Origin of the sequence: Spiroplasma floricola 23-6 (assembly GCF_002813555.1) — a bacterium.
GTDB classification, from domain to species: Bacteria; Bacillota_I; Bacilli_A; order Mycoplasmatales; family Mycoplasmataceae; genus Spiroplasma_A; species Spiroplasma_A floricola.
On the sequence record NZ_CP025057.1, the window covers coordinates 173,015 to 230,685 of the forward strand.

The window sequence follows — 57,671 nt, forward strand, 5'->3', positions numbered from 1 at the left end:
ATAACAACATTTTTTCCACTCAGATCAATATTTTTTCACTCTAAAAGTTTTAAAATTCCTAAAGGAGTTGCAGGATATATTTTTGAATTATTTAACATAATATTTCCTAAAGTTAAAGCATTAAAACCATCAACATCTTTTAAAGGAGATATGAAATTTGTAATTTCTTTTTCATCAATATGCGAAGGTAAAGGTAATTGTACAATTAATCCATCTACTAATAAATCTTTATTAATTTTTTCAATTTCTTTTTTTAAATTCTTTTCACTTATATTTTCATCAAATTTTTTAAGTTCCCCAATTATACCAACTTTTTGACAAGCTTTTAATTTGTTTTTTATATATTTATTACTTGCTAAATTATTTCCAATTTGAATAATAATAAGTTTTGGTTTTCTTTTTGCTTTTAATTGCTCTATACTATTTTTGAGGTTAGTATTTAGAATTTGAGCGTATTCTTTGCCATCAATAATTTTGCTCATGATTTAAATCCTTTCTAAAAAAGATATTCTAAAGGTGATTATAATGGAAAAAATATTAAAAGCATTAAGTAAGTTCAAAATTAATCAAAATGATTATGAATTTTATGGCAAAAAAATAGTAAAAATTGATTATGAAAAGTATATGAAAGATAATAAAGGAAAATTAATATTGATGACTTCAATAAATCCAACTCCAGCAGGAGAAGGAAAAACAACAACAGCAATTGGATTAGCTGATGGTTTGCAATATATAGGGAAAAATGTAATTTTAGCACTTAGAGAACCAAGTTTAGGTCCTGTTTTTGGAAGAAAAGGAACAGCAACTGGAGGAGGAGAAAGTGAAGTTATACCAATGGATGAAATAAATTTACATTTCACTGGAGACTTTCACGCTATTACAACAGCAAATAATTTAATTTCAGCTCAAATTGATTCAGAAGTTTATTGAAATACAGATTTAAAAATTGATTCAAATAAGGTAGTTTGAAAAAGATGTATGGATGTAAATGACAGAGCATTAAGAAGAATAGAATTAAAAATAGGAAGTAAAATATCAAGAACTGAAGAATTTACAATAACAGCTGCAAGCAATATGATGACTATCTTGAGTCTGTCAAAAAATATTAAGGATTTAAGAGAAAGATTAGATAATTCACTAATAGCTTATAATTTGAATGGAAAAGAAGTTTATTTAAGAGAACTAAATATCACAGGGTCATTGATGGCTATTCTGAAGAAAGCTATTCAGCCAAATCTTGTTTTAACAAAATATGATACACCAACTTTAGTGCACTGTGGTCCTTTTGCAAATATAGCAACAGGAACAAATTCAATAATTTCAACAAAACTAGGGTTAAGTTTAGCCAATTATTGTATAGTAGAGTCTGGTTTTGGAAGTGATTTAGGATTTGAAAAATACATGAATGTTATAAATAATGATAATGACTTAATTCCTGATTGTACTGTAATGGTAGTTACTTTAAGAGCGTTAAATTTACACAATGATTTTGAAAATAACTTTGATCATTTAGAGAAACATTTAAAACATATAACTCAATACAATTTAAATTTGATAGTGGCAATTAACTTTATTCAAGGAGATAGTGAAGAGCAATTAGGAATTTTAAAAAGATGATTAGATGAAAATAAATATAACTGAGAAATGAATAAAGCTTATACTGATGGAGCTAAAGGTGCAGAAAATTTAGCACAAAAAGTTGTTGAACTTTGTGAAATAAAGCAAAATTTTAAAAAGCTGATAAATTCAAATGAAACAATAGAAGAAAAAATTGAAAAAGTAGTTAAAAATTTCTATTATTTAAAAACCTTTAAAATCACTAAAAATGCACAAGAAAAAATAAATGCCATTAAAAAAACTAAATATTCACAGCTGCCAATCTGCATGGTTAAATCTTCAAATTCAATTGATGGAAATGATTTAAAAGAGCCAAATTATGAAATGATAATAAAAGATGTTAATGTAAATACAGGAGCTAAATTTATTCTTGTTTATACTAATAATGTAATGAGCATGCCTGGTTTGAACAAAAATCCTAATTCAAAAGATATAGATTTAGAGAACGGAATAATTGTTGGACTTAAATAGAAATTTGAAATATAATATTTTTATTAAAAGGAATATAAAAAAAAGAAAACATAAGAGTTTTCTTTTTTTTAATTTTCAATTACCATATCTTTGGATATAATCTAAAATTAATTTGCTAGTTAACTATATTTTCTATTATAGAAATATTGTCTTTTTCAAAATCTATTTTCATAAGACAATTATAAGGAATTATAGTTCTTGGATAACTATGACCAAAATTCATATTTAAAACAATAGGTAAATTATACTTTTCAGAAATTTTATTTAGTATATTTTTATATTCAAAATAAAAGTTATTATCTTGAGGTTTACCTACAATAAGAGCTTTTATATATTTAAAAATCTTCTCCTTTTCTAAGCACATAATCATACGCTCAAAATCTTTTGGTGATGCAGATTCTTCACTAGTTTCTATAAAAAATATTGTCTCTTTTAAGCTCTCTGTTTTTGGAAATATATTATATTTTTTTCAAATATCTTTTTGGTCAGCATATCTTTTTCCTGTCAATCCATCATATAAACTTTCTAAACAACCTCCAAAAAGCTTACCAACTATTGTATTCTTATCATTTAAAAAGTCATATCCATTTTCTTCAATATGTTTTAATCTAGATGTATTAAGTGATTTAATTGAGAAATCCTTTCTCTCTTCAAATCACTCAGCACTAGATTTAATGTCTATATTATTTTCTGAACTAAAAAGAACTTCAAAAGCTTTTTTAGAATAAATTAACATTTCTTGATCAAGTTCTGCAAAATCACTTAGAAAACTATGTCCATAAAAAGTATTAAGCCCTAGTTTATTAAACATTAAATGGTTATTTGTAGAATCAGAAAAACCTATAAAAATTTTTGGATTTTTCTTAACTGATTCTATAAAATCCTTATCATCAAGTAAAAAAAGTATGGTCTTATAAGTATCTTCACCACCAATTGCACATAATATAGCTTTGATTTCAGAGTTCTTAAAAGCATCTTTTAAATCTTTTGCTCTTTGCTCAGGGTGTTCCTTTATATATTTAGAACCTTTTAATGTCGAGTTCATAAATACGGGTTCAAGTCCAAATTGTTTTAATCTCTTTGTACCAATTTCAAGTTGATGACTATAAAAATCTTCTCCTAATATACCAGAAGAAAGACTAACTATTGCAATTTTATCTCCTGGTTTTAATTTATTTGGTTTCATTATTATTACTCCTTACTTTAATAAATTAAATATATCATTTTTTTAATATCTGTTAAAAAATATATATTTTTCTGCCTATGATTATAGGTTATTTGATTTTCTCCAAAAAAAATATTTTAGAAAGAATAAAATGAATTTGTAAAATTATTTCTATAAAAATAAATTAATTTAGAAATAATTCTATAAGAAAGGATATAAAAATGGGAGTATTAAAAGTAAAAGCAGAGTCTGAAAATTATCAAGATTACAAAATTTTAAGAGACTCTGTTGGAGGCTCAAAAAATATTGATTCTATTAATAGATGTTCTACAAGAATTAGAATAGTTTTATTAGATATTTCAAAATTAAATGTAGAGGCTTTAGATAATACTGTATTATTTAAAAAGTATGTAATAAAAGAAAATACTTTACAATTGTTAATTAGCAAAGATATAGAAAAGATAACAATAGAGTTTTTAAAAGTTTTAAAAATATCTTATGATTCAGTACCAAACGACTTTGACATTAGTATCACAAGAAAAGATAAAATTTTTAAAAGATTAACTGATGGAATTTCAATAATTATGAAACCTATAATTCCTCTTTTAATAACGTTGGCAATAGTTTCTACTTTGGCAAATATTTTTACAGGTATAAAGTTTGGAGCACAGACTTTAGCTGAATTAAATAAGCCACTTGAAGTTATAGGAAATATATTTCTAATGCTACAAGATGCTTTAAATTTAGCATTTTCTGTATTAATACCATGATCTATTTTTAGATTAATGAAGGGTAGTGAAGCAATTGGTATTTCATTGGGAGTTGTTTTATGTTTTTTCCAATTAGCAGGAATAACTCAAATTATTGACACAAATAGTACTACATTTCATTGACCATTAGCTTTTATTAAAAATGGAGAAGGGTGGGCACAAGAACAAGGTTATCCTTGAAGAATCTCTCTAGAAGCTCAAATTTTACCATTAGTAGGAATAAGTTTTATTGCAGTTTATTTAGAAAGATTATTTACTAAAAAAAGTATTCCAGTCTTTAAAGAAATGGTTGCCATTCCTGGGATTACAATAGTAACATTCTTTTTATCAATACTTGTTATTGCACCAATTGGTGTAATGATTACATTTGGAATTAATTATGGAGTTCTTTGAGCAACAACAAATTCAATTGCCAAATATATATTTAACCCATTATTTGGTTTAACCCTACCTTGAATGGTTGTTACAGGATTTATTCAAATATTTGTTGTTGTAAATATGCAACAATTCACAATGTACAAAGGTACAACTATTATGCCAATGTTTACACAATTAAACATTGCTGTTGCAGCAAGTGTATTGGCTGTATCAATTATTAATAGAAAAAATAAAGATGTTCAATCAGTTTCAATACCTGCTTACTCTTTAGCTTTCATAAGTGGATCTACTGAACCTGCCTTATTTGGAATAGGCTTAAGATTCCTATATCCAGTACTTGCAGCAAGTATTGGAGCTGCTACTGGAATTATTATTACAACTTTTGCAGGAATAGGGTGTACATTGGGAAATGCATCTCTATTAATATTCTTATCAATAACTCAAAACTCATCAGTTTTAGAAAACTTGAATATTAAAACAATTGCAGGAGGACCATACTTGTGAATGGCAATTGCAATTATAGCCACATTTATTGTTACTTTTGCAATGACTTTCATATTCTCAAGAATTAAATACTTTAAAAATATAAACGATAATGTTTTAGAAAGAGACTTTGGAGGAAAACTAAATGAAATTAAATAAAAATATATTATGAAATAAATATAATGAACATAAATCAGAAGATATTAATAGAGCAAATAAACTTGTTAAAGAAGATAAATACTACAGACCAAGTTATCACATTGCTCCACCAAATGGATTATTAAATGATCCAAATGGGTTACTATATAAAGATGGTTATCATTATATTCATTATCAATGAAGTCCTATTCAACCTTATCATGGTTATAAACATTGAATGCTTTTAAAAACAAAAGACTTTGTTAATTATCATGACTTAGGAGTTTCTATTGTTCCAGAAATTGAAGATGAAATTCACGGAGCTTTTTCTGGATCAGCATATGAAGATGAAAATGGAGATGTAACAATTTACTATACTGGAAATATTGAAGATGGAAAAGGAACTATGCTAAGAGAAGTTCAAATTGCAGCAGATTTTAAAGATGAAAAGGTTGTAAATAAAAAAACTGTAGTAGAACATGATGAAAAATTATTCACAGCACATGCAAGAGATCCAAAAATATTTAAATATAATGGTAAAAGTTATCTGATATTTGGAGTTCAGTGTAAATCAGATATGAAAGGTGGACTTGCTTTTTATAAGCAAACTGAAAAAGACAAATTTGAGTTTGACAGAATTCTAAAGCCAAGTCTAAAAGATGATTATGGTTATATGTGAGAATGTCCAAATCTAGATTATATTGATGGCAAATACTTATTCTTTATATCCTCAGAAGGTTGATTTAATGAATCTGATAGATATGAATTAAATGGTTCAAGAAATGTGGTTTATACATTAATTGACGATTTAGATTTTGCAAATAATAAATTAAATGAAAAAGAGCCTTTAAAAATGTTAGACTATGGTCACGATTACTATGCTCCTCAAACCTATTGGGCTAACAATAAGTTGTTGTCCATTGCTTGAATGGGAGCAGTTGATGTACAATATCCAACAGATGAATATTCATGACACTCAATGCTTTCAATTCCAAGAGAAATAAATATTGAAAAAGGTAAATTAATTCAAAAACCATACAGTGATTTTAAAAGTAATGTTTTAAAAAATTCAAAAGAAGTTAGTGTAGATAAATTAAAATTAAATAAATCTCTTCATTTAGAATTTGATTTAATAGGGCAATTAAGTTTAGAGATTGTAAATGATCAAGGACAAAAAGTAGAAGTTTTATTTAACAAAGATGAAATAATTATTGATAGAACAAAACAAACAGCTGCTCCAAAATGAGACTTTGAAAGTTCAAGACAAGAAAAAAGACTTTGTGATTCACAAAAAGTAGAAATATACATTGATGCATCTTCAATTGAGATATTTTGCAATAATTATGAAACTACTTTTACTTCAAGATATTTTGTAAAAGATGCAAATCAGATTAAGTTTAATAAAGAAATTAAAGTTCAAGTTTCTGATATTAAGGATATGAAGATCACTAAATAAAAAAATAAAAGAAAATATAAAAAGGAAAGTTATAATAAAAACTTTTCTTTTTATATTCTCTTTAAAATGAATTTATTTATTTTAAAATAATTAATAAAAAATCACCAATAAAGGTGATTTTTTCTTTTAGACTTAACAAAAGTATTTTCTTCTATCAAGTTTTTCTAATTTACTAATTATTTTTTAAAGTAGTTTAATCCTAATACTTCTAAACCAGCTAATGTAATAAAATTATATGGTTTGTTAAAGTGTGGTAAGAAGAAAATATCTACTAATGGTAATTCATCAATTGTTAATCCTTTTTGAATACCTAATGCAAACATATACATTATTTCAGTATGATTATTTACACTAGCAACTTGTGCTCCAATAATTTTTCTTGATTTTTTTTCTCAAATAATTTTTATGTATACATCTTTGTAAGTTGACATAAACTCTGGTCTATCTGAATCTTTAAACATAATTTCTTCAGCATCAATTCCAAAACGTTTACATGCTTCCATTGATATACCAACTGAAGCCATTTTTCAACCAAATACTTCAATACCATTTGCTCCAGTAAATCCAGGACTTTCTAAAGCATTGCCTTTAACTATGTTAGCTGCTGCTAAAATTCCTGTTCTTACAGCTGTTGTTGCCAAAGCAATTTGTGTGTCTTTTTTCAATGAACAATTATAAACTTGTGCACAATCTCCAACTGCATAAATATCTTTGTTTGAAGTTTGCATAAATTCATTTGTTTTAATTGCTCCTCTTTCATCAAGATCAATTACTCCTTCAAGTAATTTTGTTTGAGGGACAACTCCAACTGAAAACACAACATAATCAACTTCAATTGTTCCTTTATCAGTAACTACTTTTGTTACTTTTCCATCTTTTCCTTCAAATTTAACAACTTTCTGTCCTAGTGCTAAATTAACTCCTTTTTCTTTGATAGTTGTTTCAACCAATTGTGTAAATTCACTATCATAATACACTGGCATAATTCTGTCAGCAATATCAATAAGTGAAACTTCTTTTCCACTTTTAACAAATGCATCTACCAATTCAACTCCAATATATCCTGCCCCAACTACTGCTACTTTTTTAATAGCTTTATTTTCATTTGCTGCTTTAATTACTTTAGCATGGTGATAATTTTTACAAATTTGTATACCTTCTAAGTCAATTCCTTCAATTGGAGGAAAAATTGGTCAAGTACCTGATGCAATAACTAATTTATCGTAGTTATCATCAAATTCTTCTCCTGTTTTCATATTTTTAACTCTTACAGTTTTTTTCTTTGCATCTATTCCCACTCATTTATGTTCCATTTTTACGTTAATATTTTCTCCTGCAAGAATTTCTGGAGATGCATAGAATAATCCATTTGGATCTTTAACTTCTCCTCCAACTCATAATGCTATTCCACAACCTAAAAATGATATATTATCATTTTGATCATATGTTGTGATATCCATTTTAGAGTCTAATCTTCTTAGAGTTCTAACAGCTGTTGTACCAGCATGATTTGTCCCTATAACTATAGTTTTCATTTACTTTGCTCCTTTATCTTTTTATATTATAATAATATATGAAATCTAGGGGCTTAATTAAAATTAATGAAAAAATTTTTAAAAAAATAGGAAAAATTAAAAAAAATTATTGAGGTGGTATATAAGTGTTTTTAAGAATTAATGGAGATATTAACTATTATTTAAGAAGATCAAGTTTTATCAAATATTTTGATGAGCATAATTTATCTAGAAAATCAAAATGATATATTAAAAGAGTGGAAAAAAAGGTAAATGATAAAAATACATTTACATACTTTAAATATTGAATTCTTTGAAGATGAATTAATTTGCACTTTAAACTATCTGAAAATTTTGTTACAAAATTAAATAGAAATATTAAAAAATTAAGTTTAACATTAACTTCAAGAGAAGAAAAATTTATACGAGATTTAGAAGAATTAATTTTTAATTCTTGAAGACCTTTAAAACAACTACCTGTAAAATTTGATTTAGAGAGAAAAGAAAAAATAAATCTAATTCAAACAAATGTTAATATTCATAACTATAGTCCAGAAAAGAAAGAAAAAAAGCTTAAATTGCTTGGTAAATTTGATTGCTATTTCTCTAATTTTAATATTTATTTGACTGATAATAATCAAAAAGTTATTAAAATAATTAAAAATAACTCTATAAGTGAAGCTTATATTGAAACTTTTGGTGTTGTTATTATTACAGATGAAGCAAAATTTCTATTTAGGGGTAAAAATAGATTATTAACATGTGTATTATTACAAAGAATGATACCAAGATTAAACTTAAAATTAGAATCTACAGAAGACTTATATAATTATTTTGACTTTTGAAATAAACTAGTTCTAAAATTTAGTTAATATATATTTATAGGAGAAATAAGATATGAAAATTATTAAAGTTACAGATAACAAAGAAGCAGGAAAAGTAGTAAGTGATTTAATTCTTAAGGAAGTTAAATCAAAATCAAATATAGTTTTAGGATTGGCAACTGGAAGTTCACCAATCACTACATATGAAAATATTATTTCAAAATCAAAAGAAGAAAACATTGATTGAAGTAATGTTACAACTTTTAATTTAGATGAATATAAAGGTTTAGAATCAACTCATAATCAGTCATATAGATATTTTATGAATGATAAGTTGTTCAATCATATAAATATTAAAATGGAAAATACTTTTGTTCCAAGTGGAATGATTAATTCAAATGAAGAAGCACAAAAATATGATGAATTAATTTTAAAACATGGAGGAATAGATCTGCAATTACTTGGTTTGGGAATTAATGGACATGTTGGTTTTAATGAACCTGGAAGTGATTTTGAAGGTTTAACTTCAATTGTAGATTTAACAAAATCAACAATTGAGGCAAATTCAAGATTCTTTGATAATGAAAAAGATGTTCCAACAAAAGCAATCTCAATGGGATTAAAATCAATTATGAATGCAAAAAAAATTATTTTAATTGCAACAGGAGAGGCAAAAGCACTAGCTGTAAAAAATTTAATAGAAGGACCAATTTCAAAGGATTGACCTTGCTCAGTTCTTTTAAATCATTCTGATATAACTGTTGTTATTGATAATGAAGCAAGTAAACTATTAAAATAAAAAATCCCTTTAATTAGAATGCTAAGAAATTAATAAAGAGAAATATTTAAAAAAGAAAGTTATGCTTTCTTTTTTAAATATAATATAGAGTCTCCTTAGAATTAAAAAATATTTCAAAAAATTTTTGAAAAAGTATATTAAAACTGCTATTCAAACTAAAATTACTGTTCTAAGAGTTTATTAATAATAAAGTAGATATTAAATATATAAATATTAAAATAGTGGAGTTATAATTAAACTATTCCGATAATAAATTAAATAAAATCTTATTTATTTAAGTTTAAAAATATAATTAAAAGAAACTTAAGAAATATATAACTAATAAATATTTTATTATGGAATTTAAAATTAAAGAGTATAACTAATAAAAAAAATTATTTACTATTTTATAGAATTTTATTTTAAGAACTCATCACTACAATTATTTTAAAAATTATAAAAATATTATTGTAACTATTTTTAGTGATAAGCTAAATTTATATATCAATTATATCTATATAAGTTAAGAGTTTTTTAAATTAGATTTTAAAATTAAATAATTTATAAAGAAGGGTAAAGTTATGGAAATTAAAAAGAAATTTAGAATTTATAAGATTGATAAAGAAAAATTTAACTCAATTATAGAAAATGAAGAAGATGAAAAATATAAAGAAAAAATTTGCAGTTTAATAATCGATGAAGTAATAAAAAATAACAATCTTGATAAAAAAGACAGTAACTTTGTAAAAATAAATAAATTAGATAATCAGAGAAAAAATGAAGAAGGGAATTTTTATTTATTAGTTTATAAAAAACAAAGTGATCCTAATTGAATACAAGGCTTTATTGGAAAAGAAATAGAAGAATATAATGAAAAAAATCAAAAAAATAAAAAAGAGATTATGGATTTGAAAAATAATAAGCTTTCCTTTTTATTACTTAAGCCAGTTAATGATGACATATATGCTTCAACAGGAGGGAATGCAAGTAGTTATATAAGTCAATTTATTGTAAGAAATTTTGGTACTGAAATAATATGCAAAATTTATGATGAAGACGATAATGTTTTCGAAGGAATAAAACAAACTTACAATAAAGGTAAAAGACAGTATAATGCTTTTTATAATAGAAGACCCTCTAATTATAGAAGTGAGAGAACATTTTGGGATAAATTTGGAGGTGCAAGAGTTAGAATTAAAAATCAAATTGCATGTGATTTAGGACTTATTTCACAGGAAGATTTAGAAGAAATGGATCAAAAAAATGATAGTGAATATATTAAAACAAGAATAGAAGCAGGCGATTCATTAGAAATTAAAGAAACTATGTCCATAGAAAAGTATTTTTCAATAATGTCAAAAATAGATGAAATAGATAAATTACCTTTAAAAATTCTTTTATCAAATTTCATTGATGTAAATGAAGAGGGAATAAAGAACTCTGATTTATTCACAAAAATGCATGATGAAATGAGCAATAAACTAAGTGATTTAAATAAAAGAGATATAATTTATTCAAAAATTTATATTAATTTCTATTTATATGAAAATTTTACTAAATTTTCTAATTATCAACTTTTAGATGATAAAGGAAGAGAAATTCTATCTAGTAGAAATGCTATTGAATTTAATGATATTTTTGAAGAGTTTATTAAAAATTTTAAAAAAGATCCTGATAAAATTTCTCGTACTTCAATAGAAACTTTTTTTAATAAATGAAAATTAAAAATTTATGAAGATAATGGAAATGAAGTGCTAAATGCGAAAATTAAAGATACTATAGAGGTTGAATACTATTTTGAAGAACATCAAAAGACTTTTTATTTGGAAAATGGAAAATGATATTCATTAGCTAATAATTATATAAATTTAATTAATCAAAATATAAAAAAATATTTTGAAGATAATCAAAAAAAAATAGACATCTTAAAACAAAACAGTCAACTAATGAATTTAGAAAATATTAATAACGAATCAGAATATAATAACCAATTTAATTCAATTAAAGCAAATGAATTAAAAGGTATAATACACAGTGATCAAGTTACTATTAACAAAGTAGAAATCTGTGACTTAATATTTATTTCTGAAAGTAATCAAATGTATCTTATATGTAATAAAAGTGAACCATCCGGGAAAGGATCTAGAGATTTATTTTCTCAAATTAAAGCATCAGCTCTTTTGATGAATTCTTCTAATCAAGAATTTAAAAATGAATATTACAATACATTACTTCAAAAAGGTAAAATAACTAATAATATTTCTAAAGAAAGGTTTATAGAATTGTTGAATAATTCTATATATGTATGTTCTTTTATAAAGAGAGAACTAACTCAAGATACAAATTCTATATATTCTAAGATTATGTTTTTAGAAACAAAAGAGGAATTAGATAAAATGTTGAAAGATTTAATTTTGTTTAGTCCACAAATTGTAAAATCAAATAATGATAAAGATGAATAAAAAAAGCAAGAAATTATTTTAATTGTAATAAGAGAGGAAAAAGTTCAAACTGTTAAAAAAAAAGAAATCCCTTAAAAGGGGATTTTTTATTTTGGAAAATATCAATATTGAATATGGTGTAAAATTATTAAGTAGTTACTAAAGGAGTATATAAAATAATGAGAAAACAAATTATTGTAGGGAACTGAAAAATGTTCAAAACTAATTCACAAGCTGTTGAATTTATTAAATCAGTAGATTCAAAAGTTAATAAAGATTCAAATATAATTGCAGGTATTGCTGTACCTTCAATTATGTTAAGCGATGTGCAAAAAGTTGCAAAAAATATAGTTATTTCAGCACAAAATTGCTATTTTGAAAAAGAAGGAGCTTTTACTGGAGAAATATCAATTCCAATGTTACAAGACTTAAATGTTAAATACGTTGTTATTGGTCACTCAGAAAGAAGAGACATTTTTGGAGAAACTGATGAAATGATAAATAATAAAGTAAAAGCTTTACTATTATCAAATATTACACCAATTTTATGTTGTGGAGAAAGTTTAGAAACTTATGAAAGTGGAAAAACAATAGAGTGAGTTAAATCACAAATTACTAAAGATTTTGCAGGTGTTTCACCAGAAGATGCAAAAAAAGTAGTTATTGCATATGAACCAATTTGAGCAATTGGAACAGGAAAAGTAGCAACTCCAGAAATTGCACAAAATGTATGTAAAGAAATTAGAAATATTATTAAAGATATTTATAATGAACAAGTAGCAAACGAAATTTTAATTCAATATGGTGGAAGTGTGAAACCAGAAAATATTAAAGATATTTTAGATCAGGCTGATATAGATGGGGCACTAGTTGGTGGAGCTTCTTTAATTGAAGATTCATATTTAGGATTAGTAAACTATAAAGGATAATTTAATATGAATTACAAAATTTTAGCACTAGATATGGATGGGACTACTTTTAAAGCATTAGATGACATTGTTATGGAAAATGTTGAACCTATTAATCAAGCTATTAAAAAAGGAATAAAAGTGGTTTTTGTTACTGGAAGACCAATTCATACAAAAATAAATAGACTTGAGCTTTTTGATTTTTCAAATGATGGAGCAATTTTTGTTGCATTTAATGGAGCTCTTATTTATGATTTAAAAAATAAACAAGTAGTTGATGCAAATCCTATAGATAAGCAAACTGTTTTAAAAGCTTTTGAACTTTTAAAAACATCAGAGGAATTTAAAGAAATCGAACTTTGAGCTTACACAGTTGATGACACATTAAGTTACATAAATAGACCTATAAAAGGATCAAAAGTTTTAGAACACGAAACACATTTTTTTGATTATGAACCAGTAGTTTTTACATCTGATATGGAAATGTTAGATTGTCATAAAATTCTTGTAATGAATACAAATATTAAGTTTGTCAAGGAATTAAGAAATTTAGGTTTAGAAGTTTCTTGAACTGAGGGTTCATTGGCAGGAGAAGTAACTAAAAAAGGTATAAATAAAAAATATGCTTTAGAATTTTTATCAAAAAAATTCTCAATAAATAAATCAGAAATTTTAGCAATGGGTGATGGAGCAAATGATTTACCTATGTTTGAATATGCAGGTTTATCAATAGCACCAGCAAATGCTCATCAAGAAATAAAAGATAAAGCAACAGTAGTTTCTGAATATACTAATTTAGAAGGTGCAGTGGCAAAAGCAATTAATAAATATATATTAGGAGAATAAACATGAAAGCAAAAAAACCAGTAGTATTGGCTATATTAGATGGATGAGGACTTGCAGAACCAGGTAAAGGAAATGCTGTTCTTCAAGCAAATATGGAATTTGTAGAAAGTTTAAAAAAAGAATACCCATGAGTTTCATCACATGCAAGTGGTGAATGAGTAGGATTACCAGAAGGACAAATGGGTAATTCAGAAGTTGGTCACATTCATTTAGGAGCAGGAAGAATTAAATATGAATCTTTATCATTAATTAATAAAGCAATTTCTGAAAATAAATTTGATTCAAATGAAGAAATTCAAAAAGCAATTAAAAACTCTTTAGATAAAAATAGTGCATTTCATATTATGGGATTATTTTCAGATGGTGGAGTTCATTCACATATGAAACATATGTTTGCAACATATGAATCAGCAGCTAAAGCTGGAGTTAAAGAAATCTATTTACATTTATTTACAGATGGAAGAGATACAAAACCAACTGTGGCATTAAATTATTTAAAAGAATTAAACACATTAATTGAAAAATATAAAGTTGGTCAAGTAGCATCAATTTCAGGAAGATTTTATTCAATGGATAGAGATAAAAGAATGGAAAGAGTTGCTGAAGGTTACAAATCAATGGTCAATAGAAATTGTGAAAACTCATTTACAGATCCAGCATCATATATTCAATCACAATATGATTTAGGAAAAGATGATGAAGGAATTATTCCTGCATATAATTCAAATTGTAATAATGGTTATGTTAAAGAAAATGATACTGTTGTTTTTATAAACTTTAGACCAGATAGAGCTATTCAAATGGCAAGTACATTTACAAATCATGATTATGCTGCATGAAGTGATGCTTCATTTAAAGATTTAACTTTCTTAGGAGATAAAATTTATTTCCTATGTATGATGGAATATTCAGATTCAGTTAAAACAAATCATATTGCATTTAAATCAATTGAAGTTGTAAATGGTTTAGGAGAATGATTAAGTAAAAAAGGATATAAACAGTTAAGAATTGCTGAAACTGAAAAAATAGCACATGTTACTTTCTTTTTTGATGGGGGAAAAGATTATTTTAAAAATGGTCTTGCAACTCAAGAAGAAATTAAACTTGATGGAGCTTCAATTGACTTAATTGCATCTCCAAAAGTAGCAACTTATGATTTAAAACCAGAAATGTCAGCTGTTGAAATTACAGATAAATTAGTTGAAAGAATTGCATCAGAAGAATTTGATTTAATTGTTTTAAACTATGCAAACTGTGATATGGTTGGTCATACAGGTGTGTTGGATGCTGCAATTAAAGGTGTAAAAACTTTAGATGAACAATTAAAAAGAGTTTATCAAGCATGTGAAGAACATGGAGCAGTAATGGTTATTACAGCAGATCATGGAAATGCAGAAATTATGATTGATGGAGAAGGTGGGCCAAATAAAAAACATACAAGTCAACCAGTGCCAATTATAATAACTGATAAATCAATAAAACTGAGATCAAAAGATGCAGCTATTGCTGATGTTTCACCAACAATTTGTGAAATATTGGGAGTAGAAATACCAGAAGAAATGACTCAACCTTCATTAATTGAAAAAAATTAAAAGGTTTTTCTAATACAAATAAACATACTCTAGTTTTTTAAATGTAGAGTATGTTTTTTTATATAAAACTTTTCTTATTTTTTAATGAATACTATATTATTATTAATTCGTAGGGAAGAAATAGTTCTAAATTTACAGCATATAAATTTAGAAAGGATTTTTACATTAAATGATTTTATCGACAAATGTTGGACAAACAATTGTAAAAGTTTTGTCAGATTGAGGTTTTTGAGGAGCCATAATATCTACTCTAGTAGTAATAACATTGGGTTTTTTATTAACCAAAAAAAATATTTTAAAAAAAGAATGAGATAAGGTTTTTGTTAAAGTTGTTATGGTAATAGGATTGCCAGCATTAGCATTAGAAGGTTTTTTAACAGATATTACAGTTAAAGATTTAATAAATCAAATGGGAGTTTTAGCAATAGGTTTTTTATTTTATTCAATTATGATGTTTACTTCAAGATATTTCTTTTTAAAAACTAATAAGGATATCCAAGATACATTAGCAATGTGTGTAGCTTTAGCTTCCACAACATTTTTTGGTCTACCAATAGTTGGTGTAATTTTTGGTTTAGAAGGAACTGTATCAGGGAACATATTCAATGTTCCTTATAGAATCTTTTTATATAGTTTAGCTTTAATGATTATGAGTAAAAAAAATCTTACAGCTACTTTAACAAAAGAACAAAAATTAGAATACAAATTAAAATTTAAACAATTAAGTGTAGAAGAAAAACAAACAATTAGAAATGAGAAAAATACTAAAATTAAAAATAGTTTAAAAACTATTTTTGTGAATCCAATTTTAATTGCTACATTTATTGGATTATTTATCTGAATTACTCAGTTAATTCCTGGTATTGATGTTTTAAAACATGAAGGAAAAACATATTCAGTTTTAAGAATTGATATATTATTCCCTCCAATAAATAAAACATTAAAAATTATTTCAGGAATTTGCACTCCTTTAGCATATCTTGCTGTGGGAATGAGTTTAGCTTCAAGCGATATTAAAGCAGCTGCAAAATCAAAACTAGTTTGATATTCAACTTTTATAAAAGTTTTAGTTGCTCCAACAATTATATTGTTAATGGCAATTGCATATTCATCAATTGGAAAAGCAATTACAGGAAATGGTATTCTTACAGAAGCTAACTTAGGAGCATTAGTTGTTATGACAGCAGCTCCACCAGCTTCAGTTGTAGTTTCTTATGCTATTTCTTTTGATAAAGAAAAAGTATTGGCAAGTAATCTAGCTGTCTTATCAACTCTTATGTCAATAGTTATGATGCCATTTTGAATTGTCTTAGTTAAAGTACTAGGATCAACACCATTATTTAGTTAGGAGAAAAAAGTATGACTAAAAAAATTGTATGTTATGGTGTCAGAGACACTGAAAAAGCAATATTTCAAAAAGTTGCTTCTAAATTTCCTTATGAGTTAGTTTTAGAAGAAAAACTATTAACTCATGAAAATGTTGAAACTGCAAAAGGAGCTTATGGGGTGATGCTAAGAGCCAATTGTGTTGCAGATAAAGTTAATCTAGATAAATTTAAAGAATATGGAATCGAATATGTTTTAACAAGAACTGTAGGATTTAATCATATTGATTTAAACTATGCAAAACAATTAGGATTTAAAATGGCTAGAGTTCCATTTTATTCACCAAATGCAGTAAGTGAATTGGCAGTTTCATTAGCTTTAGGGTTAATGAGAAACACATTTTATATGGCAAAAAAAAGTAATGAAAAAAACTTTATAGTAGATAATTTTATGTATGCTAAAGAAATAAGAAACTCTACAATAGGAATTATTGGAACAGGTAGAATTGGTATGGAAACTGCAAAAGTTTTTAAAGGAATGGGAGCTAACATAATAGGTTATGATCTTTATCCAAATAAGGATAATGAAAAAATACTAAAATATGTAGATTTTGAAACAATAGCAAAAGAAAGTGATGCAGTAATACTTCATTGTCCTCTTATTGAAGGGGAAAACAATGAGTTCATTAATAAAGAATTCTTTAATAAAATGAAAGACAACTCATTTCTTTTAAATCTTTCTAGAGGAGAGTTAGTTAATAATTTAGATCTTTTAGAAGCTGTAAAATCTAATAAACTTAAAGGAGTTGCACTTGATACTTTATCAAATGAGGGTCAAATTTTCTTTAAAGACTTTCAAAATAAAGAACTTCCAATTAATGTTTACAATGAGCTACTTAAATTTTCACCGCGAGTTATTTTTACGCCCCATATTGGTAGTTATACAGATGAGGCAATTAAAAATATGGTTGAAGTCTCTTTAGAAAACTTACAAGAATTTGAAAAATATAACAGTTGTAAAAACGCTATATAAAAAAATATCTTCTATGCATTAGAAGATATTTTTTTATTGTTATAGCACCTTTCAAGTTTTAATGCAGTTATTATTAAAACTAAATTAGTAGATATTTTATTATGCTCTCTATTTTTTTTTATTAACAAATAAATTATTTATTTAAAATTATTAAATATTGATATGCTGTTATTATAAATACACATTTCACTGTTCCAAAATTAAATAGCTCTAAGTTATTTTTAGTAAATAAATTAAATAAAAAATAAAGTATTGAAAGAACTGAGATATTTAATTCTGTAACTCATTAATGATTATTTTCAAGTAGTTAATTAGAGTTTTGTTTGAAATATTGATATACTTGCAGTTTTAATTATTAATTATTCCAATAAAAAAGCAATTATTATAGTTTTTATCAACCATTATTAACTGCTTTTCTATCTTTAATAATTTTTTCAATGTTAACAACTGCTTGCATTGATTCATAAACACCTGAAATAAGATTTCTTATTTTTGTTTCATAAATACAACAATCTCCTGATGCATAAATTCCTTGTACTGAAGTTTGCATTGTTTGATCAACTTCAAATCTATTTAATTTATTTATTTTTAAATCTAAATTTTCAAATTTCTCTTTTTCAATTGTTGAACCAAATTGAACTATAATAGAGTCAACTTCTAATTCAACTTCTTGATTTGAATCAATTTCTATTATTTTAATTTTTTTTACTATGTCGTTATCATCTTCACTAATTTCTTTAAAGTTATAAGGAGTTAAAAATCTAACATGATTTTTTTTAGCTTCTTCTATACTTGCTGGTTTTGCTCTAAATTCGTTTCTTCTGTGAACTATTGTAACTGATTTTGCTATACTTGTAAGTTCATTTGCTCAATCCAATGAAGAGTCTCCTCCACCAAATATTGTCACATTTTGATTTTTAAACTCTTGCATATTTGTAATTGAGTAGAATATATTATCATATAGTTTATCAACTAATTGTATTGGTTTAAAAACACCCATTCCATCTGTAAATAATATTCTTTTATATTGTTTAACTTCTTTATTTGAAAATTTAACTTCAAATCAGTTAATATGTTTTTCTTCTTCAGGTTTAATTGTTTTTATTTCTAAAACATATGTATTGTAAGTTAAATTAATGTCATCATTTTCTTTTTTAATTGATTTAAACATTGCATCCATTGCTTCTTGCCCTTGAATTTTAGGAATTGCTGGAAAATTATATATATATTTTTCTGGATAATAAGTAGTTACTTGACCTCCATAAGTGTCTTTGGCTTCAACTACGTCACCCGTTAATTTTAAATCTGCTGCCATTTTTCAAGCATACATTCCAGCAGATCCACATCCAATTATTAAAATATCTTTAACCATAATTGCCTCCAAAATAATGCAAAATCATTATATCATATATACATACGTTAAAAGGAGCAATAGCAAATGAGATTTGAAATTAATAATTTAGATGAGTTAAATAAAGTTGTTAAATATATTCTAGATAAGTTAAAAGAAAATGTTTGCTTAATTCTTGATGGACAAATGGGTGCAGGGAAAACAACTTTCACAAAGAAAGTGTTAAAGGAAATGGGATTAAATGAAATTGTAACTTCACCAACTTTTACAATTATGAATCAATATCAAATAAAGGAATTAAAAATTAATCATATAGATGCATATAGATTAACTTTACAAGAAGATTCACAAATGTATTTAGAAGAAATGATGAATTCATTAAATATTGTAGAATGAAGTGAAAACTTGGCAATTAATTATAGTTCTTATTTTAAAGTAATAAAAATTGAAATTGATGTAATTGATGAAAATAAAAGAATATTTACAGTTGAGGAGGAAAATTAATATGAATCTTTTTTTAGATACAAGCAATAATAAATTAATTCTAATTTTAGAAAAAAAAGAGGAAATTGTAGATTTTTTATTTTTAGATAATCAAATAAGAATTAGTGATATTGCTTTAGAAGAACTTAATAACTTTTTGCAAAGAAATAATTTAACAATACATGATATTAAAAATTTTTATGCAACAAAAGGGCCTGGAAGTTATACAGGAGTAAGAGTTGCCATTACAATTGTTAAAACTTTAAAAACTATTAATAATAACTTTAATGTTTATTTAATTTCTTCACTTGCTTTTCAAGCTTCTAATAAGAAAGCAATTAGTATTCTTGATGCAAAAGGATCAAAAATTTATTTGGGAATCTATGAAAATGCTAAAAACATAATTGCTGATCAAGTTATACCTTTAGATTATTTAGAAGATTTTAAATCTCAATTTAAAGATTTTGAAGTACTTCAAGATTATAATAATATTGATTTTAAAGAAAATTATTTAAAAACTAAAAAGATGTTTGAAAAAGCTACTGATATATCAAGTATAAATCCAGTTTATATAAAGCATTTTATATAAAAATAATGAGGTATAGATTATGAAAGAAAAAGGTCAAATTGGAGTACTACCAACATGAGCAATGATTTTAATTGTTGTTTTTTTCATAATCGGACTTGCTATTTCTATTTGAGGATTCATATCTGCTTTTAATTCAAAGAAAAAAAGAGTTAAAACTAATTTAGAATTTTTATTTAAAGATAAACAAATAATTAAATATGGAAATACTTTTAAAGAGAAAAACGGGATTTATGCACTTATTTTTACAAATTTTGATGAAAATGATTACTTTAGACCAATATTTATTTTTCAAGCACAAGATTTTGATTTAATATCTAAAAATATTATAGAAGAGATTAAGTCTGAAAAAAATTTATCAATTAAAGAATATATGAATGAAAAAAACTTAAAAAAAGAAGATATACATTTCGTAAAACTAGAAAAGGAAAATAACAAAGAGCTATTAGAAACTTGAATAAAAAAAACTAACTCAAAAACTAGAGGCTTTAATCAATAAAACTTTTTTTTAAATCCACTATATTATGGAATAATTTTCAATTGATATATATAATAATAAGGTGGGGGTATATCATGTCACAAAATCAAATTATAGGATTATCAATTTTTTTAATTGGACTCTTAATAATGGCTATTTTTGGGGGATTAATTTTTTATTTTAGAAATAAAAATAAAAATAATTCAATTTTTGTTGCAAAAAATCAAGAAAGCCAAACTATTTGAGAATTCACTAAAAAGAATTTTCCAGTTTTTATTACCTTATTTGGTCTTATTATGAGTATTACTGGAGCAATTATGATGTTTTAAATGATTTACTACCATACAAAATTAAAAAGATGATTTAAATAAAGAAAGAGAGAATTTTTTATGAAAAATGTTTCTTCACAGGCTGAAGGAAAATCTCAAAATAAATTTGTAAGCTCTATGAAAAGGATGGGTAAAGGTATAATGCCCACTCTTTCAAAGTTAAGTAAAGCATTTTTATTACCAATTGCCTTATTACCAATTGCTGGTGTTTTTTTAGGTGTTGGTTCTGCTATCGCAACGAATTCTGCAGATGGTAGTTTTGGATTTTATTTTGGATCTGTTTTAAACAAAATGGGTGATGTCTGTTTTGGTAATTTACCTGTTTTATTTTGTATTTCTGTTGCTTTAGCATATACAAAAGATTCAGGTATTGCAGCTCTGACAGCAGTTGTTGGATTCCTAGTTATGAATGGAATGCAAGCTGCATTGCTACATACACAAACAGTTGATGAATCAAGTGTATTTGTATATGCCAATGGAGCATGACATCAATTTTATGCACAAAATGAGGCGGGACTTTGAGTACCAACTTATAATGGTTTTAACCTTCAAGATATAGAGAAATATGTTAGTGCTTCAGGTTTGAGTAACGCAGCAAATGGTGTTGCTATTAACTCAAAATTAGAGTTAATTGATGGGGCAGGTAGTGTTTATTATTCATTATTATGAATTGATAAAATCCCTAATGGATTAATAACATCTAATATTGGTGTTAACTCATTAAATACAGGAGTATTTGCAGGTATTTTTGTTGGTGCAATTGCTGCATGATGTTACAACAAATTTCACGCTACACAATTGCCAGCTGCAATTAGTTTCTTTTCAGGAACAAAATTAGTTCCTATTATTACTTTTGGAGCTGTTATACCTTTATCATTTTTATTTATGTTTATATGACCATATTTAGGAATGGGATTAGCTGCTTTTGGTAGAGCTTCAGGACAATTACCTTTTGGAGTTGATTCATTTATTTATGAAGTTGCAGAGCGTTCATTAGTTCCATTTGGACTACATCACGTTTTCTATGCACCTTTATGATGAACAAATGCTGGGGGATCAGTTGCTGAAGCATTTAATGAAGCAACTGATGCTCAACAAGCTGCTTTTGTTCAAGCTTGAACAGCAAATCATAATGCAGCTGAAATTTTAGGTCAAGGAGTAGAAGCAACTTTTGAAAATATTAAAAGAGCAATAATTATGAAAACTCCTGATTTATGACAATCAATGGGAGATCAAACAATTGCATATAAAGTTATAGCAAATTCAAAAGTACTTAACTTTACAGATTTAGAGATGTTAGGATTAAATATTGGTCGATTCCAATCAGGAAAATTTGGATTTATGTTACTTGGTTTACCAATGGCAGGACTTGCTATGTGGTTAAATGTTCCTAAAGAGAATCGAAAATCAGTTATGGGAATTTACTTTTCAGCTGCCTTTACTTGTTTCCTAACAGGAATTACAGAACCAATTGAATATACATTCTTATTCTTGGCTCCTTGATTATTCTATGGTGTACATATGCCTTTAGCTTCAATTTCATTCCTATTAGCTGGATTATTTAAAACTCACGTTTCAATGACAGTTTCTGGAGGATTTATTGATTATATTGTATTTGGTGTAGTACCATTCTTTGGAAGCAAAGCAATGAGTGCAAAATCATGTTTTGCAGTCTTAGGTGTGGCTGGAATAATGGCACCAGCTTACTTCTTCTCATTCTACTTTGCTGTAAAATATGGAAAAGTAATGGTTCCAGGTCGTGATGGATCAGCAGAAGCAAAATTAGCAACTAAAGCTGATTACAAAGCTTCTAAAGGACAAAACCTAGATGGTTCAAAAATTGAAAAAAATAAAAGTTCAGCAGAAACTGCTAGAATTGAAAAAGCTACAAAAATTATTGAATATTTAGGTGGAGAAGCAAACATTGAGTATGTTGATGCTTGTGCTAGTCGTTTAAGAGTTACAGTTAAAGATTCTTCTATTGTTGATAAAGAAGGTATTCTTTCTTTAGGTGGGGCAAATGGAGCCCTTATAAAAGGATCTAGCGTACAAATAGTTTATGGTGGAGAGCAAGAAGCCATAAAACCTCGTATGATTAAAATACTTGGAGAACAAAGAAAAGAGAAAAAATCATAGTATTTAAAAAAAGTTCTAAATTTTAATTTAGAACTTTTTATTTTTATATAATAATTGTGTTATTTATTTTAAAAAAAATGTATTGGTATTAAATTAATTTTTTTTGATATAATGAATTATGTGTATGGATTGATACTCAAGTTGGTGAAGAGGGCACCCTGCTAAGGTGTTAGGCCGGGCAACTGGCGCGAGAGTTCGAGTCTCTCTCAATCCGCCATTTAAGAAAATAGACCAAGATTTAAAATCTTGGTTTTTTATTTGATTATAGAAATAATACCTATAAAATAAATATTATAAGACTGCTTTGGAGGAACGTAATAATGAAAAAAACAGATATAAAAAATAATTTAAGTGAAAATAAACCAAAAAAAGGTTTTTTTAAAAAAATCTTTAATAGTAAAGAAGGACAAAAAAAAGTTTTATCAATTATTAAAACTAAAAAAATTAATAATCTTTATTTTTATACAGACGTAAATAATGTTTTATTAATTTTAGAAAATGGTATTAGACTTTTAAAAGATCAAAAATTAAGAAAAGATGAAGAATATACTGTATGAACATATTTGGAAAATGAAAATTCAATAGGATTAGAATTTGACAGTTCTACAAGAGCTCATTTCTGAAAGTGAGCAAGTGAATCAAAAGTTGATATAGAAAAAATAACAGTTATTGGAATTGATCCTGAAAAATTAGCTAAATTATCAAAAAATGACTGAGCAATGGATGACGTAAAAAATATAGTTTATGTATATGAAACAATACCATTAGATGCTATTGATTTTATTATGATTAAAGATAAGTCAAATTTGAAAAGAATTCAAACATATGTTGAAGCAAATGATATTCAAATTGATGTATTTTATGGTGAAACAGGAAATGTAGATACAAAAAAGGAGAGAAAATAAATAATGGCTAATAAAATGGAAAAAATAACATCAAGAGATGTAGATTTTAGTCAATGATATACAGATGTAGTTAAAAATGCAGGATTAATGGATTATGGGCCAGTAAAAGGAACAATGATTTTTAAACCTCACGGTTATGCAATTTGAGAACAAATTCAAAAATTTGCAGATAAAGAGTTTAAAGATTTAGAAGTTCAAAATGTATATTTTCCTCTTTTAATCCCTGAAAAATTATTTTTAGCAGAAAAAGAACATGTTGAGGGATTTGCACCAGAATTAGCAACTGTAACAAAAGTTGGAAATAAAGATTTGGGAGAAAATTTATTTATTAGACCAACAAGTGAAGTTATTATTGCAGATTTTTTGTCAAGAGAAATTAAATCATACAGAGATTTGCCTGTTAAATATAACCAATGAGCCAATGTTATGAGATGAGAAAAAACAACTAGACCATTTTTAAGAAGTAGTGAATTTTTATGACAAGAAGGTCACACTTTTCACTCATCAAAACTAGAAGCAAGACAAATGACTTTAGATATATTAGAAGTTTACAAAAAAATAGCAAATGAAATTTTATTATTACCAGTTGTTGCTGGAAGAAAAACTGAAAGAGAAAAATTTGCAGGAGCTCAAGAAACTTATACTATTGAATCACTAATGTATGATGGTCAATCATTGCAATCAGGAACAAGCCACTATTTTGGAGATAATTTTGCCAAAGCATTTAATATTAAATTTCAAAATAAAGATCAAAAAGAAGAAAATGCTTATTCATCAAGTTGAGGTATATCAACTAGATTAATTGGTGCAATTATTATGACTCATTCAGATGATTTTGGACTTGTTTTACCAAGTAAAGTTGCTCCAATTCAAGTATCAATTATTGCAATTAATAATTCAGATGAAGTAATGAATGTATCAAATGATTTAAAAACAAAACTATCTTCAAATTATAGAGTACAGTTAGATAAAACAGATAAATCTTTTGGATTTAAAATTTCTGAAGCAGAAATTAAAGGTGTTCCAATAAGAATAGAAGTAGGTCCAAGAGATTTAAAAGATGGAGTTGTTACAATTTCAAGAAGAGACTTGAGAAATAAAGTTCAAGTTAAATTAGAAGAAGTGGAAAATTATATTGAAAAAGAAATAATTGAATATGATAAGAACTTATATAATAAAGCTTTAGAAAATAGAAAAAATAAGACTTTCAAAGCAAATACTTTAGAAGAATATAGAGCAATCATTGATAAAACACCAGGGTTTGTATTAGTCCCATTTTGTGGAGATATTGAATGTGAAAATGATATTAAGCAAAAAACTTCAACAAACTCTAGATGTATTCCAGAAAATGAAAAACAAGTTAAATCAAAATGTTTTAATTGTAATAAAGATTCTGAACTTATGGTTTATTTTGCAAGAGCCTATTAGTTATTTTTTTGAATATATATTTGTTTTAAGAAAATTAAAATACTAGATTAATAATATAATTGGTATTTAAAAAATGTTTATTAAAGATAAAAGTATTTTATCTTTTTTTTATTTTTAAAAAAACTCTCTTTTTTTAAAAGAAAGGAAAAAGACTTTTAAACTTAGACATTTTATGGCATATATTATTATTTCTTTCAGTTTATCTAATATATTTCATAACTTAAAGTTGGAAAATTGTTTACTTTAATTATATAATCTATTTGTATACGGAATCACTTATGAATTGTGATGTAACCTGGTATTTATCAATTAAAAGAAATGAACAACTGAAAAGGAGGTTTTTGAATGAAATCAAAAACTGGAGATTTAGTTCTTGTTCATGCATATAAACATAGTGGAAAATTATATAGGTCTTGAGAAAAAGTAATAGTTTTAGAAGAAACAGAAGATTATTTAGTATTAATTAATGAAGAAGTTTTAATTACTGAAATTAATGGAAGAAAATGAAAAACAAATGAACCAGCTATATGATTTTTTTTTAAAGAGAGCTGATACAACATAATATGTATGTTTAAAGAACGAGGGATTAACTATTACTGTAATTTAGCTTCACCGTATATTTTTGAAGAAGGAACAGTTAAATATATTGATTATGATTTAGACTTTAAAGTATTCAATGATTATAGTTATAAAATATTAGATTTAAAAGAATTCAATAGAAATAGAATGACTTGAAACTATTCTGCTGATATTGTTGATAAAGTTTGACAAAGTGTTGATGAAATAAAACAAATGATTAAAAATAGAGTAAAACCCTTTGATCATCAATATGTCAATGATATATGGAAGAAATATGAAGAGTTAAAGAATAAAGACTAATGTCATAGTTTTTATTTTTTAATTATAATAGAATATTGGTTATAATAATTAAAGAAAATATGGAGATGATTATTTATGAATAAATCAAAAATTAGAAATTTCAGTATAATCGCTCATATTGATCATGGTAAATCTACTTTAGCTGACAGAATTCTTGAATTAACTGGAAGTGTTGAAAAAAGAGATATGCAAGCTCAACTTTTAGACTCAATGGATATTGAAAGAGAACGTGGAATTACAATTAAACTAAACTCAGTTCAATTAAAATATAAAGCAAAAGATGGTGAAGAGTATGTCTTTCATTTAATTGATACTCCTGGTCATGTAGACTTTACTTATGAAGTATCAAGAAGTTTAGCAGCTTGTGAAGGAGCTCTTTTGGTTGTAGATGCAAGTCAAGGAATTGAAGCTCAAACATTAGCTAATGTTTATTTAGCATTAGACAATGATTTAGAAATTGTTCCTGTAATTAATAAAGTTGATTTACCAGCAGCTGAACCTGATAGGGTTAAAGAAGAAATAGAAAAAGTAATAGGAATAGATTGTTCAAATGCTCCAATGATTAGTGCAAAAACTGGTTTAAATGTTGAAGATGTATTAGAAGCAATTGTAAATTTCATACCTTCTCCATTAGAAGCTGATGATTCTAAACCTTTAAAAGCATTAATATTTGATTCATATTATGATAAATACAGAGGTGTTATGGTTTCTGTTAGAATCATGGATGGAACTGTAAAAGTTGGAGAAACCATAAAAATGATGCAATCAGGAGCAACCTATGAAGTTACTGAACTTGGTGTAAAAACCCCTTTTGAAGTTAAAAAAAGCAGTTTAGAAGCTGGAGAAGTTGGATGAATTGCAGCTTCAATTAAAACTGTCAGAGACGTTCAAGTTGGAGATACAATTACAACTAAGGATAATCAAGCTAAGGAAGCCTTACCAGGATATAAAAAATTAAATCCAATGGTTTATTGTGGAATTTATCCTGTAGATACTGCAAAGTATAAGGACTTAAAAGAAGCTTTAGAAAAAATATCTTTAAGTGATGCAAGTTTAGTTTATGAACCAGAAAGTTCCCAATCATTAGGTTTTGGATTTAGATGTGGATTTTTAGGTTTATTACATATGGATGTCATTCAAGAAAGACTTGAAAGAGAATATGATTTAACTTTAATAGCAACTGCACCATCAGTTGTTTATAAAGTAACACAAACAAATGACGAAATAATTGAAATTGATAACCCAGCATTTTTACCAGATCCTCAAAAAATTAAGTTTATTCAAGAGCCTTATGTAAAAGTTACAATCATGACTCCAGATCAATATTTGGGAGATTTAATGAGTTTGTGCCAAGATAAAAGAGGAAATTATATAGATATTGAATATATTGATGATTCAAGAAGAACTTTAGTTTATGAAATGCCTTTAAATGAAATTGTTTTTGATTTCTTTAACAAATTAAAATCTATGTCAAAAGGTTATGCGTCATTTGATTATGAATTAGTTGGTTATAAAACGTCGAAACTTGTAAAAATGGATATTTTATTAAATGGAGATATAGTTGATGCTTTATCAACTATTGTCCATAAAGATTTTGCTCAAGGGAGAGGTAGAATTTTAACAGAAAAGTTAAAAGAAATAATACCAAGGCAAAATTTTGAAGTACCAATTCAAGCAGCAATTGGGGGTAAAATAATTGCGCGTGAAACTATCAAAGCAATGAGAAAAAATGTTCTAGCAAAATGTTATGGGGGAGATATCTCTCGTAAGAAAAAATTACTTGAAAAACAAAAGGAAGGAAAGAAAAGAATGAAAGCTATTGGTTCAGTAGATGTTCCTCAAGAAGCATTCATTGCTGTTCTTAAATTAGATGATTAAGTATGATGAAATTTTTAGTAGATTTTTCTAATGTAAACTTGGTCTTTGATCAAGCATTAGAAATTAGAAGAAAAGTTTTTTGTGAAGAACAAAATTATCCTTTGGAAGAAGAAATAGATGAATATGATGAATTGAGTTTTCATGTTGTAGGTTTTTATAATGATAAACCAGTTAGTTGTGCTAGAATTGTTAAAAAAGATGATGAGTGATATTTAGGAAGAATTGCAGTTTTAAAAGAATTTAGAGGCAAAGGATTAGGTTTAGAGTTAGTAAATTATTTAGTTGATTTCACAACAAATAAATTAAAAGCAGAAGAAATTTATTTAAATGCTCAAGAAACAGCAATTGCATTATATGAAAAAGTGGGATTTAAAATTATCTCAAAACCGTTTTATGAAGGCAAAATTAAACACTTTAAAATGGTGAGATAAAATTAAACTACTTTTTTATTTTATTTTTACAAAGAAAATTATATAATTAAATTTAAAGGTGGAAAATAAATGAAAAAAATTAGAATCTGAAGAATCATAATAACATCAATAGTTTCTATAAGCTTAATTGCTATTATACCTTGAATAACTGTTCACATTACTGATGAAAAACTTTCATCAGTTACTTTTTCACTAAAAAATACTTATTTAATAAATTGAGTAATTTTAGCTAGTGGAGTTTTTTACTTTATTATAACTTTACTTTCAAATGTATTAAGAAATAATACAGCTAAGATTTTTTCAGTTTTTAGTACAATTCTTAGTTTCATAATTATTCTTATTTTATCACTTTATTATTACCTTATTATTTCTTATACTATGCCTTTATTCTGCTTATTAAGTATAGACTCAGTGCTTTCAATTATTAGTGTTTCAATTAAACCAGCTACAGCTGAACAAAAAGTGCAAACTGCCGTTCAAAGCCAACAACAAGTTCAAGATAATAGTAGGGAAAACTCTCCAAATATTAATACAACTGAAGCTAAGGATGTTTCAGAATTGAAAAACAAAATTCTTAGTATGAAAAGTGGATTAAACAAATCCTATGAAGAAGCTGTAAATGAAATTGAAATGACAGGGGCATTAAATGGTCTTGATATGTCCGAATTATTGAATGAGAGCCAAGATGAAGATCAAAATAAAATAATTCCTTTTTCTATTGGAGAACAAAAAAATAATATAAACTCAGATTTCAATAGAAATAAAGAATTAGTTTCATCTGCTGATGAAAATTTAATTATTCAAGATCCGCTTGCAAATTTTTCTAGTGATTATGAAGATACTCAACCTTCAAATTTATTAGATAAAAATTATAAATATACTTCAAGAAGAAAAGATGTCGATGATAATAAAAATTAGAAAATTTAAGCATTAGTTTGTTTAAATTTATTTTTATGTAAAGCAAGATTGATAGGTGAAAAAAATGAAAAAGGAAAAAAACAAAGAGCAAAAATTGAAAAAAATTAACTTTAAGAATTTTAAATCAACATCAGTTTTTTTTATGATAATTATAGTAGTTTTTAGAACTACTATGATTGCTTTTTGATTAGTAGCACCAATAATTTTAGCTTTAAATGTTGGATTTGATCATGGTTTAAAAACCTTAGTTGAATTTATATGAGCATTAATTTTAAAAGGAGAAAATACTACCTTAGCTACAAGAATAACAATTGATGTTGCTGCACCTGTATTATGATTTTTAATGATGATTATAATGTTATTTGCAAGTGTAAAACCTTTCTTTAATAAGAAAACTTGAGGAAAAAGAGCTTATTTAGCTTTTAGTTATATTTTTTGACCAATTTTATTCACTGGTATAATATATGGAATTTATTTCACAATTCCTTTCTATGAAGTAGGAAAAGAAACTAGTCCTACAGCTCCAGATGTAGATAAGACATGACAGTTATGAAAATCATTAAAAGATACATTTACACCATATAGTGGATGGATGATTTCTTTACAGTGTATTTATGCAATATTTGTTTTGTTTGGTATATTCTCAATTTTTGAAGCGCATATGGTTAGAAAAAGAAAATTAGATTACAGTGACTTTTTTGTTAAAAATAAAGATCAAAGAAGTTTGTATAATCAAGTTATTGAAGGAAAAATTGAATTTGGAGAATTTGATCCAATTCAAGTTGATAAAGAAGTTAAAAGAATAAAAAAAGAAACTATTGCTGAAGAAAGAAGAGAAAAATTTGAAGCTATTAAAAAAGCTGAAGAAGAAAGAATAAATAAAAAGAATGAGAAAAAGCAAAAAAAATTAAAAGGTAAAAAAGCAAATGAAAATGAAAAAGACATTAAGCTATAAAGGACAAAAAATTGATTATTATTTAACTTTAAGAGATCAAAAGTTTATTAGATTAAAATTGGAAGATACAAATATTTATGTCTCTGCACCATATCAAGTTTATGATTGAGAAATTGAACAATTAATATATAAAAATATACAAAAGATTCAAAAAATAATTGATTATAGAGAAAAAAATCAATTTTATTTCATAGCTGATGAAGGATTTATTAAAATTGATGATAAAAAAATAGTAGCTAAATTTCTTGAAAAAATTGACAATAAGGATAAAATGAGTTTTAAAATATATGAAGATAAAGAAGAAACAGTTAAAAGAATGTATAAAAAATTGGCTATTTCGCAGTTAAATTATTTTGAAGAAGTAGTTAATAAGTATAAGCAAATAATGAATCTAGATTTTAAAAATTTAACAATTAAGACTATGAAGGGAAAATGAGGAGTTTGTTATCCTGAAAAATCTAAAATTGTTTTAAATACTAGATTAATACATTTTCCTAAAATAGCTTTAGAATATGTTGTTATTCATGAATTAAGTCATTTAGTTCATAAAAATCACTCTAAGGATTTTTGAAGGTATGTAGAAAAATATATGCCTAATTATAAAAACATAAGTGAAATATTAAAAGTCAATGTTTTATAAAGTATAATAATTTTATGGAGATAAAAAGCAATGGGATGAAAACGGGAATTTAAGAAAATTAAAAAAGAGAGCGAAAAAAAATCTAATATTTTTGATTACTCTAGTGGTGTTTCAAGCAATATCATTTGAAAAAGGAGTATGAACCCTGTTGATCATTGAACAATAGAAAATTTATTAGCTAATATTTCTGACTTTAATGAAAATATAAAAAATATTTTAAGTATTCAAGAATTACCAAAGGGATTGGAAACTTATTCTGCAGAAATTGAAGTAATATCAATTAATGAAATTTTTTATTTCTATCCAATGGCAAGTTATTTTAAAGAAACTTATAATACAATTTCAAATAAATTAGGAAATTATGAAGCAGCTATTATTCTTGCAAGTTTAAATAAATTTTCATATTATATAACTGAAAAATTCTGAAAAGTATTTAATTATACTTTTGCAAATAAAGATATAAATGAAAGACCTCTTTTAAGAGTTTTTGAAGTTATGCAAAGAACTTCAGTTGAAGCAGTTAATGGTATTATTGAAAAATCACTTATGTTAATTGATAATAAAAATATTGACTCATACAAGAATCATTTATTAATTGAAGAAATTATTGATTTAGGAGAGGATTTTACTTATCACTGATCAAGAATGTTAGAACAAGTTGTAGATTTGACAGTTGAAACATTTGTCTTTCAAAAGCAATATGGTCAAGCAAATTCTTATTCTCACTCTTCTACTTATTCTAATTTTTTTGAGCAAGTTGATGAAGATGATTTTGAAGACTTCTTTGAAAAAACCAAAACAATAGTATTTAATGATGAAGTTAATGATGCATTTAGTTACTTTGGAATTTCTAAAATGGCACAACCAAGTGAATTTAAGAAAATCTATAGAAAAAAAGCAAAAGAATTTCATCCAGATTTAAACTCTGATCCAAATGCAACTCTTGAAATGAAAAAAATTAATGTTTTTAAAGAAATAATTGAACAATATTATAATAAATATGACATATCTTAAAAAAAGGGGACAATAGCAATTATGCAAAAAAAGGTTTGAAATAAATTATTTGAATCATCTCAGGAACTACTTATTAATTTTTCACAAGATCAAGATAAATTGATTAACTCTGTTAAAAAATTCAGTGAGGATTTAGTAGCATTTTCAGAAGTATATTTTTCTAATAGAGAAGAATTCTTTAAATTTTTAAAAAGTAATTATAATAACTTTTATTTACAAGCAACTTCAATAGTTTCAAGTGCAGATTCAGTTTCTGTTATTATGCAACTAAACGAAGGAGCTAATGATTATTTAATATTAATAAATTTATTTAGGCAGTTATTAGTAACACTTGATACTTTAACAAGTAATTATTGACTAAGAGTTGCAGAAAAAGTTAAAGAATCAAAATCTATTAAGGAAATTATTAATATTTCAAATTATGCTCAGTTTGAAGACTATGATGAAGTTTCAAACTCTGTTTTAAAAATATTAGAAAAAAATAATATAAAAATTAATGATTTTTTTAAAAACTATATGAATAAAGAACTTTGAAGAGAAATAAAAATATTAGAGGGAAAAATTTTAAATAAGCCAGATGGGGATTTTGAATATTTTAAAGAACTAGTTTCAAAATCAGATGATTTAGCAGATGATATGGTTATTAACCTATGAGCAATTTTAGCAATTAATATTAGTTATTTAGAATTTTTAAACAATATAGTAGGTGAAAAGTAATGTATATAAAAGAATATGAAGAATACACTTTTATACAAAATGATTTAATAAGCAAAGAGATGTTTATTCTATATTCAATATTTGGTGAAAATAGTAAATTTTTAAAAGCAATTCAACAAGAATGATTTGAAACAAAAAATATTGAAAAATTTAGAGAATATATTGAATATAAATTTGAAGAGATTGAAATAAAACAAAAACCTCAAGTTGATAGAGATAGCTTAAGTTGTCTTTTGAGAATGATGTCTATTTGTGATTGTTTTTATGAATATGAATTTATATATGACTCTACAAGAACTTTATTTTTAGAGTCAAAAAAAGAAATGATAGATAGTTTAAAAACATATGAATTTGCTTTTAAAGAATTTATAGATTTAAATTATAATGGTTTTATTGAGGAATTAGATACTTTGGAAATTGCAAAAAAATATTCTCCAATAGTAAAAGATATTAGAAAAGTAATACATAGAATCTCTGAAATAAATGAGTATTCATTAATAATTAAAGAAACTTATAAAGTAAATGATTTATTAAGTGATCTTTTAGATATCTTAGAAGATGATGAAGATAATAGCTTTGAATTTGGATCTGATTCAGAAGTTATTTTATATAACTTTGCAATTTATCATTCTACAAAAATTTATTTCTCTTTATTACTAAGAGAATATATAATTTTGGAAGAAGAAAGAATTGAAAATGTAGTAATTGAAGAATCAAAACCTCTAATTCAAGAAGAAGAATTAAGATTAGCTGAAACGAAAATTATTTCAGATCAGTCTAAGGAAATTTTTTATAAAACTTTAAAAAATTAATTATAGAGAATAAAGACAACTTAAAAAAAGTTGTTTTTATTTTTTTAAAAACTTTTTATAAGAATAAAAGGACAATAAAAAAATTTATTTAAAAACCTTTTAAAATATGAATTTAAAATCAAAAAGCAGAAATTAATATAAAATTATAGAGAAGAAATAAAAAATTAATTTTTAATAAGAAGAGGATTTTAAATTCATATATCATACAGAAATTAGTAGTTCAAAAATAATAAAATACTGTAATACTTTATTTATTAGAAGTAATTAAACTAAAATAAACTAATTAATTTTTCATAAAAATCTGCTTTTATAATAAAAGCAATTATAAAAAATATAGAGTTATTAGGTTGGTAGGGAGGGTTTGTTGAAAAAATAAATTGTTTAGCAAGTTAAATATATATTATTTAAAGATTAAACTTTATTAAAAAGAATAAACAAAGATATAATGCTAATTTAAAAAAAGTAAAACTAAACTTAATAATAAGTTTTAATTATAAATATCTTTATAAAAATATTGATTTCTTTCTTATTAAATACATATATGTTTTCAAAAATAACAGAAGTTATAAAATAAATTTTTATACATAAAGTAAGTCAAAAATAGACTGTAGATATTAACTTTTTTAAATAATGTTAATCAATTTATTTAAGAGGACTTACAATAAAAAAGAGTTATTTTGGGGATGAGAGTTTTAAAGTTTAAATCTGATTTAAATATTATTTATACAACAGCTTTTATAAAAACTAAAATTATGTATTGAGGGTCTCTAATATTTTTAAAGATATTAGAAAAAATATAAAATATAAACTACTTCAAAAAAACTTAAAATTTTTAAAGCTCAAAAATTTTTTCTAAAGTTTATATCATATTTTTTTACTAAGGCTAGAATAATTAAAAATGTGGTATAAGTAAAAAATAAAGGAAAATTTAATGAAATAAGTACTAGTCTTTTATCATTAAATTTTGTAATAGCAAATTCACTAATTTTAAGTATCTCTAATTATTTAAGAAATATTAGTATTAAAGTAAAATTGAGTGATTAGGTTAGACTTTAAAAGTAAAAGTTTAACATGAAACAGTAATAGATAAAATTTTTGTATTAAGCTATATATACAAAATTAAGTACTTGGATACTCTTTAATTAAAAAAGATTTAGATTCCTAATGTTTTTAAAGTTAAGAAGATACACAAGAAAATGAGTATAAAACTAAAATATTAATCACAAATAAATCTATATTATATAAAAAACTTTTAGATCAATTTTCCTTTGTATAATTGCTACAAATGAAAAATCTACTAAATTTAATAAATAAAATTCTCTAAGTATAATAATTTATGCAAAGAGAATTTTTCTATATCAGTCCTTAGTTTAAATTAAAAATTTAAAACAGTAACAATTGGAATATATTAATTTTAAAATAAACACTTTTTATATTAAAATTAATATGAAAGGGGAAAAAGTATGGCAAAGAAAACAACAAAAAAAATTGCTTCTAAAGCATCTAGGGTATTAAAAGATGGTAGATTCTCTGATCAAAGTAAAAGTGTGGCAGCAAGTGCACTTTCACAAGTAGAAGATAACAAAAATACTTCAGATGAATTAGCTTCAAAAGCATCAGAAATACTAAGAGACAAAGGAACTTTTAGTGATACTTCAAAAAGTATTGCAGGAAGTACTTTATCTCAAAAGGAAAAAAAATAATATTATATAAGAGAGAATAACTTTTGATAAGTTATTCTCTCTTTTGTTACTTTATACTTATTTAAAATTTTTTTTATAAGACTCTTTACTAAAAAATTTTACATTTAATACTAAAACATATTTTAAATGTATCTAGTATCATAATAAAAATAGTATTAAATAAATTACTTCATATTATTTTTGGTGGTAGGGTGGGATGTTGAAAGAAAGGGAAATAATTTATGTTTGGATTATTAAGTTTATTATCAACTAGTATATTGGGAGTAACTAGCGTTTTTGTAGCAGATGGACAAATATCAAAAAATAATGTAGAGTTATCATCTAATAACTCTACATTAATAAATGAAAACGATGTTTTTCCAATAGTAAATGAAATAACTGTATATATTGATAGCAAAGGTTCTATGCATAAAACAGATGCCAAAGATTTTTTACTTATAGATGCTCAAGAAATATTAAAAATGGGAGTTTGAGAAGATGGTACAACAATTATAAATTGTAATGCAAAAGAAATGCCTAAAGTATTGCCAAAAGAAATTACATCTTTAAAAAAACTATTTTGATATAACGAAAATGAAAAAATTGAAGGAATACAATATTGAGATACTTCAAATGTAACAAACATGGAGTATATTTTTATGGATGCTATCGATTTTAATCAAGATATTGGGTCATGAGATACTTCAAATGTAACAAACATGAGTGGAATGTTTTTATACGCTTATAATTTTAATCAAGATATTGGGTCTTGAAATACGTCAAAAGTAACTAATATGTCAAACTTGTTTAACAATGCTTTTGTTTTTAATCAAGATATTGGGTCATGAGATACATCAAAGGTAACTGATATGGACAGTATTTTTGCTAATGCAACTAATTTTAATCAAAATATAACTTTATGAGATACTTCAAATGTAACAAACATGAGTGGTATGTTCTATCAAGCTTATAGCTTTAATCAAAATATTGGTAATTGAGATACATCAAGTGTAGTTGATATGAGCTTAATGTTTACTAGAGCTCTTAGTTTTAATCAAGATATTTCAAATTGAAATGTGGATAAAGTTGAAACATGAGATAGTTTTGCAGTAGGATCAAGTCTAAGAAGTGAGTTTATACCTAAAAAATTTAGATAATGTAAACTAAATAAATAACAAAAATAAATAATAAATTTTTAATATAAATAGTATCACTATTTATATTAAAAAATGTATAAGAGAGATATTAGAAAATAATAGCTCTCTTATTTTAATTTACAGGTATATTTATTCTAGTAAATTTCATATATCAAAACAAATCAAATTAGAATAATAATCTTCTAGTTTCTTATTAATAATGATAAGAACTTATTAATGACATTTATGCTAATATATTTATGAAATAAAAACTAAAAAATAAGAGTTTTTAGTTTAACTAAATTAAATTTAAATTAGAAAGGGTAAAAAATGTATCAAAAATTAAATACTAAAACTTTGTATTGGGGATTTCCAATTGTTGTAATATCAAGTTTAAATGACAAAAATAAAACAGACATTACACCAATTAGTTCAATTTATAATGTAAATGATTCAATTATGATAGGATTAAATATTAGTTCAAAAGCCTATGAAAATATAAAATTAAATAAAAAAGCTATTATTAATATTGTTCCTGATTCTATGTGAAGTAATATTGAAAAAATTGCAAAATATACTGCAAAAAAAACAAATGATCAAAAAACTAAAAACTATATTGAAGATAAAACAAAAGAGGGAAATTTTAATTTATTAAATTCAGAACATGAAATTCAGTTTTTAGAAGGAACTTTGTTATATATAGTAGTTGAATATATTGATGAGTTAGTTGTTAATGGAATAGCAAATATCTGTTTTAATGTAAAAGAAATCTATGTGGATGCAGAACTTCTTGATGAAAATAATTATATTTTAGATGATAAATTCAACATACTTTTATATCAATTTAGAAAATATAAAAAAATAAACAAAGAATCTATGGGCAAATCTTTCAGGTATGTTAAATCAAATTAGCTCTGTTTTTAATTTTTCAAAAATATATTTGTAAATTACTCTTAATATTCTTTTAAAAAGTAGAGAAGCCAATAGTATGAGCAATATAAATAGTTTTGTAATTTTGGCAGTTTATATTGTCGATTATAATGGAACAAGTTTTAAACATCTCAATGATATCTTGAGATTTTTGGGTTTTTAAATTCTAAATTAGGTGAGGATGCTTTTACATGATAAAAAAATTAATTTAGTAACTTTAAAAGTGTTTTTTTGATATTATTTAATTAAATAAACATAAAGGAGTTTCAATGATTATAGAAATAATTTCAATCACTTTTTCAACCATATTAACTCTAATCTCTATATTTTTAATATATTGAGTTGATTTGAAAAATAGGAAAATTCAAAAAAATGTTGAATTAAATGAAAGTTTAAAAATTTTAAATGAAGTTAATATTAATTTTCAAAAAGAAATATTTGATATTAATTTAAATATTAGTGACATTTTATCTGATTTTCAAAAAGATTATTTGATGAGTTACTCTTTTAATGATGAAGTAGAAGTTCAATTTGAAAAATTAAATACTAATGTTAGTAAAAAAATTTTTAAATTAAGATTACAGCTATCTACATTATTTAAAAAATTATTATTAGATCTTAATAAACTATTGCCAATAAAGAAAAACTTAATTTATAACTATTATAGAAATAAATTTGTATGAGAAAAATACTCAAAGTTATATACTAAATTAGATTTGGAAGTAACATCAGAAGGAGTAATTGAATTTAATTGTTATAAATGTGAAGAATTTGTTAATATTGAAGAAAATTTTGAAACATTAGTAGCAAAAATTAGTACATTAATTGATAATTTATGCAACATTAAAAATGTCTCAAAAAGTTATACAAAAGATTTAGAAGAAATTTATCTTGAAGTGGATTCTATATTAACAGAATTGAATTTTGGAATAATATTGAGTGTAGATAGAGATTTTTATTTAAAGGACTTATTTTATATAAAACATAAAAACTGCGTATCTAAAGAAAATGAAGATGAAATTTAGTAAAACTATATAAGTGATTTATTTATTTTTTACAATAAATAAAAATATATAACAGAAGATTCCAAACTCTTTATAACTTTAATATTTATTACAAAAAATTTAATCAATATTGATTATTTATAATAATAACTATTAAGTAGAATTTAAGATGTTATTTAAGCAATTTATTTAGTTCAGACATTGGTTATAAACACACATATAGCACTTATTTTTTTTAAAGAAAATGCATAAAATTATTAAAAAATGAAAATATATCTATTATATAAACTATTTCTTATAGTTATATTTTCAAAAATTAAATATTTCAGTAATTTTTTCATAAAAGTTCATCTTTTTTTAAATATAATTGTTTTTTTTTTTTTTTTTGATTATTATTATATAGAATGAATAGTTTTCCTATTTTTTTTTGTGTCAAAGGGGAATAGAAAATATTATTTAAGATAATATTTAAAATAAAATGAGAAAGAAAATTTTTTTGTGAAGTTCAGTTTCAATAATAACATTAAGTTGCATTTTTAATATGAGCTTTTTTATAGTTAATAACGTCTCGATTAAAAATTTGCAAGCACAATTATACTCAATTGTTAATCCACAAAGGGCTTATCCTCCCCTAGAAAAAGAGTATCTTAATATATGAAAAAAATTAGCAAATGAGTCAATTGAACAGCAAAATAAATATAATGATAAGTTAATAAATTTTTATAAAGATAGTTATCTAAGTCTTTTTTATAAATATAATCCTAGTCCAGAGAATGGTGAAATTGTGTCAATTCCTGACGAAGATATTAAAAATATAATTCTTGATGTAACTAAAAGTGATACTTTACAAATATTTATTGCTTATTATTTAAAAACAATTTTTATTGAATCAAGAATAAATTTTTTAAATGATCCATCTTTACCATTAATTTCAACTGATAAAAATATTGTTATATGGGCATTACAATATTTTTCTGCAATTACTTATTTTCAATGAGTTAAAATTTGAATTTATGAATTAGGTTCTACTGTTGAGAGAGACTTTAATATTGATTTCTATACATTTGGAAGTTATGTTCAATATGATAAAAATGGATTTGTCGATTGAACAAAAGAACCAGTATATAGAAAAACTTTAGGTTGTGACTTAGTAAATACTAATATTAATAAACCAATAGATGAAAGCAAAATTAAAGCTGAATTGAAAAAAAATAATGAAAATTTAATAATAGATGATATAAGTATAATTAATAAAAAAGAAAATTATTATGCAAAAGTCAATCAATACAGTAGCAATTATTATTGAAATACAGATAGCGAGATACAACTTAATTCTACAAATTCAAAAAGTTGTACAACTACTAATAAACCTGAGCCTATGGCTATCATGGATGATGTTTTAAAACCGTTTGTTGAAGAAGTTTATAACTTTATATATGATAAAAAGTTTTAGAAAGTGGAATATATTATGATAGAAATTAAAAATATAGTTAAGAAATACAAGAAAAATGAAGTTTTAAGAGGTATTGATTTAACCATTTCTGATAATGAGGCAATAGCTATTTTAGGATCAAATGGATGTGGAAAGACTAGCTTAGCAGAAATAATAGCTAAATTTATTAAACCAACATCAGGAGAAGTAACTTATTTTGATCAAAATAAAAAAAATGCTAATAAAAAAGTGGGTATGCAATTTCAAGATGGTTCATGACCAATTGGAACAAGAGTATATGATTTAATTAAATTCTTTAAAAATAAAGAATATTTTGAAACAGAAGAATTTAAGGAATTATCTGAAGTATTTAGTCTTCAAGAAATAATAAAAAAAGATATGTGTTCTTTATCAGGAGGACAAAGACAAAGAACTAATTGCTTTTTGTCAATAATCAATAAGCCAGATATTTTAATATTGGATGAACTTATTACAGGTTTAGATTTAGAGATGCAAATAAAGCTAGTAAACTTTTTTAAAAAATATAAAGAAGAGAATAAAATTATTTTATTAATTGTTTCTCACATTCCTGAGGAAGTTGAATCTTTGTGTGAAAGAATTATAATTCTCAAAGATGGATTAGTTTATGAAGATGAAAAACTTAAAGAAGTACAAAAAAAGTATGGAAGTTTAAGAGAAAGAATGATACATTACTATGAAGTTGAGAAATAAAAACTGAATTAAAGTTTTCTTATTACTCTTTAAAAATACTTTAAGCTCATTCAAAACTTATGTTTATGTCTATTTATTTTCTTCCATACTATGTTTTTTGTTAATTTATATTTGATTAAACTATTCTTTATATATACTTTTACCCCCACAGTTAATTTCCTTTTTAGCATTACCTTTTATAATTGCACCTTTATATGTTTCTTTAAATTTAATTGAATGAAAAAAGCGAAATTATCTTATAAAAATAAATTTTGGATTAATTACGAAAATAAATTTATTGATTTCTTTAATTTTAATTTCTTTAATATTAGCAACTAGTTCTTTTATAATAAACTTATTTTTAAATTGAATACTAACTATCTCTCATGTTTTTCAATATAATTATGTTTTGCTTGGAAATATAGAAGCAATTATTTGATTATTTGTTATTTTAAACCTAATTTTTGAAACAATTTTTATATCATGCTTATTTTTTGCACTAACTTCAATGACTTCAAAAACTGTAATTAATATTTTAATTATTCTGTCATTATTTATTTTTATGATAACTACATCAGGTTTAATCATACCTCCACATAGTTTGAGTGGTAATGTAGTTTATGAATCTTTAGGCTATATTAATCCATTTAAATATTTTAATTGAACAAACTTACTCTTTTCATCATATCAATTTGTTGATAAGTATGGAATTACTCAAATATTGCCAGATTATAAAGAAGGGGATTGAATTTCATTTAAAGGAATATATATAACAATACCTTTTGAAATTGTATTTGTAGTTTCAGCCTTTTATTTTTATAAATATTATTTTAGAATAGGAGTTAAAAAATAAAAATGAAAAAATTATTATCTCTTTTTTTATCAATTCCACTTTTAATTTCTCCAACAACATCACTTATTTCGTGTTCTATTGGAAGTAGAGGAACTAATTATTTTTTGTCAAATTTACCAAATTTTAATTGAAATGATCCAGAGCTTGGAGATGGAATAATTTATGATAATTATTCAAATCCAGTAAATGTAAATTTAACAAACAGTAATATTGAAAATGTAGAGCCTAAAAATCTAAACTCTTTTTTAAATTATGATGAATTTAATACAGGTTTTCAATGAAATCAAAATATTAAAAAACAAGCAGTAACAGGAGTTCCATTAAATAAAGGGTTTATGCCAAATGGAAATTTTGCATCTGATTTTGGTGTTGAATCAAAAGCTCAATCATATCGTAGATTAAATGGTATTTTAGATTGAAATCCCAATACAGATAATGATGCAAAATTTAATACTTCAAATGAAGAATTAAAACAAAGAGTTGTAGTACCAAATAGAATTTCAGCTAATCAAGATGAGCGTTTAAAGTATAATCCATTAGGCTTCTCTTCAAGAAAACACAGAACTTTTGATAATACAATAGTTGGTACTAAAAATCCATTTGAAAACTCTACAACAAATTGACAATATATCAATGAATTTATAAACTGATCAGGGTCATGATTTGAAGGACCAATAGTTCCTCCTCCAGCTGATGTTGTTGATTTTGCTCATAAAAATGGTACACCAGTTTATGGAAATATTTTTTTAGATGGCTATCACGGTCTAACAAGAGAAATGATTAGAAGCTTTATTTTAAAAGATAATAAAGGAAATTACAAAATTGTTGATGTACTAATAAATATTGCAAAAAGTTTAGGTTTTGATGGATGATTTATTAACAATGAAGCTAATGGTCAACTTCCAAATGGAACAATTCTTGATTATAATGAAATGTTTGAAATAATAAGACAATTTCAACAAAAGACAGCCACTTCTAAAGATGAAAAAATCAAAAATTTAGAATTATATTATTATAGAAATGATGCTACTTTAGCAGAAAATAATGGAGTTTATTCAGATAAAGAAATGGTTAAAATGGCAGATGCTAATTATCTAACTGGAGATAATAAAAAAACAATAAAAATGCAAGTAAATTTTGGTGAATTGCCAGAAAGTTCAAAATATTTTAGAGAAGAGCATAAAGAATATCAACAAAATGATATTTTCACTATGGTTGACCAAGGATTTAATAATTTCTTATATGGTAGTTTTGATTTTAAAGAATTGGCATATAAATATGATCGTGCTAAACAAGAATATGATCCCAGTGTTTATGCAGGATTTTCTTCATATTTGGATAATGGTTCTGGAATATTTGCCAATGAAGCTTACAATTATGTTAAAAATAATTCAAATGATGAAATTAGAAATTACTTATTTGCAAATCAAGTTGGGAATTTATTTAATGATATTCAATTTAGTGGAACAAACTTGTTTGTTTCTAGTACAAATAAGGGTTTATCAAAAAATGAATTAAGTCAAAAATTAAAATCAAGTGAATTTAATAGAAATGCTTTTATTGCAGATCCGCGAGTTAAACTTGAAAATAAAGGTAGTTTGCAAAGAGATGTGCCAAATAGTATTTTTGATACAGTTTATGATTATAAAAGCAATAATTCTAAGACAAATACAAATAGCTATGGAATAGCAGATTTAATTCCTGAACAAACTGTAATAACTGATCAAAATTTATTAAAAAGTGATTTTAAAACAAATTTTTCAACTGGTAATGGAATTAAATTTAAAACAGATGAATATACAATAGAAGATTATCCTTGAACTAATAGGAGACTTGCAGATGTTCTACCAACTTATAGATGAAGAATTTATGACAAAGAAAATTCAAATCGAGCTTTACCTATTGATCAATTTTATGGTGGTTTTGATTATGATGAAGTATATAATAAAGGAAACTCAATAGCTATTGGAAGTGGATTTGATGAAAAAGGAAAAATACTTCCTGTTAATGAATGAGATACAAACAAAACTTATAACTGAGATATATTAGGAACTGATTTCTCAAATAAAGACAAAAAAATAGAATTAGTTTATAAAACTGATTCAGATAGTCTTGAAAATATGAAATTAAATTTAACAATAGTCAATAAAGAAACTAATTCTACAAGAAAAAAAGAAGTAGAAAATAAAAATTATAAAAAATTAAATAGTGATTGAACTAAAATTGAAAGTGATTTAAATAATTTGAATTTAAGTACTTCTGAAACAATAGCAGGAATAGGATTAACTTTTAAACCTAAAAAGAAAGAATTTAAATTAAATGTGGGAGAAGTTCAAATAATTAATCAAAGCAGTTTTTATAAAAATTTAAAAACAGAAAATCAAAATATAAATCTTGAAGTAGAGTATGCAATTAAAAGAAAGAATTTAGAAACATATAATTTACGCTTATCATGAGAATATTTTAAAGATAAAAATTTTGATTACTTTGAAATTTTAACTTTTTTTGATAATAAGTGATATCGAGTAGGTGAAACAACATCAACAAACTATTTCTTAAAAGATTTAAAAGCACAGGAAGATAAAATTTTATTGTGTATTAGACCAAAAAGTAAAACAAATATAGAAAGTGAGAATTATAAATTTTTTATAAATTTATAAAGGATATAACTAATGAAATTTAAAAAGACATTTTCATATATATTTAGAAGTACATTAATTTCTGCATGAACTTATATTTTTGTTATTTTTATTCCAGTAATTGTTTGTACAAGTTTATATTTTATTTTTTTAAAAAATCTAATATTAATAGAAAATAAAGAAAAATTAATTGCTTTTTCTTTGTTACCATTAATTTTAATGTCATTCTTTGCTTGTCACTTTCTTATTACATGGAGAGAAACAATATTTTTAAGACAAATTAGTAACTTTGGTATTACTAAAATGTGTTTCTTTATAAATTTCTTTTTCGTTTTTACTTTGTACAGTTTTATAAGTTATTTCATAACTAATTTATTTCTTTTAATATTTGATTTAACATTAAGTATTGGAAATTATAAAAAGATACTTTTTGATTTTAATGATATAGGTGGAGCTTTTATTTTTATACTAGCTATGTTCTTAATGATTTTATTGTATTTCTCAATATCATTTTTAATTGCAGGTAACATAAAAAATGTTTATTTAATTAACTCAAGTGTTTTTATTATAATTGTATTAACTTTCATTTTCTCAGATTTTTTCCTAGAATCTTCTTTATATCAAAGTCCTTTCTCTGGAGTTATATCTTTTCTCTCTCCACAAAAGTACTTGAATTGAATATTTTATTTAACTTATAGTGGAGGTTTTTTAGATCAAATATTAATTTATAAATTTATTACAAAGATTGAATCAACTGTATATTTCTATAATTTATTAATTCCTATTCTATCCTCTTTATTTTATATTTTCTCTTTATCTATATTGTCATTTATATTTTTTACAAATTCACTTAAAAAATAAAATACTTTAAGATAATAAAACATGTAGACATATTTATGTCTATTTTTTTATATAGTTGCTATTCTATAAAAGAAATTTTTATTTAGTCTTTAAAATTCGTAGTTACTTATTTTTTGAGATTTATTAATTCATATAGTTCTCTAATTACATTTTATAATTTCTTAATTTAATAAAGTTTATATTTTTCTCTTTTCAATATGTAGATTTTGATGCATTCAAATGCTTTTAAAAATTTTACAGAAATCTTAAAGATTACTTTTTTTAAATTAGTTTAAAATTGATAAATTAAAACTTATTCAACTTATCTATATCTTTTTTTTTTTTTTTTAAAAAAAAAAAAAAAAAAGTGATAATTTTAATTTAATAGTAAAAAAGGATATATATTTGCTTTTTTCATTTACTTGTCTTAAGAAAGGATAATAAAATGAAAAAAATATTAAGTGTATTGACAACATTTGGATTTGTATCATCATCAACTGTTAGTGTAATTGCTTGTGATACAAAGGAAAAACCTAATCCAAAAATAGATCAACCTAAAAAAGATATTACTAAAATAGTTCAAGACTTTGAACAAGATGTCACAAAAATTTGAACAGAGCATTATGAAAAAGAAATTGTTGGGAATTTAATTGGTGTGACAGCTTCAGAAGAAAGTAATGAATTTATAAATAAAGTTAATATTCAGAAATTTTCAAAACCAGAAAATAAAAATAAACTAACAGCTGAAAATAAAATTCAATTAACAAATGATGTTCAAAAGTTGTTTAAAACTAAACTATTAGAAGAAAAGTTGAACACTCTTAAAAAGGTAAATAAATATAAAATTATTCTTGATGAAGTCGACTCAGTTTTTGATAGTATAAATTTGCTTTTTGACAATAATAATTTTTTAATTAATTCAGGAGAAATTAATACTGGATTGTATATTGGAAATATAGTAATTGATTATAAGGTTGTAACAAAATATAAAGGACTTAATAGTATTGAGAAATTTGCACAATATTCAACATTAAAATACACTTCAACAGATAGTGAAACTTTTAAAAAAGTTGGAGAGGAAATGTATAAAAATATTGCAAAAGATGTATTTATTTCAAAAGAAACTGAAGAGTTTGTGAATTTGCAATGAAATAAGATTAAAGGAAATAGTGGAGATTCAGCTGCGTATTTAAGTTCAAACACTCAATTAAAAAAATACTATAATGAAAATAATCAATTTCATAATGCTTTACTAAAAATAATGAAAGAGAACTATTTAGAAAAAAAATTTGGTTCATTAAAAATAAGTTATGAAAAAAGCAGTGTTTATAAAACTGAAGATTTTGCAGAGCAAAATAAAGATTACTTAATTATAAATAATCTTTATAAATCTGATGACGATATAGTTAGTTTTGATATGTCCATGGCAAAAGATTACCAAAAAATTAGTAAATTACTTTTATCTGATAAAGAAGAATTAACTCAATTTTTATATGAAAATCAATTCTCTCCTTATAAATGAAATAAAATTAGAAATAACTATAAAATTATTCAAGATAGTTTTCTAACAAAGTTTTTAAATAAAAATGAAATATTCAAATATCAAGAAAGTAATAATTATAAATTGGCAATAGCAATGGGATTTGTTGATTTTATAGGACCAGTTATTAAAATCTCAAATGGTAAGTCTTCTTATTTGCACGAATTACCTGATTTTAAACTAGCTATTTCTTATTCTCTAAATGGAATGGTTGATTCAAATTATGAAAGTCTTGTTGATTTTTTTACAAATTTATTCAATATTTATAAAACTATTTATAATCCCACATTTAGATCAGATAAAAAATATTATTTTAATATGAGTTTTGAAAAAAATAAGATATGAGAATTGCTAAATAAAAACAAAGTAGAGCTTAAAAACTCGGAGATTAATAATTTACTAAAAAATTTTAACGATAATTATAATTTCTCAAAAAAAATGTTATTAGATAAATTAAAAATATCTAATAAGGCATTAAAGGAAAAAGATATATATTTTTGAGTTGAAAATTATGATAAGAACTTAAAAAATGAAAGAGTTATGATAGGTTCCAAAACAATAGATGACTATTTTTGAGTATCTGCTAATTGAAATATTGAAACAATTTATCCTTATAAAACTTTTAAAAATTTCAATTATATGGTATTTAATTTATTTGGAATTTTAAAAATTAAAATAAATTTTGATAGTAGTCTAGAGCATTGAAATGAATTAGTTATTTTTTAAAAAATTTATATATTAATAATATAAAAGATATTTAATATTTTAAAAAATAGTTTTCCTAAAAAGTGAAAAATAAATTCTATATCTTCAAAAAAATAATGAAGAGTAGATTTTTTTTATATCCAAACAGATAATTATTAGTCAAACAATTAAAGTAATTGAAATTAAAAAAAATGAGCAAATAAATAAGCATATAAATACTATTTAAACATTAATGATTAGAATCTAACTTATAGAAATTTTATTAATTTATCTAGTAAAAAAATAAAATAATAAATAATAGTATGAAAACATTACAAAAAAAGTAGGTTCAGGTTTTAAATCAACAAAGAGAAAAAAATGAGATGATTTAGATATTCTAGTAAATTTTCTTGAAAATTATATATATTTTAGTAAGAATTAGTCATAAAACTAAAAAATTTAATAATGTAACAACAAATATAGATGTTAAATTAAAGAGTTATTTTCATTAAATATTGAAATTACTTGCAAAAAATAATAAAGTAGGAATATTAATAGCAAGCTATATAATAGATAAATTAAAAGTCTTTATAAATAAATTAGTAATAATTGAAAAAGGTATAAAAAAATATGATTTACAGTGTGATTCCAAAAATGAAAATATTTTACCTATTTATAAAAAGTATACTGAGATTAAGGAAATTAAAAATTTTGAAGACTTATACTAATTTATAAGAGGTTCTAGAATTATATTACTTAAAAAATCCATGATATACTTCAAATAATGTAAATAGAGTTCTAGTATTACTAGTCTCTTTTTTTTAAATTAAAATCTGAGAAGATTTATTTTTACTCTTTAGTCATGTAATTTCTGATGAGGCTAAGGACTTTTTTAAGGATTCATATTTATTCTTTAGAAGAAAATAATGAGTTTATAAATAAATTTAAATGACTATAGCTGGAAGATTCTTTAGACAATAGAAAATAGAATATTTTTTTATTGCTTAAAAGGAGAATAATTAAAACTTTTGAATACCTCAAAAATAAATTTTTGAAGAGATTCATAATCATATCAAAGGATATAATAATAAAATAATATAAAAAAAGTTAAATTAAAAACATTCGCTTATGCGAATGTTGATAATTGCTTATAAAGTCTAAAAATTTATTTTTTACCTTAGAAGTTGTTTTTTTATTACACAGTTATTGATAAATTTTTAAAGAAAAGTTGATTTTTTGCATCAGCTCAATATGCATTTATTCATGAAGCATATGATTCTGCTGTTACTTTAAATTTCATTTCAAGTATCTCATTTTCAATTCACGCATATTCAAAATACCCATAAACTTTCATATAATTAGTACCTGAATATATTCTATTATAAAGTTCTGTCTTTCCTTGATTTCCAGATAAAGATATTGTTCTGTTTGTATATGAAACAGAGTTCTTAGAACCGTTCTTGTTCATTTCATTATATCAAATATCGCCACCTTTTCTTTTTCTTCCGTTATTTCAAGTTTTTGAATATCATTCAAAATTTATGTTTTTAAAATATTCAGTGAATTTTTGTTTACCTAATGATGGTTTATAAGTTAATAAAATTGTATCTTCGTCATTTTGTGTAGAATTATATGCATGAACATAAATATTTTTTGTTTCATTGCCTTGTTCATTTACTATAGATCTTAATTTTGTTTTATATGTAACTGATGTTGTACCTGTATATATATGATCCTTGTATTGCTTTAATTTTTGCCATTCCATAACCAATATCTGTAATTTCAATTTCATTTGTATTTATTCCATAACTTTTCTCTAAATTTTGAATTAGCATATCTTTTGTGAAATCTTCAAAATTTCCAATATCTGTTCCTCTTGGAATTATATATTCCAAATCTTTTATTGCTTTATTTGAAAATAAATTTATATTTGAACTTTCAACTATAACATTTGAAGTTGAATTAGTTAAAAACATCGCTGATAATAATTTAGTAATCATTTTTTTCTCTCTTTCCTACTATATTAGTATATAATAAAAAAAAGGGGATTTAATATTAAAATGAAAAATTTACAACTTTTTAGTTTTACTTTAAAAAGAACAATATTTAATAAAAATTTTATTTTATTTACTTTTATAACTTTTTTTTAATATTTTCTTTAAATATAATATTTTTTACAGTTATAAAAATTGAACTAACTTCTAGTCAAATTGTAATAATAATAAATGTAATATTATCTTTAATTTGATTAGCATTTGTAAATATAAATGGAGTAGTTAATATTGTAATAAAAGATGAAAAAACAGGAATTCAAGGTTTAGAAATTAGAAGGGGAATAAAATCAAAAAATATTTTTCTTTATAAATTTGGATCTTTAAAATTAATATCTTGATCTTATATTTTAATAGTTTATATTTTATTTTTATTTACAGTATTATGCTTTAAAATGGCTTTAGAGAATTTTATTATAAAAAATTTATCAATAGGACTTTTAAGTTTGTTTGCTTTTGATTTATTTATATCTGGTTTAGCACTTTTAATATGTGTTTTTTCAAAATCAAATAAAAAAACTATATCAATTAATTGATGTTTAACAATGATAATGTGCTTCTCTATAATATTGGGACCAATTGGTTTTGCAATAAGTCCTGGAGATTATGCTTATGCAATAGATAATCTTAATTTTCTTATTGTTGAAAGAAATTAAAAACTTGATACAGAAAATGGTTTTATGAGAAAACTTGAAAATGATTTTTTAAATACAGAGAAATATATCTATAATAAAATTATGTTATTAGATTATAAATCTATTAGTTATCTTAAAGATATTAGTTTTAAAAAGGGTGGATTTTTCTTAATATGTATTATATTTTTATGAATGAAAAAAACCCTTTATCTAGATATGTAAATGCTGAAATAAGAAATATTAATGAAGTTAAAAATGTAATGGAAAATTCATTAATATTTCAGTATTTATCTTTCTTCTCTATAAAAAATTCTGAGAGTCATAAAAAGAATTTTAAAAACTCTTTTTATAATAAAATTAGTAAAAGTAATTTTTATGGAGATGAACAATTAAATCAAGTTTTAAAAAATTTCTCTCAAGAAAAATGAAATGTTTTTATTGAACAAGATAAAGTTAAACAGTTTAACTTAAATCAAACTGATTTTAATGAAGTTATGATAGTAAATAAGTACATAGAAAAAATCTTTTTTAGTTATACAACAACATTTGGAAATACAGAAATATATCCTAATGATGAAAAAGGTTCTGAAGTTTATGATTTCTTTTCTGATATAGATTATTGAATGGATAATAATTATTTAAATTATTCATTTGGTTCAGATTTATATGCAAAAATATTATTTGAATCACTAGGAGCTCCAAATAATAAGGATTATCCAAAAGAAGGACAAGATAATTACGATAATTATAAATATAATCCTTTTATGTGAATATATGAAATGATATTTTTCTCAGGTAAAAATGATTTTTTAACAGATTCACAAATTTTATCTACTTCATTGCTGCCACTTGGAAATTATAGAATATTTGCATTGGATGAAGAAAATAAAATAGTTAAAACAAAAAGACCATTTAATATATATTTAAACTATTCAATTTTTTTACTATTTGGAATTTCTTGTGTATTAATTTCATATTATGGTTTTAATAAAAAGATCTATACTAAGGCTGGTGAAGAATAATGTTAGAAATAAAAAGCATGAGTAAAAAATTTGATAATGAAAAGGGTATTTTTAATTTCTCTTTAGAATTGAAAGAGGGAGAAATAATAGGACTTGTTGGTGATAATGGAAGTGGAAAATCTACAATGCTAAAAAGTTTATTTGGAGAATATAAAAAGGATGAAGGAGAAATTCTTTTAAATGGTGAGTCTCTATTAAAAAATCTTACAAGTATAAGTTTTTTTCCTGATCAAAGTGTTTATCCCAAAGATATAACTATACTAAATTTTGCAATATATGATGGAATTCTTTGTGGTATTGAAAAGAAAGAAGTTGAACAAAGATTAGATATTTTACTTGAAAAATTTAATTTATTAGACTATAAAACAAAAAAGTTCAATTCTCTTTCTGCTGGTATGCAAAAAAAAGCACTATTAGCAATAACTCTAATATCTAGACCAAAATTTATTTTTTTAGATGAACCAACAGCAAATTTGGATGTTAAATCAAGAACTGATTTTCATAAAATATTGAAATCACTTGCAAAAAATAATAAAGTAGGAATATTAATAACAAGTCATATAATAGATGAATTAGAAGGTTTTATAAATAAATTAGTAATAATTGAAAAAGGTATAAAAAAATATGATTCACAGTTTGATTCCAAAAAAGAGAATATTTTACCTATTTATAAAAAATTTACTGAGAATAAGGAAATTAAAAATTTTGAAGATTTATACTAATTTTTTAAAAGGTTCTAAAATCATATTACTTAAATAATTCATGCTATATTTTAAATAAGTTAAATAGAGTTCCAATATCATTAGGGCTCTATTTTTTGTATAAACTAATCTTTTAGAAAAAAGATGCTGCTAGTTTTTATTTGCCTATTTTAAATAATTTTTTTAGATAAAAGTAGAATTAGAATATAGGAACACTCTAGTTTCAAAAAAAGCTGGAAATTTAAAAATTAAAGAGATTTAAAAAATAGAACTTTATTTATTATGTATCTTTTATTATAATAGTTCTTCTTATAGTTAGTCTATTAGCAATATTTGGTATTATAGAATAAATAACAACTATTATATTAATTTTTTAGTTTTTTTATCCTTCCTATTACTAAAAGTAAAAGATAGTATAATATTTTTATTTATTTTATTTAAAACATAAATTTTAAAATAAATATACAAAGACTTACATTTTTTAAATTATTAAGTACTTAATAATTTTGAATAATTTTTATTTGTAAACACATTTTAAAAAAATTACTTTATAATAAATATAACACTTAAAAAGGTATAAACTTAAGTAGGGTGAAATAAAGGATAATATCAACTTCTTTAAGAAAAATAATTTTTATTTGTATACTTTTGAGTGTTGCAATAATTAAAAATTTTAAAAGGAGATAATTTATGAAAAGATTAACAATTTTTTTTGGTATTTTAGGAATATCTACAACACCAGTTAGTTTAATTTATAATTCAGAGAATATTAAAAATAAACAATTAGATACTAATTATGATTTTTCAAACTTAGAAACACGTTCTAAGATTGATTTAAATACTATAACAACAAAGGATCTTAAAATGGATGTAGGACCTTTAAAGGGACTAACTGAAGATGTAATAAAAAAATCAGTATTACTTGAGATTGTTCAACAAAATGACAAAAATAAAACTATTAATGATGTAATTATGGGAGCAATTTATCAACCCCAGTTTTGAGATATAAGTGGAATACAATTTATAGTACCAGAGAAATATAAAAGCGTTAAATATAGTCTTAAAATAACAGCTGTAAACTATAATCCTGATTTTTTAAATACATTATTTATAAATGTTGAATTATGTAATCAAACAGTTTATGATGTTGTTTATAATCCGAATATTTGAGCAGATACCCTAAATGTTGATAAATCATGGGGAACAGGAAAAGCAAGCATGGAAACTCGTGAAGTGCAACAAGAAATTGACTTATCAAGTTTTGGAGGAATCAATTTACTTAAAGAAAATTATGAATCAATAGATGTAACTTTAAAGGGAAATTACTTCTTTAAAAAAGGTAAAAATTTTGCTTGAAGTGAATATGATTATGGTAAAAATGGCTTTACAATTGTAAAAAACTATAATTTTTCAAATAAAAATGATTTTGAACCATGACAACGAATTATATTTAAAACATCAGATAGTGGATATGAATGAGGAAATTATTACAAAGTTTGAATTAACTTAGAAATGTTACAAAACAAAATTAAAATATCAAGTACATATCAGATTGCAGCTTATGGTGTTGGTGCAAGTAAACACTGAACTGCAGGAGATCTTTGCTTATCAGAAATTAAATTTAAAGCAAAAACTTCTTAAAAATAAAAAATTTTAAAAGACAAATTTAAAATTAATTATTCTTAATAAGTAATTTATTTAAAAACTCAAAAATATGAAATAAAAAATAGTTTTATGTTTTGAGTTTTTTTTTTTTTTTTATATATAAAAAAAAAAAAAAAGTAAGAGAGGTAAAAAAATGACAAGTACAGAATTGGAAAAATTAATGTCTTCTCCAAATTTATATGATTATATTACTAAGGAATTTAATAAAATAAGAGAGGCATTGCAAAAATTTAAAATTTGAGAAAAAAAAGAAGTGGATATATATCTTCAAGGATCACATAAAAATCATACAAGTTTAGGGCGTGATAGTGATATAGATATTGTTGTTTTTACTGATGTGACTTTCAGAAGCAATGTTAAATGTAAAATTAATTCAACTTTAAAAAGTGAAAAATTGGATATTAATTTATTATGATAGAGTATTTAGTCCAGGTGAGTATTCTTTTAGTGAATTTAAAAAGGATCTATTAGATTTTTTGAAGAAAAATACAAATTATTATATTGAAATTGCCAGGAAGTATAGTCTGAACAGATGGCATATGAGGTTATTCATATGTTACTGCTGAAGAAATTATTAAGGAAATTAAAACTACTAAATATTCTAAAAAACTTTTATTCAACTCAACTGACTATTCAATTTTAAAAACAAATAGTTTAGATAATCCAGAAGTTATATATTTGACAGTTCCAATAGAATGAATATCTAATGGTGGTAATTTAGAAATTAGCTTTGTAAATTAGAAAAATTTATTAGTTAAATTAAAATAAAAAAATAGAATATAAAAATTTTATAGGAATTTAATTATTAATATTATTTTAAATATTAGTGTAATTTTTTTAAAATAATGCAAGGTTATAAAAAGAATTCCAGCAAAAAGAATATTTATAATTTAGGAGTTCCTATTCATCAGTTTTTTGAGTACGTGAATATGATTTAAATTCTGGGGAGTTATTAAATAAAAAATACTGTTATTATTATGAAATTGTAAATATCTTAGAATTAAATAATAAATACAATTTAGTAATAGCTAGTAAACAAAAAGATAGAAATAAAACTCCAGAAGAGTTAAGAAAAATTAAAGAAGAATATGAAAGAATGAAAATATGATATGAAAATGAATATTCTTATGAAAATAATCAAAAACAAAACTCAATTAAAAAAAGAATATTTAAACATAGAAAAAGATATTGGATCTGATATTAATGCTTCTTCAAATTTAATAATTCAGAACATATTTTAAGATTAAAATTTTTAAAGAGTTAATGAGTTTAAAAAAATTATTTAGTTAATTATGACTAAAAAATTTTTACTTTTCAAAGATTATTTTCTAATTCGAGTTAAAACTTATTTTTTATTCAATTATGTCAATTAACTCTATTATGTCAATTATTTAAATTAGAGACTCTATTTATATAAATAAATAATTTTAAACTTATCTTTAAGAATAAAACTATTAAGATATTTTTCTCTAAAATATTTTTAAAATGCTAAAATATTTTTAGTAGATAATCTACAAAATGGAGGAAAAGGAATTGAAAAAAATATTAAGTTTATTAGGAGGAATGTCTTTAGTAATTTCTTCATCATCGACTGTTGTTTCATGTTTTAATACTAGACCAACTAATGATCATACTTTTAAAGATGAATTTGAAATATTTGATTTAGGAGCAATCTCAGGAGTTGAAGATACTCCGAGTGTAGAAACTATATATAATGGAATTGCAAAAGCACATGAAAATGTTGTAGATTGAAGATGAGCAGTACCAATAGAAGATATTTTGTTTGTTAATGAACCAACAACTGAGTCATGTACTATCAGAGTTGTTGAAGGTCATGATCAACCAACTCTTACAGGAGAAGTACAATTTACATATAATTATAAGAAAATAGAAAATAATGAAATTGACTTTTATTCAAGTGGTCAAAATAAAGGTATTATAAGAAGAACTGGAACAATGGAAGAAATTAGCAAGTTTTCAAATTTAGTAACCAATTGAGAGTGAATAGAAAAAATAAATTCAAGACCAAGTTTGGCATATACAGATCTTTCCAATTATGGCTCAACAGGAGGAACAGGATTATGTGAATATATTGCACTTAATATGCTAATAAATTATTCACAAGTTTTTGGAAAATATAATTTATATTCTAATTCTGATATAAAAAAATATTTCTATCAATTAGATTCTAGAGGTATATATCATTATGCAAGTGGTAGTGGTAATAAAGATGCAGTTCCTTATTTAATGTATAAAAAGGTATCAGATAAATACGGGGGAAGATGGTACGATATTAGAACAGGAAAAAGTATTAGAAAAATCATGAAAACATGATTAGGGGATTACTCAAAAAACTTAATTGATGATTATTCAGTTAGTTGATCACATACTTCAAATCCTGAGAATTGAATCAAAAAATATAACAGACCAGTCTTATTGTCATTTTTTGTTAAAGGTGATGCACATTCTGTAGTTATATATGGATATAATGAGTCTACAAATGAATATGCTGTTAATTATGGTTGACCAGGTAGTCAATATGGTAGACAAATAATTAAAAAATCAGAAATTTGATCTTATTTTAGTATGGGATTTTGATATGGTTTAAGAGATAAATAATACAATAAAATATAAAATTCACTATTATTAAATATACTAATATTTTTTAATATATAATAAAACAGTTCATAAGAGATATGTCAGAAATGACAAATCTCTTTTTATTTTTCTGACATATTATGAACAAATAAAAATATGTTAGGAGTATCAAAAAAATGACTAGAAATCCAATGATTCCAGAAAATACAAATAAAAGGAAATTTATAATATGACAACAATTAAATTTAACTAATATTAATCTTTCAATATGAATAATCTTTATAGGTTTAGGAGCAATATTAGGTTTCTTTTTGTGAAAACTAGAAGGAGTTTGAAAACTTATAGATATATTATTTGCTAGTTTATATTTGATTTCAGACTTCTTATTAAATACTAAAAGTCAATTTCACAATAAAAAATTTTATGCTGTTATATTTGATTGATTTTAATAAAGAAATTTAGTGCTTAAAAGTTAGTGTTTCACCAATTGAAAAATTAAGAGAAAATATTAAAGTTGATAGTTTAGAAAATAAAAAATCTTATTTAAAAAGAATAACAATCTTAAAATTTGAATAGATTCAGTTAGTAGTATTGCAAAAATAAGCTGGTAATATGAGAAAAAATAGAAAAAGAAAACTAATATATTTTTGTTGTAACAACTGAGACTCTAAAATTTTCTAGTATTTGAAAATTATTAAAAAATAGAGTATTAAACTCAAATAAAAAATTTTAAATAATTACTAAGTAATTTTAGAATCTGTATATAAATCTTTTAGAATTTTATAAAATAATAACTTAAAGTATAAAGGAATTTTTATTTTATAAATAATTTTATTTTTACTATAAAGCTATTTTTAATTTATATTAAGAGCATAAGATTAAAGTGTTATATAAATGTGTACACAAATTTTAAAAAGATAAATTTAAATACAAGAAAGAAGGAAAAAATATGAAAAAAATGTTAAGTTTACTTAGCTCTATTACTATTGTTTCATCAGGATCAAGTGCATTTGCAAATGCTACTAATCAAAAAATAAAAACAGAAAAAGTTATTAATTCAGAAAAGAACAGTGTAAATTGAAATAATGTAAGAAAAGAAACTGAATCAGTTTTTAAAGAAACTAAAGATTCTTTTAAAAAGAACTTTGAGATTAATAATTTTATTAATTTAAAGACAAGTAAAAATCAGCAAATTGATGAGAACTTGAAAAATGAAATGATTAACTATGCTCAAAAAGAAGCAAATAAGATTTTAGCATCATTTCAAGAAAGTAATTATCAGTTGGATACAATTATAGATATAATAAAAAATAATTATCCTGATTTTAAGCAGGAGTATGACAGAAATTTAAATAACATTATAAGTGATATTAAATTAGAAAATCAAACTGTTCATCAATTCAATAATTATCAAATTAATAATTTTAGTTCACAAGAGTATTCTCTTTCATCAGCGCAGCAAAATAATAAAAAACTAGTTTCCGATTTAAGAGTAGCTAAAGCAGCTTTAACAACAGGATGTGCAGCAGCAGCAATTGCCGCAGCAGGTTTTTGAGCAGCAGCATGGTGATTTGGAATTTCTACTCCTTGAGCAATTGGTTGTACAGTGGCTAGTACAGCATTAGGTGTTGCAAGTGCTGGAGTAGAAATTGCACTTGTTAAATATGATCAAAGTATGAACAAATGAATAAAATTTGGTACAATTTTGCAAGCTACATTAAAATTAGGATTAAGTTTAGCAATAACTAGTTATGTTATTCTAGTAAAAATGACTGCAGTAGTTAGCACTACAACATGATGTTTTCCAGCTGCAATTGCAATTTTAGTAGCTTCTGGAGCATTAGCAGCATGAATTAAATATACATATAA

General features: G+C 23.8%; 53 protein-coding genes and 1 tRNA gene (2 of these 54 running past the window's edge). 48 read left to right on the forward strand and 6 right to left on the reverse strand.

Annotated elements, in window-relative coordinates; translation table 4 throughout:
* Positions 1-482, reverse strand: the 5' portion of a protein-coding gene (locus SFLOR_RS00800; RefSeq protein WP_100916196.1) for a bifunctional 5,10-methylenetetrahydrofolate dehydrogenase/5,10-methenyltetrahydrofolate cyclohydrolase. Its footprint begins 367 nt before the window's first position; 482 of the gene's 849 nt are visible here — the first part of the coding sequence; its start codon is at positions 480-482; its stop codon lies off the left edge, out of view.
* Between the two features lie 34 nt (positions 483-516).
* Between SFLOR_RS00800 and SFLOR_RS00805 the strand changes: the two genes are divergently transcribed.
* The gene (locus SFLOR_RS00805; RefSeq protein ID WP_342748152.1) at positions 517-2,088 is read left to right on the forward strand and encodes a formate--tetrahydrofolate ligase; all 1,572 of its coding nucleotides are present in this window, start codon (positions 517-519) and stop codon (positions 2,086-2,088) included.
* 115 nt (positions 2,089-2,203) lie between these two features.
* Here the strand turns inward: SFLOR_RS00805 and SFLOR_RS00810 are convergent, their stop codons facing one another.
* Positions 2,204-3,274, reverse strand: coding sequence for a S66 family peptidase (locus SFLOR_RS00810; RefSeq protein WP_100916198.1), 1,071 nt, complete (start codon positions 3,272-3,274; stop codon positions 2,204-2,206).
* A 200-nt stretch (positions 3,275-3,474) separates the two neighbouring features.
* Here SFLOR_RS00810 and SFLOR_RS00815 point away from each other — a divergent pair, with 200 nt between their 5' ends.
* Together SFLOR_RS00815 and SFLOR_RS00820 are read left to right on the forward strand one after the other, a co-directional pair.
* Positions 3,475-5,043, forward strand: a complete 1,569-nt coding sequence (locus SFLOR_RS00815; protein ID WP_100916199.1) for a PTS transporter subunit EIIB — start codon at positions 3,475-3,477, stop codon at positions 5,041-5,043.
* Complete coding sequence (locus tag SFLOR_RS00820; RefSeq protein WP_100916200.1) at positions 5,030-6,478, forward strand: glycoside hydrolase family 32 protein; 1,449 nt, start codon at positions 5,030-5,032, stop codon at positions 6,476-6,478. The genes SFLOR_RS00815 and SFLOR_RS00820 overlap by 14 nt, the downstream gene beginning before the upstream one ends.
* A 176-nt stretch (positions 6,479-6,654) precedes the next feature.
* Here SFLOR_RS00820 and SFLOR_RS00825 read toward each other — a convergent pair whose 3' ends face one another.
* Positions 6,655-8,013 (reverse strand): FAD-dependent oxidoreductase, encoded by a 1,359-nt coding sequence (locus SFLOR_RS00825; RefSeq protein ID WP_100916201.1) that lies wholly within the window; start codon positions 8,011-8,013, stop codon positions 6,655-6,657.
* A 125-nt stretch (positions 8,014-8,138) separates the two neighbouring features.
* Between SFLOR_RS00825 and SFLOR_RS00830 the strand changes: the two genes are divergently transcribed.
* From SFLOR_RS00830 to SFLOR_RS00865, 8 genes are all read left to right on the forward strand, one after another.
* Positions 8,139-8,864 (forward strand): hypothetical protein, encoded by a 726-nt coding sequence (locus SFLOR_RS00830; protein ID WP_100916202.1) that lies wholly within the window; start codon positions 8,139-8,141, stop codon positions 8,862-8,864.
* A gap of 25 nt (positions 8,865-8,889) precedes the next feature.
* Positions 8,890-9,615, forward strand: coding sequence for a glucosamine-6-phosphate deaminase (gene nagB, locus SFLOR_RS00835; protein WP_100916203.1), 726 nt, complete (start codon positions 8,890-8,892; stop codon positions 9,613-9,615).
* Between the two features lie 560 nt (positions 9,616-10,175).
* Complete coding sequence (locus SFLOR_RS00840; RefSeq protein ID WP_100916204.1) at positions 10,176-12,056, forward strand: DUF6119 family protein; 1,881 nt, start codon at positions 10,176-10,178, stop codon at positions 12,054-12,056.
* Positions 12,057-12,214: 158 nt separating this feature from the next.
* The gene (gene tpiA / locus SFLOR_RS00845; RefSeq protein ID WP_100916205.1) at positions 12,215-12,964 is read left to right on the forward strand and encodes a triose-phosphate isomerase; all 750 of its coding nucleotides are present in this window, start codon (positions 12,215-12,217) and stop codon (positions 12,962-12,964) included.
* Positions 12,965-12,970: 6 nt separating this feature from the next.
* Positions 12,971-13,789 (forward strand): Cof-type HAD-IIB family hydrolase, encoded by an 819-nt coding sequence (locus tag SFLOR_RS00850; protein WP_100916206.1) that lies wholly within the window; start codon positions 12,971-12,973, stop codon positions 13,787-13,789.
* A 2-nt stretch (positions 13,790-13,791) separates the two neighbouring features.
* Positions 13,792-15,381 carry a 2,3-bisphosphoglycerate-independent phosphoglycerate mutase gene (gpmI, locus tag SFLOR_RS00855; RefSeq protein ID WP_100916207.1) on the forward strand — a complete coding sequence of 530 codons (1,590 nt, stop codon included), beginning with the start codon at positions 13,792-13,794 and terminating at the stop codon, positions 15,379-15,381.
* A gap of 169 nt (positions 15,382-15,550) precedes the next feature.
* Positions 15,551-16,729, forward strand: a complete 1,179-nt coding sequence (locus SFLOR_RS00860) for an AEC family transporter (protein WP_100916208.1) — start codon at positions 15,551-15,553, stop codon at positions 16,727-16,729.
* An 11-nt stretch (positions 16,730-16,740) separates the two neighbouring features.
* A complete protein-coding gene (locus SFLOR_RS00865) occupies positions 16,741-17,739 on the forward strand; it encodes an NAD(P)-dependent oxidoreductase (protein WP_100916209.1) in 999 nt (332 codons plus the stop codon).
* A gap of 391 nt (positions 17,740-18,130) precedes the next feature.
* On the opposite strand, the gene SFLOR_RS00870 is transcribed toward SFLOR_RS00865, so the two are convergent.
* Positions 18,131-19,111: an NAD(P)/FAD-dependent oxidoreductase gene (locus tag SFLOR_RS00870; RefSeq protein WP_100916210.1), complete on the reverse strand. Its 981-nt coding sequence runs from the start codon at positions 19,109-19,111 to the stop codon at positions 18,131-18,133.
* 66 nt (positions 19,112-19,177) lie between these two features.
* Here SFLOR_RS00870 and tsaE point away from each other — a divergent pair, with 66 nt between their 5' ends.
* The 27 genes from tsaE to SFLOR_RS01005 all read left to right on the forward strand — a co-directional run bounded on the left by tsaE (position 19,178) and on the right by SFLOR_RS01005 (position 47,172).
* Positions 19,178-19,594 carry a tRNA (adenosine(37)-N6)-threonylcarbamoyltransferase complex ATPase subunit type 1 TsaE gene (gene tsaE / locus SFLOR_RS00875; protein WP_100916211.1) on the forward strand — a complete coding sequence of 139 codons (417 nt, stop codon included), beginning with the start codon at positions 19,178-19,180 and terminating at the stop codon, positions 19,592-19,594.
* Between the two features lies 1 nt (position 19,595).
* Entirely contained in the window at positions 19,596-20,162 is a 567-nt protein-coding gene (gene tsaB / locus SFLOR_RS00880) for a tRNA (adenosine(37)-N6)-threonylcarbamoyltransferase complex dimerization subunit type 1 TsaB (protein WP_100916212.1), read from the forward strand.
* Between the two features lie 19 nt (positions 20,163-20,181).
* Complete coding sequence (locus tag SFLOR_RS00885) at positions 20,182-20,658, forward strand: hypothetical protein (RefSeq protein WP_100916213.1); 477 nt, start codon at positions 20,182-20,184, stop codon at positions 20,656-20,658.
* Positions 20,659-20,732: 74 nt separating this feature from the next.
* Entirely contained in the window at positions 20,733-20,966 is a 234-nt protein-coding gene (locus tag SFLOR_RS00890) for an LPXTG cell wall anchor domain-containing protein (protein ID WP_100916214.1), read from the forward strand.
* A 117-nt stretch (positions 20,967-21,083) separates the two neighbouring features.
* Positions 21,084-23,102, forward strand: coding sequence for a PTS transporter subunit EIIC (locus SFLOR_RS00895; RefSeq protein ID WP_342748158.1), 2,019 nt, complete (start codon positions 21,084-21,086; stop codon positions 23,100-23,102).
* A gap of 126 nt (positions 23,103-23,228) precedes the next feature.
* Positions 23,229-23,319 (forward strand) — tRNA-Ser (locus SFLOR_RS00900).
* A 103-nt stretch (positions 23,320-23,422) separates the two neighbouring features.
* Positions 23,423-24,007: an acetyltransferase gene (locus SFLOR_RS00905; RefSeq protein ID WP_100916216.1), complete on the forward strand. Its 585-nt coding sequence runs from the start codon at positions 23,423-23,425 to the stop codon at positions 24,005-24,007.
* Between the two features lie 3 nt (positions 24,008-24,010).
* On the forward strand, positions 24,011-25,435 hold the full coding sequence (gene proS, locus SFLOR_RS00910; protein WP_100916217.1) for a proline--tRNA ligase: 1,425 nt from the start codon (positions 24,011-24,013) through the stop codon (positions 25,433-25,435).
* A 345-nt stretch (positions 25,436-25,780) separates the two neighbouring features.
* Positions 25,781-26,314, forward strand: coding sequence for a DUF402 domain-containing protein (locus SFLOR_RS00915; RefSeq protein WP_100916218.1), 534 nt, complete (start codon positions 25,781-25,783; stop codon positions 26,312-26,314).
* Positions 26,315-26,389: 75 nt separating this feature from the next.
* Positions 26,390-28,192, forward strand: coding sequence for a translation elongation factor 4 (gene lepA / locus SFLOR_RS00920; protein WP_100916219.1), 1,803 nt, complete (start codon positions 26,390-26,392; stop codon positions 28,190-28,192).
* Between the two features lie 2 nt (positions 28,193-28,194).
* A complete protein-coding gene (locus tag SFLOR_RS00925) occupies positions 28,195-28,623 on the forward strand; it encodes a GNAT family N-acetyltransferase (RefSeq protein WP_100916220.1) in 429 nt (142 codons plus the stop codon).
* 69 nt (positions 28,624-28,692) lie between these two features.
* Positions 28,693-29,541 (forward strand): hypothetical protein, encoded by an 849-nt coding sequence (locus SFLOR_RS00930; protein ID WP_100916221.1) that lies wholly within the window; start codon positions 28,693-28,695, stop codon positions 29,539-29,541.
* A gap of 64 nt (positions 29,542-29,605) precedes the next feature.
* On the forward strand, positions 29,606-30,496 hold the full coding sequence (locus SFLOR_RS00935) for a hypothetical protein (RefSeq protein WP_100916222.1): 891 nt from the start codon (positions 29,606-29,608) through the stop codon (positions 30,494-30,496).
* On the forward strand, positions 30,468-31,136 hold the full coding sequence (locus SFLOR_RS00940) for a M48 family metallopeptidase (protein ID WP_100916223.1): 669 nt from the start codon (positions 30,468-30,470) through the stop codon (positions 31,134-31,136). Before SFLOR_RS00935 ends, SFLOR_RS00940 begins: the two co-directional genes overlap by 29 nt.
* Positions 31,137-31,166: 30 nt before the next feature.
* On the forward strand, positions 31,167-32,150 hold the full coding sequence (locus tag SFLOR_RS00945; RefSeq protein ID WP_100916224.1) for a DnaJ domain-containing protein: 984 nt from the start codon (positions 31,167-31,169) through the stop codon (positions 32,148-32,150).
* A gap of 21 nt (positions 32,151-32,171) precedes the next feature.
* Positions 32,172-32,867: a hypothetical protein gene (locus SFLOR_RS00950; RefSeq protein WP_100916225.1), complete on the forward strand. Its 696-nt coding sequence runs from the start codon at positions 32,172-32,174 to the stop codon at positions 32,865-32,867.
* Positions 32,867-33,679 (forward strand): hypothetical protein, encoded by an 813-nt coding sequence (locus SFLOR_RS00955; protein WP_100916226.1) that lies wholly within the window; start codon positions 32,867-32,869, stop codon positions 33,677-33,679. Before SFLOR_RS00950 ends, SFLOR_RS00955 begins: the two co-directional genes overlap by 1 nt.
* 1,463 nt (positions 33,680-35,142) lie before the next feature.
* Complete coding sequence (locus SFLOR_RS00960) at positions 35,143-35,382, forward strand: hypothetical protein (protein WP_100916227.1); 240 nt, start codon at positions 35,143-35,145, stop codon at positions 35,380-35,382.
* A 221-nt stretch (positions 35,383-35,603) separates the two neighbouring features.
* On the forward strand, positions 35,604-36,518 hold the full coding sequence (locus tag SFLOR_RS00965; RefSeq protein ID WP_100916228.1) for a BspA family leucine-rich repeat surface protein: 915 nt from the start codon (positions 35,604-35,606) through the stop codon (positions 36,516-36,518).
* Between the two features lie 309 nt (positions 36,519-36,827).
* Positions 36,828-37,409 (forward strand): flavin reductase, encoded by a 582-nt coding sequence (locus SFLOR_RS00970; RefSeq protein ID WP_100916229.1) that lies wholly within the window; start codon positions 36,828-36,830, stop codon positions 37,407-37,409.
* 287 nt (positions 37,410-37,696) lie between these two features.
* Entirely contained in the window at positions 37,697-38,452 is a 756-nt protein-coding gene (locus SFLOR_RS00975) for a hypothetical protein (RefSeq protein ID WP_100916230.1), read from the forward strand.
* Between the two features lie 520 nt (positions 38,453-38,972).
* The gene (locus tag SFLOR_RS00980) at positions 38,973-39,884 is read left to right on the forward strand and encodes a hypothetical protein (protein ID WP_157806911.1); all 912 of its coding nucleotides are present in this window, start codon (positions 38,973-38,975) and stop codon (positions 39,882-39,884) included.
* 15 nt (positions 39,885-39,899) lie between these two features.
* Positions 39,900-40,595 carry an ATP-binding cassette domain-containing protein gene (locus tag SFLOR_RS00985; RefSeq protein ID WP_100916232.1) on the forward strand — a complete coding sequence of 232 codons (696 nt, stop codon included), beginning with the start codon at positions 39,900-39,902 and terminating at the stop codon, positions 40,593-40,595.
* Positions 40,596-40,872: 277 nt separating this feature from the next.
* The gene (locus SFLOR_RS00990) at positions 40,873-41,427 is read left to right on the forward strand and encodes a hypothetical protein (RefSeq protein ID WP_157806912.1); all 555 of its coding nucleotides are present in this window, start codon (positions 40,873-40,875) and stop codon (positions 41,425-41,427) included.
* A gap of 2 nt (positions 41,428-41,429) precedes the next feature.
* On the forward strand, positions 41,430-44,087 hold the full coding sequence (locus SFLOR_RS00995; RefSeq protein WP_100916234.1) for an endo-beta-N-acetylglucosaminidase: 2,658 nt from the start codon (positions 41,430-41,432) through the stop codon (positions 44,085-44,087).
* 12 nt (positions 44,088-44,099) lie between these two features.
* Complete coding sequence (locus SFLOR_RS01000; protein WP_100916235.1) at positions 44,100-44,927, forward strand: hypothetical protein; 828 nt, start codon at positions 44,100-44,102, stop codon at positions 44,925-44,927.
* A gap of 424 nt (positions 44,928-45,351) precedes the next feature.
* A complete protein-coding gene (locus SFLOR_RS01005; RefSeq protein ID WP_100916236.1) occupies positions 45,352-47,172 on the forward strand; it encodes a lipoprotein in 1,821 nt (606 codons plus the stop codon).
* Positions 47,173-48,325: 1,153 nt separating this feature from the next.
* Here the strand turns inward: SFLOR_RS01005 and SFLOR_RS01015 are convergent.
* A complete protein-coding gene (locus SFLOR_RS01015; protein WP_100916238.1) occupies positions 48,326-48,895 on the reverse strand; it encodes a hypothetical protein in 570 nt (189 codons plus the stop codon).
* The gene (locus SFLOR_RS01020; protein WP_100916239.1) at positions 48,828-49,130 is read right to left on the reverse strand and encodes a hypothetical protein; all 303 of its coding nucleotides are present in this window, start codon (positions 49,128-49,130) and stop codon (positions 48,828-48,830) included. The genes SFLOR_RS01015 and SFLOR_RS01020 overlap by 68 nt, the downstream gene beginning before the upstream one ends.
* Positions 49,131-49,576: 446 nt before the next feature.
* On the opposite strand from SFLOR_RS01020, the gene SFLOR_RS01025 reads away from it, so the two are divergent.
* The 10 genes from SFLOR_RS01025 to SFLOR_RS01065 all read left to right on the forward strand — a co-directional run.
* A complete protein-coding gene (locus tag SFLOR_RS01025; protein WP_100916240.1) occupies positions 49,577-49,837 on the forward strand; it encodes a hypothetical protein in 261 nt (86 codons plus the stop codon).
* A 152-nt stretch (positions 49,838-49,989) separates the two neighbouring features.
* Positions 49,990-50,838: a hypothetical protein gene (locus SFLOR_RS01030; protein ID WP_100916241.1), complete on the forward strand. Its 849-nt coding sequence runs from the start codon at positions 49,990-49,992 to the stop codon at positions 50,836-50,838.
* A complete protein-coding gene (locus SFLOR_RS01035) occupies positions 50,838-51,560 on the forward strand; it encodes an ABC transporter ATP-binding protein (protein ID WP_100916242.1) in 723 nt (240 codons plus the stop codon). The genes SFLOR_RS01030 and SFLOR_RS01035 overlap by 1 nt, the downstream gene beginning before the upstream one ends.
* A 669-nt stretch (positions 51,561-52,229) precedes the next feature.
* Positions 52,230-53,180 carry a hypothetical protein gene (locus SFLOR_RS01040; protein WP_100916243.1) on the forward strand — a complete coding sequence of 317 codons (951 nt, stop codon included), beginning with the start codon at positions 52,230-52,232 and terminating at the stop codon, positions 53,178-53,180.
* 157 nt (positions 53,181-53,337) lie between these two features.
* Positions 53,338-53,622, forward strand: coding sequence for a nucleotidyltransferase domain-containing protein (locus tag SFLOR_RS01045; RefSeq protein WP_100916244.1), 285 nt, complete (start codon positions 53,338-53,340; stop codon positions 53,620-53,622).
* A gap of 83 nt (positions 53,623-53,705) precedes the next feature.
* Complete coding sequence (locus tag SFLOR_RS01050) at positions 53,706-53,945, forward strand: hypothetical protein (protein WP_100916245.1); 240 nt, start codon at positions 53,706-53,708, stop codon at positions 53,943-53,945.
* 347 nt (positions 53,946-54,292) lie between these two features.
* Positions 54,293-54,445 carry a hypothetical protein gene (locus SFLOR_RS05835; protein ID WP_157806913.1) on the forward strand — a complete coding sequence of 51 codons (153 nt, stop codon included), beginning with the start codon at positions 54,293-54,295 and terminating at the stop codon, positions 54,443-54,445.
* Positions 54,446-54,737: 292 nt separating this feature from the next.
* Entirely contained in the window at positions 54,738-55,823 is a 1,086-nt protein-coding gene (locus SFLOR_RS01055; RefSeq protein ID WP_100916246.1) for a putative cysteine peptidase, read from the forward strand.
* Positions 55,824-55,978: 155 nt separating this feature from the next.
* A complete protein-coding gene (locus SFLOR_RS01060; RefSeq protein ID WP_100916247.1) occupies positions 55,979-56,251 on the forward strand; it encodes a hypothetical protein in 273 nt (90 codons plus the stop codon).
* 500 nt (positions 56,252-56,751) lie between these two features.
* Positions 56,752-57,671, forward strand: the 5' portion of a protein-coding gene (locus tag SFLOR_RS01065) for a hypothetical protein (RefSeq protein ID WP_100916248.1). The gene runs 4 nt beyond the window's last position; the window shows 920 of its 924 coding nt (coding positions 1-920); it begins with the start codon at positions 56,752-56,754; the stop codon falls past the right edge of the window.